Genomic DNA, 44,579 nt, shown 5'->3' with positions numbered 1-44,579 from the left:
CTCGACTCGCCAACTTTCTAAGCTCTTCTTCCGTCAAGCCTTCATAAGGATTTGAAACCTTTATTCCTCCAGACAGCTCCGTTTGAGCTTTATCGACGTAAATTCCAGCAATTGTTAAAATCATTTTGCGGTCCTGGAATCCTTTTTCTTTCATAGCATACTTATAAGCAGCATTTAAAACACTACCCGCTTTAGCTGTGACCAAGTCCATTGTGGTCTCATTGACGAGATTTGAGAACTCCTCTTTCCCCATCGCTTCATAATACTTACGACGGCTTACATTCGCAAGGTTACAAATATCTGTAACAGTTTTACCTGCATTTTCTGGATTTATAAGCACTTCAAGTAATTTTTTTTCAGCTGTAGTTGGCTTGTATATGTTACCTTTTGTCACATTTTTGTACCTCGCTTTCTGTAAAATTTGTATAAAAAAACCTGCCATTTCTGACAGGTAAAATCTAAAAGGAAAAAATGAGTCGTATCATCATTCACTCGTTCACAATACTATTTTAACTCATTTTTTCGGTCACTTGTTCGCTATTTTTTAGCAAAAACGGTCACTTTTCCGCAAAATTTATTTCGATGCGTTCTTCTGCAGCAATTTCATCAATCTTATATTCCAATTTTTCAAAAAACGGACGAATGATATTTTTATAAGCTTGAGTCTTTTTACCAAACCCAAATCGCATCAATGCCCCTTCAACAGTCAATTCATTGTGAATATAAACAGCCTTGATTATTTTCCAATGACCGGGGTCTGTTTCAGCAATCATTTCTTGAATCGCTTTAAACTGCCGCCTATACTTAATTAATGTTGGATCACATTCTAACTTAATGATGTCACTTAAAACTTTTGGGTCACGAACCAAATTTTGAGGAGTAATCCACCAATTGGGGTCTAATCCACTATGACTTACTGGATATTGAATTTCTTCGCATCTCCGTTTTACTTGTGCTTCAAATGGATATTCTCTCAGTGCTTTGATTAAATACCCATACTCTGTACTTACTTTCAATATTTACCCCCACAAAAGCTGAATGAATGATTCATAAGTCTTAATTCCAAAGATATTCTCCCCGTGGATTTCTCTGAGTGTTATAGTAAAACCTTCACCGAGCTTTTCTTTTAAAAGAGAAATAGTTTCTTTATTACCTAACCTCAATCTTAAATAACTATCATCCTGTTTGCTTACTCGAATTCTGTAACCTGTATATCCTTGTTGTGCTGAAATTCTGATAGCATTCTCTAAATCAGTTTTTCCATACCATCTCTCAAACCATTTTTCATGAGATTCTTTTTGAGATGATTTAATTTCATCAATTAATGTCACTCTATTTCCTCCAAATCTTTATAACTGTAACTCAATAGTGCTCCTTCACTTTTTAATGAGATGTAAACTTCATTGATTTCAACAGAATCATCAACCACTAGTCTAATTGCTGCCAAAGCTGATGGAAGTACACATTCAAAATCCGGAGCTTTAGTTTGGGATTTGAGTGCCTGTTTTCGTTTAATTCCAGGGGAAATTTTCATCAAATCACACTTTCTGTAAATTCATCTTTTCGAGCAACTTTTTTCGCAATCGTGATTGGCAACCCATAACGAGCAGCGAACATCTTTGCCTTAATTTTAAACTCGGGTAAAATCATACCTTTTACATCAATTACTTTGATTAAGTTGCCAGCATCATCGTAGAAAGTAAAATCTGGCTTGTAGTAAATTTCCCGATAAGCTTTCCCATTGAGCCTGAACTTATCTTGTAAGACAAATTTCTCTTGCATTTTCATGTTCGGCTCATGCTTATGCAACTGATAGTAGATTGATTCAGCCTTACTATCAAATGTGATGCCATCAATCGTTACTTTTTTAGCTCCGTATTTGTGGGCCATTATTCCGCCACCTCAATCTGCTCATATCTCCCAGTTTGCATGCTGTCGATTTCGGATTGGGTGAATTTTTTTGCGTGATTTATATTATTTGTTAAATATCCATTATTTGTTAAAAACAAATTTAAATATCCAATTAAATCGCTGCCTACATCTTCAAGTTCTATCTTATTCTTCAAATAGAACAGCTGCGGTTTTTCGACTGTGTAGCCGATATTTCGAGCAATGATATATTTTTCTGGATTATTTTTAACCCACAATCCTGCTTCTTTTAAACCTTTATCACTAGCAGTGAATATATCCTTCAAAATTTTTGCTATGCTGTTATCCATTTGTTCATCCCATGCAATTGCTCCTGACACACACTCAGGCACGACTGGCAGGGCTTGCTGTTGGAGTTGGGATTTTAAATCAATGATTTGCGATTCTAGTTTAGAACTTCTGATTACTTCTTTTTCATAGCTATCATTGAGATCACTATATTTATCAAATAGCTCCTGATATTCTTCGTCTGCTTGTGCTATCAATGATTTAACATGAACGGCCACATAATATTTAGTATTTCCAACAGGATGCTCAATATTTTTTATTGGTAGTATTTCCAGTCTTTGTTTAAATGTCTTATCCATTTTTTACCTCTTCCCAGGTATCTTCTAGCCAGTCAAGTAACATGTTCGTCTGCTTCATGACCAGCGGCTGTGAATTATATTTTGTGCTCAGCTCTCCAAGTGAATTTACAACCCAGTTCCAAAAATCATCATTTCCGAACCCTAATTTTATCGCCTGTGAGTTGCACTCTAAAATCCAATTTTTAATATCGTTGAAAAATTTTTCATAGTCCATAATCCTTACCTTGCCACTTTCCAGTTTCAGGATCATAAACAATCAGCCCTTGTTTTTTTGCCAGATTAAACAAATATTTTTTCATATCTCCACTCTGTTTCAATTTCTCCATGAGGAAATCAAGTACTGGATAAATTTGAATAATCCCACGATCAAAATCATTGTATTCTTTAAGCGAACTTTTACGAGGGGGCATTTTATCTAATCCCATTTCTAAAAAGATTGTTCTACGAGCTACAACATGTTTTTTTGAATTCCGAGAAAAAACTTTTTGCTCATATTCCTCAAATCCGAAATTTGCTCCTTGCAAATAATTAAATTCTTTATCAGGTACTAGATAACTTTTAGTAATCACCCCAGAACTCACAGCCCATTTCAAAACAACATAAGCTAATTGAGGTGAGTAGCTTATCATTTCAACAATTTGCTCTTTTTCAACTGGAGAAATACTTGAAAAGTAACTTATAAAGTATTGACTATTTGTTTGACCGTAAATTCCAAGATCTCTTTTTTTACTTCTTTTTTTACTCACAACTTTCAACCTCACTTTTCTAATTTTTATTTTCATTCCCCCTCCACCGTCCCCGGCAGAATTGAGTGACTTGTATAATTTTTTGGCAGTGAAACGTCTGCCCAAAATAATTTACTTGTCAATTCTATTCCCTGACTCTTTTAGAGTAGCTATCAAGCTTTTTTGACAGGTGTCAAAGTGTCAATTTTTAGTTAATTTGACAGGTGTCAAAAATATTACTTTTAGTTAATTTGACAGTTTGACAAGGGGTGTCAAATTAACTAATTTTTGACAGTTTGACAGGTTCGATAAAACTTATAATTTATTCATTATTTTCTAATTTAGTTATCCAACCTTTATCATCAATTGTCAAAGTTTCTTGTTCTTTAATCCAATTTTTTATAGTGTTCCGTGTAACTTTATCTTCAAAATATGTGACTATTTCTCCGATTCGGATTTTACCTGTCCCCTCCATATCAAGCGATTCAAAAGCAGTGTGAAGTTTTTCAGTATTCTTCTTAATTCGTTCAGCTTTCTTTTCTGCTGAGGAGCGGACATCTGCACTTTTTTTACCACCTTTTGACCATTTGTTATCATTTGCTCCAACTGGCTCAAGGTCTTTCAGAACTCCAGAATCATCGGAATAATGAAGTGGATAATTAAACCACAAATTGACTGGTTCAAACTTTGGAAACTCTCGAAGTGTGCCTTCAAGTCGCCAAGCAGTCATCAACTTCACAACTCGTTGAACTTGTTCCAATTCAAAGCCGGCAATTTCTCTTGCACGTTCATCCCCAAATGCTAAAGCCAAATGTTTTCGCATTTCAGGCGCTGACAGAAACTCATCTTGGCCAATTTCATTAAGATATTCAGGCTTTTCATCTCTGATTTTAGCTGCATAGAAGTTAGCCACTGCCCTGGCATCTTGTTGCTTTCTCAAGCTGTCAGTAACTTCAAGTTCGATTAAGTCAAGAATTGCGTCAGGGTCTCGGGCAAATACTCCAGAACCAGAACTTCGGTCCATAGAAGATTTACCGCCCTGTGCTCCTTTTGAGTGGTGGTGACAATAGATGACAGAAGTTCCAAGTTCTGCAGCTACTTTGTCAAAGTTATTTGTAAACTTGGCCATTTGTTCCGCATCATTTTCAGAACCTGTCAGTACTTTATAGATTGGGTCAATAATCACCGCATCAAATTTTTCTTTTTGAGCACGTCTGATCAGTTTCGGTGTCAATTTATCCATTGGAATAGAATGACCACGCATGTTCCAAATACTAATATTCTTTAAATGATTTGGTGGAACATTCATTCCTTGGTAAATATCTTTGAATCGTTTATAAGCTGAGGGGCGGTCAAGCTCCATATTGATATAAAGGACTTTTCCACGTTCACAATTAAATCCAAACCAAGGAATCCCCTCTGCAATCGCAATACACATCTCCATCAATGCAAATGATTTTCCGGCTTTTGATGGTCCAGCGATAAGCATTTTATGACCTCTGCGCAAAACTCCGTCAATCAAAACTGGTGCAAGTTGTGGGTCTTCTTCAAACATATCCGCAAGACTTTCAAACTCTGGCAAGTCATCATTCAAATCCTCAATGTAGGTTTGCCATTCTTCCCAGTTCGCTTTACCGATATTTGTATCAATAAGAAATTGCTTGTGCTCTCCACGAATTACACCAGGCATTCGAGATAAACGTGACGGATTTTTATTTTGACCATCAACTTCAAGACCATTTTTATTACAAATTTTATAGAGGTATTCAACCCGCTCACGGTATTCGTTTTTGTCTTTCGCATCAACTTTTACAATGGCATGAACTGATTTCCCACCAGAATAGACAAGAGCTGCAATTGGCAATTCTAATTCACGCATGATTGCATTTTGCTTTTCAAGTCCTAAATTATCCGATTCAACTAGAGCATATTTAAACTCAGTAACATTTTCATTTTTTACCCCTTTACCATCAAGAGGATTGAAACGAATCCAAGCCCCACCAAGAGGGTCAGAATCTCCCACAATATAACTCAAGTCTTTTTCATCTTTATACTTTTTTAGTTCATTGAGTAATTCTTCTGCGGTTCTAGTATAGTTACCTGCGCCACTGACAGAATATTTTCCGTCATCACGCAGCCAAGATTTCATGACGTAACCAATGTAATCATCATTTTTGAAAAGCGTTTGAATATAAGTTTTAAGCTGTTCTACAGGTTTCCAATTATCATCAGGCTCTCTGATTTCTTGCCCTTCAAGCCAAGATTTATCAATAAACTTATAATCTCGTGCTGCGCTCACCTCATCATCCCATCCTAAGAATTCGTTCCCATCATTTCCTTTATAAGAATTTGAAGACCAACCATTTTCTTTTGCTTTCATTGTGATAAATGCGCCAGTAACTGGTGTAGCTCCGTTATGGCCAAGTGAATCCCACTTTGATTCCATTTCTCGTGCATTATATCTACTGTCAGATTGTGACCAACTGTCCCATACATCAAAGGGATAGCCCTCGAATTTCAAAGCCATTCCAACTGATACCCAGTCCAGATAATCAAGCGATGATGGTGGTATATATTCTAGTAGTAAAGTTAAGTTAAGTTTATCTGTCATTGGGTTTTGTCTACTTTCTGTGGTATTATTTAATAAAGAATAGAAAAGAGGTTTTTTTATGGGTGAAATTATTTCTAATGCATTAATGTCATTTAGTGCTGGCTTTGCAGGAGCAACATTTTCAAATGCACAAGGTCCAGGTCAAGCACTAGATGATATAATGACCTTGATAGGATTTGAAAAACTACATGAAGTGGCTGAAAGGAAAAGAGTTAAAAGAGAGTATTCTGTTCAAAAATTCAAAGAATCATTGGCTCAAGGGATAATCTCTATTGATGAAGGTAACCTTCAGGATCCACCGCTTTCTATTGTTGGACCAGCCTTAGATGCCTCAAAATATTATATAGAAGAGCAAGAATTAAGAGAGATGTTTGCTAAGCTTATTACGACTTCTATGGACAAATCAAAAGGCATGATTGCTCATCCATCTTTTGTAGAAATCATTAAACAACTATCACCTTTAGATGCTAATATCTTAAAAAGTTTTAAAAATACAATGAGTCATCCTGTTGCCAAAATAATATCAATACGACCTAATGGATATTTTGAACTTAATGATTATTTTATTGTTGATGAACTCTTTGATAATCAAAGTATCATAGATGTAACTAAATCAATAGCAAATTTAGATCGTTTAGGTTTAATTAAAATAAGTGAAGGAATAATCGAAAATGAAGAATATTTTATGGAACATCCGAATGTGAAAAGACATCTTGAAATGTATAAACAAGAATCACCTGTTTTGAAAGTAAACAGGCTCGATGTCACTTCTTATGGAGTAGGCTTCATCAATTCATGCGTACGTATATAAACATAACGATTTATAATTCATTTCTTTTATTTTTTATATTCACTAGGGTTAATGTCAACCGGAATTCTCCAACCATTCCCAGCAATCCGGTCAATTAGACCTCGTGCTTTATTAAATTCCCAAGTTCCAACATGTTGGAAACCACGACTTTCTAAGAATCGAATTTGCTTAGGTGTAGTTAGACCTGACATTTTTCGTTTATTTAATTTATCAAGTAATACTTTAGCTTTCCCAGAGTTTTCAATTTCTTCTGGAAAGATGCCAAATTTTTCAAGTGCTGCAATTTGTTTATCAGAAGCTGGGGCCATTTCCCAACCAAAAGACGGGGCATAGTTTATCAAGTCTTCTGATTGAATAGAAAGTTCAAATTGTAGAGGGTCCACAAGTTTTCGTTTCCGTTTTTTCATCGTTGCCAATTTTTCTGCCAGTGAGTTTTCTCGGTCTTGAACGACTTCACTTTCAGCTTCCTTCGCAACTTCTTCTAAATCAAAGAGTTGTAGCTGATCATCTTCTTCAACCTCAGCCATTTTTTCAGTCATCTTTTTAGCAATTTCATCATCTTTAGCAATCAAGTGTGCTGGATGAACTAGCTCATGACGTTCTGTGTGCCAAAGGAAATCCAGAATCAAACAATCTTCTTTGCCTTCTGCCAAACGCAAGCCACGGCCAATACATTGAACATAAAGCGGACGTGATTTTGTTGGTCTTAGCATAATGACACAATCGACTTCTGGTGAGTCCCAACCTTCTGTCAGTAACATTGAGTTACACAGTACGTTGTACTTTCCGTTGTCAAAGTCTTCTAAAATCTCCGCACGGTCCTTGGAATCTCCATTGACTTCTGCAGCTCTAAATCCTTTTTCATTGAGAATATCTCGAAACTTTTTAGAAGTTGCTACAAGCGGTAAAAAGACAACTGTTTTTCTGTTTGAGCAATTTTTGACCATTTCATCTGCTATTTGGTAAAGGTAAGGGTCTAATGCACTTCCAACTTCACTTGCTTTAAAGTCACCGGCTGACATTGAAACACCAGATAAATCAATTTTTAATGGGATAGTCATTGCTTTCATCGGTGACAAGTATTTATTTTTTATCGCATCAGGCAAGGTGTATTCATAAGCGAGCGACTCAAAGAACTCACCCAGATTTTTCTTGTCTGTTCTGTCAGCAGTTGCAGTTACTCCTAAAACTTTAGCTTCACAAAAATATTCAAGGACTTTCTGATAACTACTGGCCAAAATGTGATGTGCTTCATCAACAATGATAGTGTCATAATAATCTTGCGGGAAATCTTGTAGCCGTTTTTCACGCATCAAGGTTTGAACACTTCCGACGGTCACGCTATAAAATGATTTTTTTGCAGTTTGGTCAGCTTTTTCGACTGCAGCTTTCAATCCTGTTACTTTGAAAAGTTTATCTGCAGCTTGGTCAAGTAATTCGCCACGGTGGGCCATAATTAAAACTCGCTCACCTTTGCTTACTAATTGTTTTGTTAAATCTGAGAATGTCACGGTTTTACCCAATCCGGTAGGAAGAACGAGCAACGTCTTCTTGACACCACTCGCCCATTCTTCTTGGATTCGGTCATTCGCTTCATTCTGATATGGACGGAGTTCCATTATTATCCTCCTCTAAATCAAAGCTCATTTGAGGGTTTGCTTTATCTTCTAATTCAAGTGCTTTCGCCTCAGCATTATAATAGTCTTCATCACATTCAAATTTTGCTGTGATAGTATAATCTTTCTCTTTATAGGAGAAGTCTTGGCCGATACTTACCAACCATTGAGAGAAGCTTTTTACAGCTTCTGAAAACTCAAATTTAAATTTACCTGTTAGATTTTTTTCTGCAAGCATTTTCTATTCCCCCCTTAAAAGTTATAGCTAGCGCCATTTTGAGGTGCAGCAGTTTGTTGTGGGAATGGCGTTACATTTTGTTGAGGTGGTTGAGTTTGAGCTGGTGGTTGTTGATAATTTTGTTGTGGTGCTTGATAACCTGGTGCAGCAGTTTGTTGAGTTGGTTCAAGAAAATCTTTGATTCTATTGTTTTGAGCTGGATTCCCAGAACGGTCAGTATAGTCATTAACAACAAGACTTGCCGCACCTTTAGCACCTAATACAGTGCCCCAGTTCATTTTTACCTTACCTTCTGGATTTTTAGGAGCACCAATTGATGTAAAGAATTGATTGATTTTCCATTGCATTTTCTTATAAAGATAGAAGTTTTCTGTCAGTGTTGATTTTTCACCAGTAGATGTTGTGAATTCCAATGTTACTGTCGCTTTAGGACAATTAGCAGGAATCTTACTTTCACGGTTTGCCGGCTTCTCATAAATACCTTTTTCAAGTCCTGTAATTGTGAAAGGATAATTACCTTCTGGCAAGAGGACGAAGGGGCTTCCTTCTTCTACTTCATCGTCCCAACCTAAAATTTGCATATCATCGTTCATGTTTAATTTCTCCTTTTATTTAGTAAGCTCTTTTAGCTTTAATTTCTGTGAAAATTTTGTCCCACTGAGCAACAAGACCACCTTGAATTAAATCATCTGGATAATCTTTAACTAGCATTTCATAAGGTCTAAAGCCTTTTTCTGCTACCAATCTACGAATTTCTTCTTCTGTCACTTCATTTACTGACATCAGTTGAGCCAATTCTTTTGGTATTGCTGGATCAATGATATTTGGTTCACGTCCAAAATTGTTTTCTTGAGGTGTTTCAACCGTGGTTGCTGCAGTTACTTGTTCTTGTTGAGGTTGCTCAACTGGTGGCTGCATTTGAACCGGTGGAGTGGCTTGTTTTTGGAAAATATGAGCAATTGCTCCAAATTCAAGTGGCAGCTTGTCAGGCAAATTATGTCTGTTTTTTGCATCCCAACCTGGATGATGTGCCGCAAACATAACACGTTGACCACCAGTTGCTTTTTTTGAATTGGTTTTGCTGTCAGTAACAATCGTTGTTTCATAATTCGCAAACAGAACCATATCCGCCCATTCCTTCAACATCGCTCCAGTCTTATCTTCCATTTTTAGCTGATAGCGGTCATAAGCACCCATTTGGTCAGGTTCTTCTTTTTTCTTAAGTTTCGCATGAGCAGTTACAACAACATTAATTCCAACTTCAACTACATCACTCAACTTATTTACAAGTTGACCAAATTCTTTTTCAAGAGAAACATATTTTGCCCCATAATCATTTGTACTATCCGTCCATTTTCCAAGTACGGCTAAATGTTCTTTACATTTTCTTTCAGCCCAATCCCCACTATCAATGATTAAGGTTTGGCAGATTTGACGTTGTTTAACATCTTCTACCTCATCCATAATCATTTGCCAACTTCGGGGAGAGGGCATTCGCATTACATCCATATTTGAGGTTGAACCCTCGATATCAATGAACACTGCATTTGGAAACTGTGAAGCAAAGGTTGACTTCCCAATTCCTTCAACTCCGTACAAAACTACTTTTTGAGCGGTAGCAGTTGGACCGCTTGTAATGTTAAATGCCATTACTTCTCCTTATATTTTTTCTAGTATTTCAAGGTATTTTTTATTCTCAGTTATGCGTCTTTTACAGGCGTATTTTCCTTGTATATCTTCAGGATGACTTGATATATAAAGATCGTTTAGTCGTATTCTTTTAATTATTTCATCCATGAGTTGATCTTTTCTTTCTGGGTAAAAATATAAATTCCCTCTGAAAGTTAGCCGTTTAAAATTGCAACATTTCAAAGCACAATCGTATTCAGTCGACTTATAAGGGTAAACCACTACTTCTTTACCGCCAGTTTCTGGATTAAGTTTAATCATTTTCCTTCTTTTCTGATTTTTGAAATTGCTAGCATTTCCTAAACGCTTTAAATGCTCTTCCTTTGATATCCCCTCTAAATTTTCCAAACAATTGTTAGTGGGGTTATTATCTTTATGTCTCACAATTTCAGGCTCATAGGCATTAAATGTTATAAATACCAACCTAGATAGACTTCTTTTAAAACACATACCCTCAACGGACAAATTTATAACGACGATATTCTTTTTAGTTAAATAAGGTACTAAAAATTTGTTAGTATTATAGGACCAAACTCTCCCATGTCTAGTCACAGCATAGTTAGGATAGTCTGGAATCTGTTTCATTTCCATAATCCACCACCTCAAAACTGATATTTTGTCTGTTCTGGCTGTGCTGGTTGTGTTTCTATTACAGCCGCTTGTTCAGTTTCTTCACCGTAACCATCGGAGATGATAATTGAGCACTCGTCACCAGTTGAAACTCTTGTGGCAATCGCTTGTAATTGCTCTTGTTCCAACCATTGGCCAAACTCTTTCAAAGTGTCTAAGTCCATCTGTTCTAACTTATCAATCAAGATGAAACCACATTCTGGATTAAGTTTGCGAACAATTGCGGTTGAAACTTTAAGCTGTTCAGCTCCAGACATGTTGTCCCAGCGTTGACCTTTGTAGAGAAGCTCTCCTTCTGCTACTGACAGACCCGGCAAAGGCAAATCTGCATCTTCTAACAACTGATTTTTATCTAAACGAATACGATCAATTTGAGCGCTCAAGTTATCATATTTTTCTTTTTCAATTTGAGCATCTTGTTCGGCTTTGTCTTTATCAAGATTGGCACGGACTTTGCGATTGATTTCTTCGGTATTACTGATGCTGTACTCAAGTTGCTCAGTTGACTCATCATGCAAATCAAGTGCATCTTTTTCAGCAATTTCTAGTTGTTGGTCAACTTTGGCTTTCTCTTTGATTAATCGAGCAATTTCAGAATCAAGTTGGGTTTGATGTTGTTTCAGACTATCCCTTTGCCCTCTCAGTCGCTCATTTTCAGCATTCTTAGCAAGAATAGCTTGTTGTTCCTGAATAAGTTCAGACACACTGATAAGCTCTTTGGGTGCTTCCTGGAAGTAGGTCATCTCAGCAGCAAATTTCTTTTTCTGGTCTGCAACTCGTCCTATAACCAAACGCTCATTATAAAGTTCTTGTTCTTTTTTCTCGAACTCTGCCAGCTTGTCACCAACTCCAATTATTTGAAGCAAGGTTCTTGCTTTTTCAGCATTTGATGATTCCATGAATTTTGGAAGATTGAGGGCAAATTCTTCTACAAAACTATCCAGAAGTTTTTGTCCGGCTTTTTGACCGCTAGGATCAATGACTTTCAAATCACTGTTTTTTCCATCACGCTTGATTTCTAAACCATTGCTCAATGATATTTGAAGATTTGGAGGAAGTACGCTACCTTCACGATGCGGTTGACTAGGTTTGTACTTATTACCACCCAAAGCCCATGCAATGGAATCAAGGATTGATGTTTTACCTTGACCATTTCGTCCACCAATCACTGTCAGTCCATTTTGTGTTGGTTCAAGTGAAACTGCTTTGACACGCTTCACATTTTCAATTTCTAATTTATTGATTTTTATCATGTTTTATTTTTCCTTTGGTTTATATTCAAAAAACTCTCCAGGAGTAATGTTGAAGTACTGACATAAGGTTTCTAACATTCTAAGGTCAATCCTTGCGGTTCTATGAAACTTTAAATCTGTCAGGGTAGTTCTTGATAGTCCTGTATCTTTACTAATTTCTGAAATAGAAACTTTCTGTTTATCCATCCAGTAAAATAATTTATTTTTGATCATAGTGCACCTACTTCAATTTCTTGTACTTAGTGACAGTTGAAGTTAAATCAAACCAATACAGATTTTCAGATTCTTTTTGTAGTGCAAAGTTAGCGGAATGATAATCAGTTCCAATATACTTTTCAAATTCAATTTCTTTAATCACTGAACGAGCAACTGCACAGAAGGCACTTCCTCTTTCACGAGATGTGAACGAATTACTAAATTGTTTATTGCTAAATTCTAGTCCAATTAAGTTCCCAGTTTTTGCAACTCTGAAATAAGGGGCATCAGTAACATTGATACAGTAAAACGCTAAATCTCCACCTTTGCTAATATGGATAGTCGGTGTCAAAATCATATTTCGAGCGCCAACTGTTCTTTTCTTGATTTTTGTAAAATCAAATTTTACGTTGCTTTTCATGTTTCCTCCAATTTGTTATAATGAAGGTAGAATCTTTCCACAGATTTTCTACCAGCTCGCATTACCAGTGCGGGCTTTTTTCATTTCTGCTAAGAATGGTGACTCTTCTAACCACATTCCAAGCGATTGTTCTTTTGCGTAATGAACAAGTGATTCACTGGGTTGGGCTCGTGGCTGTTTCATAGCTCGAACACGGTCATTTGCGTTCAGGATTGAACTATAAATCTCCAATTGTGCTTCAACGTCTTTTCGGCCCTCTAGCCACTGTTGGTCAGACTTGTTTAAAAGTTTAATTTTGAGCATTTTTCCTCCTATTTTTTATAACTCTTATAACGAGTTGCTTCTTTCCACTCTACAAACTCTTTGAATATTTCTTTATTGATAAATACAAGTCCGTGAGTTGGATTGAGTACACCTTTTTTAAATTCAGGTCGATCTCTCATTTCAGTAAGCCAGGCTGTTAATGTGCCTTTTGATAAGCCTTGCCAGACTTCCATAAGGTGTTTTTTGTCACACCATTCTGCATCTTCTGCATTTTCTACAGGTAGATAGGTTATTTTTGCGTATGGCATTTTAATTTCCTTTCTTAATCTAAGTCAAAGTATTTAATGAGAAATGTGATAAGCCATTTTACAGACTGAGTATATTTTCGGTTCCCATTTAATACAGAGCTGATATCTGTTTTAGCGAATTTATAAGGTGGCTCTTTGATGTTTTCGTATGCACGAATAACATCTTTATTACTGAACCCTTCTTTTTCTAAATACTCAACAATCTTTATTCGTTGAGAATCAAAACTTTGTTCTACTTCTGACATTTTTGTCCTCCTAACTCTAAAAGTTAGATAAAAAGTTAGATTTTTTGTAGTTCACCCTTGACATACAACTACATTTCGTATAGAATAAAGGCATAGAGAAAAGCCTTAACTAAACATATAAAACTGCCGGGAAGCTTATTTATTGTGTTTGTGATTAAGTTGTTTTTCTAACGTTTTTTCTAACTTTTTATCTTACAAGAATCATTATATACGTTTTTGTAGTTCTTGTCAAGGGTTAAAACTACGTTTTTGTAAATTTATTTATAGGAGACCTTTATAATGACTGATATGACTACATTTGATAGGATTAAAAAACTTGCAGAAAAAAGAGGGAAATCATTACCAGCTGTATCTGCAGATTTAGAATTTAGTGATAATTTATTTTATCGTTGGAAAACTTCAAACCCTAAAGCAAGTGATTTAGCAAAAGTAGCTGACTATTTCCACGTTTCGGTTGACTATTTACTCGGACGTGATACGACTGAACCCAAAAATCAAACAGTTGATTTGGCTGATTTAGCTAATAAACCTAAAGATTTTGACTGGGATAGCGTTCTGTCAGTTGGAGGTAAACCTATCCCTGAAGAGGATAAAGAAATTATTCGACGTTTATTTGCTCATAAACTATCTGATTGATTATAAATTAAAGAGAGGACGGTAGTTTATGACAGGTAAAGAACTACTAGAAATTATAATTATTAAAATTGAAAATTTAGGTATTGAACTTAAATATGAAAAGTTAAGTGGTGCAAGTGCTTATATCTCTTATAAATATGGTTGGGGAATCATAGATATAGAAAGAGCAACTGCATTCGAAATATGTCACGAATATATACATGCTAAAAACAAAGATTTAATACGTCATTCGGAATACGACTGGGATAATCCTTGCGAAAAAATTGCTGACAAAGAAGCCATTCTTCTTTTATGGGATATTTTTGAAAGAAATGATGGGACGGTTGAAGATATAAATCGTTTCATTGAAGCGACTGGTTGTCCGGAAAAACTTACAAAAATTATCGTTCTGAAATCAAAGATTAAAACGTGGGACAAAGAGGAAGTTCAATCTCAAGTTGTACACTACTTAGATAGAACTGATGATGATCCCGAAAGTTGGAACGTTTATAGTATAATGGATGCATGTCACATCGATCATAAATGGGAGTCTTTGGTTAAAAGTATTATAGTAGAACTAAATTCAAAAATTGGACTTCAAAAACAAGTAATGTAAAGGAGCGCTTCATGAAATTTGGAATGCGGAAACCAAGCATTAAAAAAAGCTTTAAAGCTAGAACAACTGCCAAATATAAGCGTAAAGTAAAAAAAGCCCTCATTCCTGGTTATGGAAAAAAGGGCATGGGTTGGGTTAAAAATCCGAAAAAGGCAGCATATAATAAAGTTTATAAGAAAACAACTTTCTCAATTTGGGATTTGTTTAAAAGTAAAAAAGAGTTATCCAAGGAAGTTACAACCTTTTCAAACGCTCCTCAAATGTCTAATTCTAAACCGGAGCTTACAGCTGCTGAGATAGAAGTGTTAAATTGGTGTCATAAGAAACCAGTCTCAACAAGATTTCCAGAGCATTTCTGGTTTGAACATGGAATAAAAGAAAATTCAATAATTAATCTTATTAATAAAGAATATATCCATTATGCTGAACCCTTTGAGGCATTAGATGGACTCACTATTATACAATTAAAAAATATTTTAAAAACAAAAGAATTGAAAATCTCCGGAAACAAGAGAGAGTTAGTTGCAAGGATAGAAGAAAATTTTTCTCCTAAATTTTTAGAGCCTCTTATTAAACAAAGAGTTTACTATGTCTCTGACAAGGGGGTTAAATATCTTCATAAACAGGATAAACTACTATCCACTGAATTTAGAACTTCTTCAACTAAAAATAAGAAAGATTCCACTGAAATTAAAAGCATTCTATCTAAAAAAGAAAGAGAAAAGCAACTATTAATTACCTTAGACAGTGCGATATCAAAAAAACAATTTAATACAGCAATCCAAACCGTGAATGAATTGTGCAAACTTACGAATGATATGCGCTACTTTCTTATTGCTTTCTGCATAGATATCTGTGGTCTGACAAATTTTAATTTTTTAGAAATATATGGTGTTCCAAAATGGCGTCAAAACCTTATGCATAAAGTAATGAAAGAAACTAAATTAGATCTGGTAGATTTGGAAATTCACCTTCGAAATATTTGGAAAGATATTTATCCTAAGTTTCCGATTTCAATCGTAAATTCAGTTGATGATGCAATTGAATTATTGAATGACATTTTGGGTGGAAATATTGAGGAATTTAACATTTTGATTTCTCGCTTATATTCTAATTTGCCTGACAAGTATAAGGCTGATTGGAGAAAATAAAAAATCCGCTCAAGTTTGACGACAAGGGGGGCGGATTTAAACTATAAAATAGTATAAAGGCTTTGAATAAGCTTTTTTACTATACCATTTTATCAGAAATGAGGTATAAAAAGCAAATGTGGATAGAAGATTTACCAAATGGGAAGTATAAATATTTTGAAAGATACCGTGATCCACTGACAGAGAAATTAAAAAAGGTTTCTGTAACCCTGGATAAAAAAACACCACGAGCACAAAAAATTGCACTTAAAGAATTAACTGAAAAAATAAATAAAATACTTTCTCATAATGAAGGAAGTGATATCACTTTTGTTGATTTATATGATGAATATTATAAAAACTGGTCTCCAACGGTCAAAGCCTCATCACTTCGTGGAACAACAGCAAATGATAATCGTATATTAGAGAAAATCGGTAAAAATGCAAAAGCTAGAAATATAAATCGCCGGTTAATTCAAGATTTAGTAAACGAGATGATGGACGAGGGCTATGCCTATAGCTACTACAATGGTTTCAAGAAAAGATTTCACTCCATTCTAGATTTCGGAGTCAGGATGGGTTATCTTGAAGTAAATGAAGCCAGTTTTGTAAAAGCTCCCAAAAAAACAAAAACTTTTAATGAAGTTCAGGAAAAACGAGATAGTTATCTTGAATTAAGTGATATTAAAAAAATTCTTTCTGTTCTGAGAATAACTTCAAGAGTTGAGCATATTGCCAATTTTGTAGAATTTATGGCATATACTGGGGCTCGTTATGGTGAAACAGCTGCTCTTACAATTCATGAAATAGATTTGGAAAATGGGACAGTAACAATTAACGGCACTTATGATAGGGCGTTGAAAATAAAAACCACTCCGAAGACTGAGTTCTCTTACAGAACAATAACAATCTCAGAAAACATTAAAAATATAATCCAAGAGCAACTTGAGTTATTAGAACTTCATCGTTCTTTGAAAGGTAATGATTTTAATAAAGATAACTATATTTTCTTTACTGTTAATGGTGCTGCGGTTGACTTAGATACTCTCAATGTAGTTGTGAGGAGAGCTGCAGAAAAAGTCGGAATAACAAAGCATATTACATCCCATATTTTTAGGCATTCTCACATTGCTTTACTCGCTGAACTTGGAATACCTCTAAGCGCTGCAATGGATCGAGTAGGACACACCGACTATAAGACAACTCTTAGCATTTACTCACACGTCACAAAATCTGTTAAGATTGATATTGTTAAAAAACTAAATGAGATTAAATAAAAAAATGCCTCTCAATTACAAGGGGCACTTTTTATTTACAAGGGCCATAATTGACTTTTAGGGGGCACAAACACATTATTTAATTAATCAGTATGTATCACTAATTATTTAACTTATTAATATATGCCCCTTTAGTGCCCCTTTGAAATTATTTTTTACAAGATTCAACCAAAAAACATTGATATAACAACACTATTTTATTTTATCCGATAGAACCCTCCATTGAATAAGAAATCAAGCGATTTAATTCAACAGCGTATTCCATTGGCAATTCTTTGGTAAAGGGTTCAATGAAGCCCATGACAATCATGTCAGTTGCTTCTTTTTCTGTAAGTCCACGACTCATCAAATAATAGAGTTGTTCTTCTGAAATTTTTGACACTTTCGCCTCGTGTTCCAAGGCGACTTGTGAATTATGAATTTCATTGAATGGTACGGTATCTGATTTTGATAAATCATCCATTAAAATTGTGTCACATTCAATATGAGAAGCAGATTTTTTAGAATTTTTTCCAAAAGTAACTTGTCCACGGTAATTGACTGCTCCACCATTTTTGGCAATAGACTTAGAAATGATTGAACTTGAAGTATTTGGTGCGTTATGAATCATTTTAGCACCTGTATCTTGATTTTGGTTTGCTCCAGCAAAAGCGATTGAGAGCATTGTTCCACGCGCTCCTGGTCCATTCAAATGAACGGCTGGGTATTTCATGGATACTTTTGACCCTAAGTTTCCGTCAATCCATTCAACCGTCGCATTTTTTTCTGCAGCAGCACGCTTGGTAACCAGATTATAGACGTTATCTGACCAGTTTTGAATAGTAGAGTAGCGCATATAACCACCCTCTTCAACAAAGATTTCAACCACTGCTGCATGAAGTGAACTTGCAGAGTAAGTTGGTGCAGTACATCCTTCAACGTACTGAATAGATGCCCCTTCTTCAACAATAATCAATGTCCGTTCAAACTGTCCTGATTTTTCGTTGTTAATACGGAAATAAGCTTGAATCGGAATCTCACATTTGACTCCTTTAGGAACATAGACAAATGACCCTCCAGACCAAACGGCAGAATTTAAGGCTGCCAATTTGTTATCCGTTGGTGGAACGAGTTTGCTGAAATATTTTTTGAAAATTTCTGGATAGTCACGTAATCCTGAATCAGTGTCAGTGAAAATAATTCCTAATTTTTCAAATTCATCTTTCATATTATGATAAACAACTTCTGATTCATATTGAGCAGAAGCTCCTGCCAAATATGAACGTTCAGCTTCTGGAATACCAATTTTTTCAAAAGTGTCTTTGATTTCTTGAGGAACGTCTTCCCAAGAACGCGCAGCTTTTGCTGATGGTTTTTGATAATAAACAATATCATTAAAATCAATACCAGAAAGATCTGGGCCCCATTTTGGCATGTCCAATTTTTTAAAAGCTTCAAAAGATTTCAGACGAAACTCTAACATCCACTCAGGTTCATTTTTTGTTTCAGAAATTTCGCGAATAACTTCTTCGGTCAAACCTAAACCTGTTGTGAATTCAAGTTCTGCATTATCGTGAAATCCAAATTTATATTCTTCGAGGTCTTTGACGACTTCTTGTGTACTATTTTCTGTCATTTTTCTTCCTCTTTGGCATATTTATTACTGACAGACTTGTCAGCTTTGCTGACAAATCCTTCATCCATTGATAAAAAGCTCAATTCAATCGCTTTTTACTGACAGACTTGTCAGCCTTACTAACAAGTCCTTTATCCATTGATAAAAAGCTTTTTTCAGCCGCTACTGACAAGCTCATCAGTTTTACTGACGAGTTTTTATTTGCTGATAAAAAATCTGTCAGTAACTTTTAGCTATTCGCCATGAATTACTGTTTCTTGTGCTTCACCAACATCAATGGCTTTTTTTAGGGCATTCCAAGCCAGAGTGGAGCATTTTACTCGAGCTGGAAATTTACTAACCCCTGCAAGAAACTGAGCATCTCCAAGTTTTTCTTGTCGTTCGTCAGTTTCACCGGTCACCATTGCTGAAAAAATAGTTGCTAGCTCTTTTGCTTCTTCTTTTGTTTTTCCAAGAACAGCAACGGTCATCATTGAAGCTGAAGCTGTTGAGATTGTGCAGCCATGGCCACTAAAAGCAATGTTTGAAATGACATCATTTTCAAATTCAACAGTCAGGCGAATCACATCACCACAGGTTGGATTGTTGAGGTCAACCATACATCCTGTCTGTAATTCTCCAGCATGACGTGGATTTGATGAGTGGTCAAGAATTACTGCACGATATAGATTATCTAATTTAGATAAAGCCACATTTTCACACTTTCTTTATTTTAATATTGATAAAAATAAATTCTAAAAGTTACTGACAGCCTTCTTTAATGACTTATAAAATTTCTGTCAGTAACTTTTTGATTATTCTTGTTCTCTAATCATCCGTTTTTATTCCATTTTTACGAATATAACGAAGGATGAGGTTTGCTGCAATTACCACAGCTAAAATGATGATGATAAATAGAATGAGTAAGCCAATCGAACCCTGAACGAGTGAACGAAATAGGCTTAGTCCTCCGGAGGCATAGATAAATCCCCAAGCTAAGTAACCTGGAATCGCAGCCAATGTGTATTTATACCAAGACCAATTTGTTAGGCCAGCGCCAAATTGAACAGCAGTTTGAAAACCGACTGTTAAAAAAGACAGAGGAATAATTGGCCAACCCATTTTTTGAATGGCTAAAATTCCAGCGGAAGTCTCTGAATTTTTCTCAAGTTTTTTGCCCCACTTCGTTTTCAAAATTCCATGATAACTCAATTTTCCTAACCAAAAAGTACATTGAGCTCTAAAGAAAACAACAACAAATAAAAATGTGGTTGCCAACCAAAGTGGGAGGGAGGCGACCCAATTAAGCATATTAATCAAGGTTGAAAAACTCCTTTGTTTTTTTAAGTGCTTCAACTAATTTATCACAATCTGCTTTTGTATTATAAAGATAAAAGCTTGCTCTAGCAGTTGCCGGAGTTTCGAGATAATTCAATAAAGGTTGAGCACAATGGTGACCAGCTCTTACAGCTACCCCCTCCATATCAAGGGCAGTTGCGACATCATGTGGATGAAGTCCTTCAATATTAAAAGCAATTAGACCGCCTCTTTTTACATTATCTTTCGGTCCATAAATCTTTAAGCCTTCAATTTCTTGAAGTTTTGGCATTAGGTAATCAATCAATTCAATTTCGTGCTGATGAATTTGGTCAATCCCAAGCTCTTGAATATAATCAATTGCAGCTCCTAAAGCAATAGCACCCGCAATATTAGGTGTGCCAGCTTCAAATTTCCAAGGAAGTTCTGTCCATGTTGAATGACTTTCATAAACAAAATCAATCATTTCTCCCCCAAATTCGACAGGTTCAAATTGATTTAGAAGTTCTTCTTTGCCATAAAGAACGCCAATTCCAGTTGGTCCCATCATTTTATGACCTGAGAAAGCAAAGAAATCGACATCCATTTTTTGAAGGTCAATCGCCATATGTGGTGTAGATTGTGCACCATCAACCGCCATGTAAGCACCGTGTTCATGAGCAATTTTGGTAATTTCTTCTACTGGATTAATTGTCCCTAATACATTAGAAACATGAGCAATCGATACAAATTTAGTTTGATTAGTGATTTTTTTACGTAAATCATCCATATCTAGCTGACCATCTTTAAGATAGACAAACTTTAAGATTGCTCCAGTTTTCTTAGCAACCTCTTGCCAGGGAACAATATTAGAATGGTGTTCCATAATCGAAATGACAATTTCATCCCCTGTTTTTAAGATTTGCCCGGCAAACTGAGCAACCCAGTTGATTGAAGTCGTTGTTCCTCTAGTAAACAAAACCTCTTTTGTTGATTTAGCATTGATAAACTGACGGACTTTTTCACGCGCCGCTTCGTATTTTTCAGTTGCTCGCTCTGCCAAAGTATGAACACCACGGTGGACATTAGCATTATCATTTTCATAATAATCTTTTATCGCAGCCAAAACCTTCAAAGGTTTTTGAGTCGTTGCCGCATTGTCCAAATAGACCAAAGGTTCATCATTAACAATTTGATTCAATACTGGAAAATCTTTTTTGATGCCTTCAAGCATTACATGCCCAGCTTTCTTTCAATAGTTTCAATAAATTCTGCTTGGACTGATTTGACAGGAATTTCACTGACAACTGAACCGAGAAATCCTCGAATAACAAGTCGTTTAGCAGTTTCTTCATCAAGTCCACGAGATTGAAGATAGAATAAATCTTCCTCATCTACCTGACCAACAGAAGCTGCGTGACCCGCAGTTACTTCATTTTCATCAATCAAGAGAATTGGATTTGCATCTCCTCGTCCTTTATCAGAAAGCATTAAAACGTGAGAAGATTGTTGAGCATCCGCATTTTTCGCCCCTTTGATAATATGACCAATGGCATTAAATGTCAAAGTTCCTTTATCAAGAATTACACCATTTTGCAAGATATGACCAACCGAATTTAGACCAAAATTAGTCACTCTTGTATCAATTCCTTGCGTTTGATGACCTGTTGAAATCCCAACCACTTTAATTTGTGAATGAGAACCATTCCCTTTGAGGTCACTATCAAAGTCAGCAACAACATTTCCATCATTCATGACACCAACGGACCAGTCAACTGTTGCATTATCACCAATCAATCCGCGACGAACAACTGAAGCTGTAACATTTTCTCCTAAACGGTCAATGGCTGCAAATTTGACTTGAGCCCCTGCCTTTGCAATTACTTCAACGACAATATTTGCTTTTGCCTTTGAGCTTTGCTCATCACTTGTTTCCAAACGTTCAAGGTAGTCAACTTTGGCATTTTTTCCAACGATAATTAAAATTCGTTTATTAAAAGGAACTTCTGATGAACCCTCTTGCATCAAAATTGATTCAATGGGTTCAAGTACTTCCACACCATCTGGAACATAAAGAACTAATCCAGAATTAAATGTCACAGTATTTGCTGCTGTTAAACGACTTTCATTAAATGGAACCACAGAACCAAAATTTTCCTCAAGTAGTTCAGGAATTTCGGTTAAAGCTGAATTGAAATCTGTGAAAATTACGCCTTGTTCAGCCAAATTTGGTGTCATTTGTTCCATAACTGTTTGACTTCCGACTTGAACAAGCAAAGGATGATTTGGAATTTCCGTAAAAGTAGGAACAGATCCAATTTCTTCGTTTTCAGAAATGCTTAAATGGTCTAAGCCCCAACGATTAATTTTTACTCGTTCAATATTAGGTAATTCTAGATTTTCAAATTCAAGTGCAGCTTTTTGACGTAAATCTGATAACCAAGCTGGTTCAGCATGCATTTGTGAAAAGTTTAAGATTTCTTGATTCATAATTAATATTAGCAAGTTTGCATTTTCTTAACTGAATTCATTAATTTGCTGACAAAACATTCTGTCACTAAATTAATGAATTTTAGACTTACTGACAGCTCTGTCAGTAAGCAAAAATAACTTACTATCTCCTTTCCTTAAACTTCTTCTTTATATTCTAATCCAAGTTCCTCAGCGATATTGACATATCCTTCAGTTTCTAGACGTTTAGCTAGTTCTGCGCCACCTGTTTTCACCACACGACCATCCATCATAATGTGGACAACATCTGGTGTAATATAATCAAGCAAACGTTGATAGTGGGTAATAATCAATGCCCCAAATTTCTCACCACGCATTGAATTAACACCTTTAGCAACAACTTTTAAAGCATCAATATCAAGTCCTGAGTCAATTTCATCAAGAATGGCAAAAGTTGGTTCTAACATCAAAAGTTGAAGGATTTCATTACGTTTCTTTTCACCACCAGAAAAGCCTTCATTGAGATAGCGCTCAGCCATTTCTTCTTTCATGCTCAAAACTTCCATATTTTTATCCAATTTTTTGATAAATTCCATAACAGAAACTTTGTCATCCTCAGCACGTTTAGCATTCATTGCTGCTCGCAAAAATTCTGCATTCGTAATTCCTGGAATTTCAGATGGATATTGCATGGCAAGGAAAAGTCCAAGACGAGCTCTTTCATCAACGCTCATTTCTAAAACGTTTTGACCGTCAAAAAGAACTTCTCCTTGTGTCACGCTATAATTAGGATTTCCCATAATTGCAGCAGATAATGTTGATTTACCAGTCCCATTAGGTCCCATAATCGCATGGATTTCATTGGTGTTGATGACTAGATTGACCCCTTTGAGAATCTCTTTATCTTCAATCGCCACATGAAGATTTTTAATTTCAAGTGTAGCCATTTTTTCGCTCCTTTGAATTGTCAATTGTATTTGACATTTATAGTCTCTATTCTAACAAAAAATTGACAAAATTTGTTATTTTCGCATACATTATTTTTATTAATCGCAATATAAATAATAAATGACAACAGGCATTTTTAGATATCAAAAAACCTCTAAAATTAGAGGTTTTTCTTATTTTTTATTTCGACTTCTACGATAATTTTGAATTGGGAATTCTTGTGTTGGTTCATCAATTTCCTCATCTATCATTGAATGATTTCCAATATCTTCTTCATTTTCATCTATATCTGCATCTTCATCAGAATGGAGAACTTTATCACGATAACTAGAATTTCCAACAAATTTCAGTGCTTTTAAGACTGGCTGCCGATTTTCGCCTAGAATTCCAACAAGTTCAATAAATATTTCCAATCCAAAGAGACAAGCAATCACTAAGAGAATCCCACCGATACGACTTGAAAATTGCAAAAGAATGGAGATAAATGCAAATATTGATGCAATTCCATAAATGACTAGAACAGCTCCATGATGAGTAAAACCAAGTGCCATTAGGCGATGGTGAAGATGTCGTTTATCAGCCGTTGCAATCGATTGACGATTAAGTTTCCGACGAACCATTGCCATAATTGTATCCGTAATTGGTACTCCTAAAATTAGTAAAGGAGTCAAAACGGCTACAGCCGTTGCATTCTTTAATCCTTGCAAAGAAGCAACCGAGATGATAAAACCAAGGAATAGGGCTCCCGTATCTCCCAGATAAATAATCGCTGGATGATAATTATAAGGAAAGAATCCCATAATTGCAGCCACCATTATAAAAATGGTAATCGGTAAAAATACATTTGGACTTGGTAAGAAAAAGTAAGAAACAATTCCCATTGTTGTCAGTGAAATAATTGATACTCCACTTGCTAGTCCGTCCAATCCGTCAATTAAATTTATTGCATTAGTAATCGCAAGTATCCAAAAAACGGTAAAAATAAAGGATAACCAAGCAGGAAAGATTAGTAAAGGCCCCCCGAAAGGAATTTTTAAATTATCAAAGCGGGCGTTGGTAAAGAACCAAATAAAACTCGCCGCAACTGTCAATCCTAAAAGTTTCATTTTAGGTGAAATTTCTTTTATATCATCAATCAAACCAGTCAAAACAACAATTCCAGCACCAACAATAAAGGGCCAAATGTAGCTAAAATAGCTGACTAGCTGAATTGGCTGATGACTTGCGCCATGTACTGGAGGTTGCGAATGAATGGGAGGCTGGTTATGAACAATATGTGGCAGAATAAACAAGGTCGCAATCGCAAAAGCAATGAAAATGACCAAACCTCCAGCAGAGGGCATTGGTTTTTTATTCACACGACGCTCGTTAGGCTTGTCCACCGCACCAATTGCTTTGGACACAAAAGTCATAATTGGCGTTAAAATCACAGAGATACCAAAAGTGATAATAATAACAATTAGGAACTTAAGTGCAAAGGGGATTTCTTTTAATGTATCAACCATATTTAGATTTTTCTAAGAACATCTAAAGCACGTGTCGCGATAAGACATTCACCATACTCCTGCAAAAATTCTCGACTCATTTTTGTTGCTTCCCCATATTCCATCATTCGTGAACGGGTACTTTCGACATGCATCTTGCCTTTTTCTTTTTGATTATCCAAAACAACAAGATAAAAATTGCCATCATAACGATAAAACTCTGATTCTTCATCAGCAAACTTCACATTTTTTATTCCTGTTAAGACAGACATAATATCTTCATAACGAATAGAGTAATAAATAAAATCTGGCTCTTGTTCAGCTTCGTCTTTTTTTGTTCCTGGTAAACCAAGCCCAGGTTTAAAATCAGTAATTCCTCGCTCGCGCGCCATATCTGCCCCTATTTCATTTAATTTATTATAAAAACCAGTCATCAATTCTTCAAACTCTTCTGGGTCATCTGGAATTTCTCCACCTTCACCTAGCATCGATTCTTCATGAACAATCATATGAACACCTTGAGGAAAAGGTTGGATTTGGAAAGTTAACATTCCCACATTTCCAAAGCGATTTTCTAAACCAAGCTCATCAACCAATTCATAGAAAAATTGTTCAATGACTTCTTGATTTCCGAAAAAGTCTGATAATTTGATATCATAATCTGTCAAATCATCAAAAGACAAGGTGATTTTTATAGTATTTTCGTTTATATCCTCATATTTCATTTTGTTTTCTCTTTTCTATAATTTGTCTTCTATCACTTTACCAGCCTTATTAGTATTATACCACAGACCAGAAAAAAAACAGCAGACATGCCGTTTTTTTGATATTCTCTTTAACTATAAGCTTTTAAATTATAGGACTTTTGCTAAAAAGTCTTGTGTTCTTTTTTCTTTTGGTGAATCAAAAACTTGAGCCGGTTTTCCTTGCTCAACAATTGTTCCATCAGCCATGAACAAAACTCTGTCAGCAACTGTTTTAGCAAATCCCATTTCATGGGTTACAACAACCATTGTCATGCCTTCTTTGGCAAGTTCTTGCATCACGGCTAAAACTTCACCAACCATTTCAGGGTCAAGTGCTGATGTTGGTTCATCAAAAAGCATCACATCTGGGTTCATGGCTAAAGCACGAGCAATAGCTACCCTTTGTTGTTGCCCACCTGACAATGCTTGTGGATAAGCCTCTGCTTTATCTGAGAGTCCAACTCTTTGAAGTAAATCTTCCGCCGTTTTTTTAGCTTCTTCTTTGGTCATTTTACCCGTTTTAACTGGAGCCAAACATAGATTTTCAAGGACTGTCATATTAGGAAATAGATTAAATTGTTGAAAAACCATCCCCATTTTTTCTCGGTGTTTGAAGACATCCACTGATTTATCAGCAATATTAACTCCTTCAAAATAGACTTGACCATCTGTTGGCTTTTCTAATAAGTTCATCGTTCTTAAAAAAGTTGATTTCCCAGAGCCAGAGGGGCCAATCATCACAACAACTTCACCTTTTTTTATTTGGATATCAAGTCCTTTTAAGACTTCATTTTTTCCAAAATATTTATGCAGATTTTTTATTTCGATTAAATATTCATTCATTATTTTGCATATCCTTTCCCGAGTTTCTTTTCAAATAAAACAAGTAAGCGACTGACAACAAAAGTGACTACAAAATAGTAGAGAGCTACAAATAACATCGGGCTAATGGTTTGATAAGTCAAATTTGCTACTGTTTGTGCACCATTGAAAACTTCCATTACTCCAATTGTATAAAGAAGCGAGCTGTCCTTGATAATTGTCACAAATTCATTGCCGACGGCTGGTAGAATGTTTCTCAAAGCCTGAGGTAAAATAACGGTTGCCATCGCTTGTCTTGGCCGAATTCCTAATGAATAGGCGGCTTCTTTTTGACCAAGAGGAACAGCTTCAATTCCAGCCCGAACAATTTCCGCCATATAAGCCCCCGAATTCAGTGAGATTACAATTATCCCTGGAATCAAGCGCCCCAAATCTTGTTGTAAAATCCCAACTTGAAAGGTTGGTAAAGATAGACTTCCCATTAAGCCAAAACCAAGCATAATTTGAACGAGCATTGGTGTTCCACGGAAAATTTCAATATAGATATTTGCCAACCAGCGCAAAGGAGCAATTTTAGAAATCTTGGCAAGGGCTGTGACAATCCCTAAGAGTGTTCCAATCAAAACCACGAAAGCTGAAATCAAAATTGTGACAATCATCCCGTCATTAAAATAGGGCAGATATTTCGGTAAAAAATCAAAGTTCATATTTTCTCTTTTCTGTTTTATAATTTCTATTTTTATAAAAAAACAATAGCATAATTATAATATAAAAAGTATAAAAATACAACAATTAATGTATAATAATTAATTGAAAATAAATAAAAACTCCATAATTGGAGTTTTTTTATTCTGTCAGTAAATAATCATTCTTCTTTCAGTACTGATTGAAAGTCTGTCAGCAGCTACTAACTCATGAATTTCTCCATCAATTTGGACTGGTTGACTTTCTGCTAATTCTACGGAAAACTGAGGACTCACTCGGTGTAAAAATAAGGGATGTTTTAAATGCATTCCACGAAGAACACTTGGAATTAATGAAAAAGTCCGTAATAAATGATGTTTATTATATTCAACAAGGTGAATATCTGCATTTTCATTGGTGGCCTCAGGAGAAATTTTTACTCCACCTCCAAAGTATGGATGTTTGGTAAAAGTCATCAGAAAGGCATTTTCTAGTGAAATTTCTTGATTTTCTACTTCAATTAAAGCTGGAAATGGTTTTTTAGTTATCAAAACGTGCAAGGCAGTCAAAATATATGAAAAACTTCCCAATTTCAATTTGTTAAGCACTTGTTTAAGCTTTCCTTCATTGGCAGATTTCACGATAGTTGCATCTAAACCAATTCCAATATTATTTAGAGCATAGCCACTCAATCCTTTAGATTGATAATTCATGATAAAAATCTCATGATTAATTCCTCTACGAGCAGCTTCAAAAGATTCAATTGGGTCAAGCTTCAACTTTAAGCTTCTGGCGAAATCATTGCCAGAACCTGAAGGAATATAAGAAAAGGCCTCTTCTTCTGGAAGTTCATTAATGACAAGTGAAATGGTACCATCCCCACCAATAATAACTAAGTGGTCATCCGGATTTTTAAGGTCTAATATTTGTCTGACCAAAGCGCCTTCTTCTCCAGCAGCTTTAGTTTTAAAAAGTCGATATTCATAATTATTTTTTTCCAAATATGGAATCAAAGTCTCCAAAGTCCGCGCACCTTTACCTGCACCAGAATTGGGATTTGCAAGGAGATAATAAGTCATAGAATTATTTTACCAAAAATGACAGAGATTTTATGTTTTTAATGATTTTGTCAGTAAATTTAATAAAAAAAGTTACTGACAAAAATAAAAAAATTACTGACAGAAATTCTGTCAGTAATTTTTATTTATTTTCTAGATTTAAAATTAGTTTTCCACAGTTTCTGTTTCAACTTCTTCTACTTCTGGAGCATTTGTTAAATCAGCTAAAGGTTCAATGTTACGGTAACGGAACATACCTGTACCAGCAGGAATAATCTTACCGATAATAACATTTTCTTTCAAACCAAGCAAGTGATCTTCTTTACCACGAATTGCGGCATCAGTAAGGACACGAGTTGTTTCTTGGAATGATGCAGCTGACAAGAATGAATTTGTTTCAAGAGAGGCTTTAGTAATACCCATCAAGACTGGACGACCAGTTGCAGGCATTTCACCATTCAAGAGTGCAGTTTCATTCAAAGCTTCAAAGTCAGAAATATCCATCAAAGTACCTGGAAGGATATCAGTTGAACCATTATCCATGACACGAACTTTACGAAGCATTTGGCGAACCATTACCTCGATGTGTTTGTCACCAATTTCAACCCCTTGTGAACGGTAAGTTTTTTGTACTTCACCGAGCAAGTAAGTTTCAACTGACAAGGCATCACGAACTTGAAGCAAGTGTTTAGGTTCGATAGAACCTTGAATCAAAGGTGCACCACGGTGAATAAATTCACCTTCTTCAACCATCAAGACATCAGCCATACCTACAGTGTAGCTACGAGTGTCTGTTTTACCTTTAACAGTAATTTCACGAGTACGTGTAGCAGGATCTTCAACGATTGATTCAACTGTACCAGTTACTTCAGTGATGATTGCTTCCCCTTTAGGGTTACGTGCTTCAAAGATTTCTTGAACACGAGGCAAACCTTGAGTGATATCTGAACTTGACGCAACACCACCCGTGTGGAATGTACGCATTGTCAATTGAGTACCAGGTTCACCGATTGATTGAGCGGCGATTGTACCAACAGCTTCACCAACTTCAACAGCATCACCTGTTGCCAAGTTGATACCATAACAATGTTTACATACACCATGTGGAGTTTTACATGTAAATACTGAACGGATAGTTACTTCTTTAACACCAGCATCAATAATTTTACGGGCAACATCTTCAGAAATCAAAGTGTCGTCAGCAATAATCATTTCACCAGTTTCTGGATGAAGCACTGATTTACGAGTATAACGACCTACCAAACGTTCAAAGAGTGGTTCAACCATTTCTTTACCAGTAGCAATATCAGAAATTACAAGTCCACGGTCAGTTCCACAATCGTCTTCACGAATAATAACATCTTGGGCAACGTCAACCAAACGACGAGTAAGATAACCAGAGTCGGCTGTCTTAAGGGCCGTATCGGTCATCCCTTTACGGGCACCGTGAGTTGAGAAGAACATTTCCAAGACAGAAAGACCCTCACGGAAGTTTGAGATGATAGGCAATTCCATGATTTTACCATTAGGAGCGGCCATCAAACCACGCATACCAGCAAGTTGAGAGAAGTTAGAGATATTACCACGGGCTCCAGAGTCCATCATCATAACGATTGGGTTTGTCAAATCCTGTTCATCAATCAATCGTTTTTCAAGGGCTTCTTTTGCATCACGCCAAACACCTGTAACAGCGTTATAACGTTCATCATCAGTAATCAAACCACGACGGAATTGTTTAGTGATTTGTTCCACACGTTTGTGTGCAGCATCGATGATTTTATGTTTATCTTCAACAACAGGGATATCAGCGATACCCACAGTCAAACCAGCCAAAGTAGATTGGTGGTAACCAAGGTTTTTCAAGCGGTCAAGGTACTCAGATGTAGCTGTTGTACGGTAACGTTTGAAGACTTCAGCGATGATATTTCCAAGATATCCTTTTTTGAATGGACGAACAGTATCAATTCCAGCCAAAACTTCTTTGATATCTTGACCAGCATCCATAAAGAAACGGTCATCAGTTGAAGTTGTCAAGTTAACATCAGTTGGTTCGTTCAAGTAAGGCATTCCTTCAGGAATGATTGAGTTGAAAATAACTTTACCAACAGTAGTTACCAAGATTTTATCTTTTTGGTTTTCTGTCCAAGGTTTGTTGAGTGATTTTGTTGCGATACCGATACGAGTATGTAAATGTACATAACCATTACGCATTGCAATTTCAACTTCTTCAGGAGTTGCAAAAATCATTCCTTCGCCTTCACGACCTTTTTCTTCCATAGTAAGATAGTAGTTACCAAGGACCATATCTTGAGATGGTGTAACAACTGGTTTACCATCTTTAGGGTTCAAGATATGTTCAGCAGCAAGCATCAAAAGACGTGCTTCAGCTTGTGCTTCTTCAGACAATGGCAAGTGAATGGCCATTTGGTCACCGTCAAAGTCGGCGTTATAGGCTTCACAAGCAAGTGGGTGAAGACGGATGGCTTTACCATCAATTAAGACAGGTTCAAAAGCTTGAATACCTAAACGGTGAAGCGTAGGTGCGCGGTTAAGAAGAACAGGGTGTTCTTTAACAACTGTTTCAAGTACATCCCAAACATCAGAATCTTGACGTTCAACTTTACGTTTAGCCGCACGAATATTAGCAGCCAATTCTTTCTTAACAAGTTGAGCCATTACGAATGGTTTGAACAACTCAATCGCCATTTCACGCGGAACACCACATTGGTACATTTTGAGTGTTGGACCTACAGCGATAACTGAACGTCCAGAATAGTCAACACGTTTACCAAGTAAGTTTTGACGGAAACGTCCTTGTTTCCCTTTCAACATGTGTGAAAGAGATTTCAATGGGCGGTTACCAGCACCAGTGATTGGACGACCACGACGACCATTGTCAATCAAAGTATCAACAGCTTCTTGAAGCATCCGTTTTTCATTTTGAACGATAATATTTGGAGCATTAAGTTCCATCAAACGTTTCAAACGGTTATTACGGTTAATAACACGACGGTATAAGTCATTCAAGTCAGATGTGGCAAAACGTCCACCATCCAATTGAACCATTGGACGCAAATCTGGTGGAATAACTGGTAATACGTTTAAGACCATCCAAGATAAAGCATTTCCTGATTTTCTGAAAGCTGACAAAACGTCCAAACGACGAATAATTTTTACACGACGTTGTCCAGTAACTGTTTTGAGCTCTTCTTTGAGTTCAGAAACTTCTTTATCAATATCAACATCGTTCAACAAATCTTGAATCGCTTCAGCACCCATTTTTGCAACGAATGAACCAAAACCATTTTTCAAAAGTTGTTCACGATATTCACGTTCAGTCAAGAGTTGTTTCTTCTCAAGATCAGTTTCTTTAGGATCAATCACAACATAACTTGCAAAGTAAATCACTTCTTCAAGTGCACGTGGACTCATATCAAGAGCAAGTCCCATACGTGATGGAATTCCTTTGAAGTACCAAATGTGTGAAATTGGAGCAGCAAGCTCAATATGTCCCATACGTTCACGACGTGATTTTGCAGTTGTTACTTGAACACCACAAAGTTCACAGACTTGATTTTTGTAGAAAACACCTTTAAGTTTTCCACAAGCACATTCCCAGTCTTTTTGAGGACCGAAAATACGTTCATCAAAGAGTCCTTCACGTTCAGGTTTTTGTGTACGATAGTTAATTGTTTCTGGTTTTTTAACTTCACCGAATGACCAGTAACGAATTTTTTGTGGAGATGCGATACCAATACGCATACTCTCAAATTTATTTACATCAACCAATTCTTTCTCCACTTCTAATAAATTTAACGCTAGACGATTATGAGATTAGAGATTTACTGACAGAAATTTTTGTCAGTAAATCTATCTCAAAATATTAATTACAAAATCTTATTTTTCAGTATCAGCGTTAATCAAAGCTTCTTCTTCAGCTTCTGCTTGTGCAACAATAGCTTCCTGTGCTTCAAGCATTTCAGGAGTAATTTCTGTATTATCTGGACGAGTCATTACTTCATCTTCATCCAATTCACGTAAGTCAAGAACATTACGGTCAGCATCAAGGACTTTCATATCAAGACCAAGTGATTGTAACTCTTTAACCAATACGCGGAATGATTCAGGAAGACCTGGTTTAGGAATACGTTCACCTTTAACAATAGCTTCATAAGCGCGCGTACGTCCAATCACGTCATCTGATTTGTAAGTCAAGATTTCTTGAAGAACATTGGCAGCACCATAGGCTTCAAGTGCCCAAACTTCCATTTCCCCAAAACGTTGTCCACCGAACTGCGCTTTACCACCGAGCGGTTGTTGTGTAACGAGTGAGTAAGGACCAACTGAACGAGCATGGAGTTTATCATCAACCATGTGGTGAAGTTTAATCATGTACATGACACCGACTGAAATTCGGTTATCAAATGGTTCACCAGTACGTCCGTCATAAAGGACTGTTTTCGCATCATCAGCCATTCCAGCTTCTTTAACGGTATCCCAGATATCTTCATCAGATGCTCCATCAAACACTGGAGTTGCAATGTGAATTCCAAGTGTACGAGCAGCCATACCTAAATGGAGCTCCATAACTTGTCCGATATTCATACGTGATGGTACCCCAAGTGGGTTCAACATGATATCAATAGGTGTACCATCTGGTAAGTAAGGCATATCTTCCATTGGAACGATATTTGAAACAACCCCTTTATTACCATGACGTCCGGCCATTTTATCCCCAACGTGAATCTTACGTTTTTGAGCAATGAAGACGCGAACAAGTTTATTCACACCTGATGGCAATTCATCACCATTTTCGCGTGTAAATACACGAACGTCATGAACAATACCGCCACCTCCGTGAGGAACACGAAGTGATGTATCACGAACTTCACGAGCTTTTTCACCAAAGATTGCACGAAGCAAACGTTCTTCTGGTGTTGGATCAGTTTCACCTTTAGGGGTTACTTTACCAACAAGCAAGTCGCCATCTTTAACTTCAGCACCAATACGGATAATTCCTGATTCATCAAGGTTTTTGAGTGCTTCATCCCCAACGTTTGGAATTTCACGAGTAATTTCTTCAGGGCCAAGTTTTGTATCGCGTGTTTCTGATTCATATTCTTCGATGGCAATTGATGTATAAACGTCGTCTTTAATCAAACGTTCTGACATGATTACCGCATCCTCGAAGTTATAACCTTCCCAAGTCATATAGGCAACAAGTGGATTTTGACCAAGGGCCATTTCTCCATTTTCCATAGAAGGTCCATCAGCAATGATGTCCCCTTTCTCAACTTTTTCTCCAAGTCGAGCCAATGGACGTTGGTTATAAGAAGTTCCTGAGTTTGAACGACGATATTTTGTAATATTGTAAATATCTAGTTCACCAGAAGTACGACGAACACGAATTTCATTACCATCAACATACTCAACAACACCAGCATGTTTTGCAATAAGCGCAGCACCTGAGTCACGAGCAGTTTGATGTTCCATACCAGTACCAATCCAAGGTGCATGTGGGTCAATCAATGGAACTGCTTGACGTTGCATGTTGGCACCCATGAGGGCACGGTTGGAGTCATCGTTTTCCAAGAATGGAATACATGCAGCAGCAACGGCGATAACCTGTTTAGGTGAAACGTCCATATAGTCTGCTGTTGAAGCTTCAACTTCAATATTGTTACCAGTATGACGAGCCATAACTGTTTCGTTAGCAAAGCGGCTATCTTCAGTCAATGGTGAGTTTGCTTGGGCAACAGTATAGTTGTCTTCTTCATCGGCAGTTAAATATTCAACTTCGTCAGTAACCACACCATTCACACGGTCAACACGACGGTATGGTGACATGATGAAACCATATTCGTTTACTTTGGCATATGATGACAAGTTGTTAATCAAACCGATGTTTGGTCCTTCAGGTGTTTCAATAGGACACATACGGCCATAGTGAGTATAGTGAACGTCACGTACTTCATATGAAGCACGGTCACGTGAGATACCACCAGGTCCTAAGGCAGAAAAACGACGTTTGTGTGAAAGCTCAGATAAAGGATTGTGTTGGTCCATAAATTGTGACAATTGTGATGAACCAAAGAATTCTTTAATTGAAGCTGTTACAGGACGAATGTTAATCAAACCTTGCGGTGTGATGTTTTCATTTTCTGAAGATGACATACGTTCGCGAATAACACGTTCCATACGTGAAAGTCCGATACGTACTTGGTTTTGAAGCAATTCACCTACTGAACGGATACGACGGTTACCTAAGTGGTCAATATCGTCCACTTTACCAATTCCTTCAGCAAGACCAAGCCAGTAGCTGATATTTGAAATCACATCGGCTGGTGTCAAGACACGGCATTCTGCATCAGGATTACCATTTGAGAGCAATGTAACAACACGTTCTGGATCTTTAGGTGAATAAACTTTGATACTTTGCAAAGTAATTGGTTCTGGAATTACAGCGTCGTCAGATGGTTCAACAACAAAGTTTCCAAGACCGTTATCAAGCAATGGTTCGATTAAATCAAGCACATCACGAGTAACAAGAGTATCTGTATTAACAAGAATTTCACCAGTTTCTGGGTCAACAATTGGTTCAGCCAAAGTCAAACCAAGCAAACGATTTTTAAGCGCTAATTTCTTGTTAAATTTGTAACGTCCAACAGGTGCGAAGTCATAACGTTTTGGATCGAAGAAACGAGCAACAAGCAAGCCACGTGAGCTATCTGCTGTTTTAGGTTCTCCTGGACGCAAGCGGTCATAGATGTCTTTGAGCGCTTCTTCTACACGCGTGTCAGCTGGGTTTTTATGAACATCTTTTGCAATAGTGTCTGTTAAAAGTTGAGTTTCGCCCAACAATTCAAGGATTTCTTCATCTGAACCAAATCCAAGCGCACGAAGCATAGTTGTAAAAGTTAATTTACGTGTACGGTCAATACGAACATAACCAATGCCTTTAGCATCTGTATCTAACTCAAACCAAGCTCCACGGTTAGGAATGGTTGTATGTCCAAAACTTTCAAGACCGTTTTTATCAGCTTTAAGATGGAAGTATGAACCAGGACTACGTACCAATTGGCTAACGATCAAACGTTCTGAACCGTTATTGATAAATGTCCCCATTTCAGTCATGAGTGGGAAGTCACCAAAGAAGACTTCTTGTGTTTTTAATTCACCAGTTTCTTTATTTACAAGACGGAAGGTTACATAGATAGGTGCTGAATAGTTTGCGTCATGTGCGCGAGCTTCTTCAACAGTGTATTTTGGGGTTTTCATTTCATAACCAACAAATTCGAGTTCCATTGTACCCGCAAAGTTGTCGATTGGAAACATTTCTTTGAAGACATTTGCAAGACCTTCATCGAGGAAGTTTTTATAACTTAATGTTTGAACTTCGATGAGGTTTGGCAAACCGATTACTTCTTTAATACGTGAAAAACTGCGTCTTGTACGGTGTTTACCGTATTTTACGTCATGTCCTGCCAAGTGTTTTCTCCTCTATTTTTTAGATTTGATTAAAAAAGTCTGTGTTTTTGATGAATTTTTAATTAAAAAAACCGAAAAGTCTGTAGTTTGTCTTTTTTATAACTTTTCTGGTTTATTCAATATAAAAGACGCCAAAAAAGCAACGAAAACAGTAGTGTTTCGTTGCTTACAAAGCCTATGGGGACAATATATCCCACAGATTTTGCTGACAAACCATTATTTCTATTATACTATTTTATATGAAAATTTTCAAGCTTTTTCTAGTTTAACGGTCTATTTTTTCAATGATGCTTTTAAATGCTTCTAATTCTGAACGAGATAATGATTGAACTAAAGAAACAAAGGTTTCATTTCGTCTTTGCCCTTCCAGTTCTGCCAGCATGATATAAGACATTTGATTCCCTATGAATGTTGATAAAAAATCTACCAATATTCTCTTTTCTTCTTCCAGAGGAGAATCTGTCAGTAGAAAAAGGGTTCCCAATCTCAAATGATTTCCTTCTATAGGTAGAAAGCTGAGAAATTTATTTGGAAATTTGCTCGAAATTTCTTTCACTGGTTCTAAAATTGATTGGGCCATTGGTAGGCTTGCGCTCATTTCGTAGTGATTTAATAGTTGACTAGAGATATCTTTTGATATTTTTTGATAGATAAAAAAATTTTGGAGGTTTATATCATCCTGATAAGAATTATCAGAATCAGTAAAACCATAACCTAAACAATTTCGTTTGGTATCTATGATAAAAAGGCTAGACTCTAAAACTTTGGCACTTTTCTCTACCACCTCTTGATAAGCTAATGGTTTTCCAAGGTCAATAAATGATCTTTTCAAAATAATATTTATGTCTTGGATTTTGTCATAAATTTCTTTCAATTTTTCCCTTTCTCTTCTCAAAAAGCATTTTGAGTATTCCTATGATTACTTTTATAATACCATATAACGCTATAGATGTCAATTTTGTTAACGAATTTGCAAAAATTAAGTTTTTAACTTAAATATTGCTATTTTTTAAGTTTTAGGTATTTTATATCTAATAACTATATGATATAATGTATTTGTTACAAATGTTAAAAATATTTATTCAATACATGTTGAGGTGATTTTAATGTTCTATGACCGTCTAAAAACTTTAGTTATTGATTCTCAGAAATCTTTCAACCAGGTCGAAAGAGAGTTGAGATATCCCAGAAACGCCCTTGCTAATTATCGCTTGGGAAAAGAACCTTCTGCCAAAAGATTGACAGAAATTGCTGATTATTTTAATGTCACAACTGAATCCCTTCTTGGTAAAGATGACAAGTACAGTTATAATAAGGCAAAGCTTTTGTTTGAATATCTTACATTAGATAATAAACAAAACTTGTTAAATTATATTCAAAATCGAATTGATGAGCTTGAACTTCTTGAAAGAGAGCCCATTTCTTTGAGTACTGAACAATTTGTATTTTGTGGTGATAATACTTGGGCGCTACAAGAAAGCCGCAAAACAATCAAACTGCTCACAAAGCAACTTCCTGATGATTACGATGCAGTTTTTGAACTCGTTGGGGGTCCTTTAGATGCGGAAGCTCCTGGTAATGGAGATTTACTTTTTGTAAAATTTACTGACGCAAATTTTGCAGAGCTGATCCATAATTTCTTGTTGCAACATGACCATTTTGCCAAGCTTTCAGTAAAAGATGAAAAGCTTACTTGTCTAAGCCGTGATGCTGGAAGCCTTGCCGAAGTCCCTGAACTTTTTGGCAAAATTGCTAAAATTTATCGTTTCAGAACTATTTAATTACGAGTTTACATTAATTTTCAAATTGCTGTTAAAAAGTGCTGATGGAATTCGTCAGCGCTTTTTTGTAAGTATGATATAATATAAAAAATATCCATAATAGGAGGTCGATATGACAAGGATTCAAGATGATTTATTCGCTACTGTTAATGCTGAATAGTTAGAAAATGCAGAAATTCCTGCAGACAAACCAAGAATTTCAGCTTTTGATGAATTAGTACTAAAAAATGAGAAAAATTTGGCTAAAGATTTAGCTGATTTATCACAAAACCTACCTACTGATAATCCAGAGTTGCTTGAAGCAATCAAATTTTATAATAAAGCAGGAGATTGGCAAACCAGAGAAAAAGCGGACTTTTCTGCCGTAAAAAATGAACTTGCTAAAGTTGAAACTTTAAATACTTTTGAAGATTTTAAAAATAATTTGACTCAACTCGTTTTCCATTCACAGGCACCTCTTCCGTTTTCTTTTAGTGTTGAACCTGATATGAAAGATGCTATTCACTATTCTCTTGGATTTTCTGGCCCGGGCTTGATTTTACCTGATACCACTTATTATAATGATGAACACCCTAGAAAAAAAGAATTACTTGATTTTTGGGCTAAAAATACAAGCGAAATTTTAAAGACATTTGATGTTGAAAATGCAGAAGAGATTGCAAAGTCTGCCCTTAAATTCGATGCTCTTTTAGTTCCATCAGCAAATACTTCTGAAGAGTGGGCAAAATATGCTGAACTCTATCATCCAATTTCTACTGACAGCTTTGTCAGTAAAGTTAAAAACCTGGATTTAAAATCTTTAATTAAAGATTTAGTAAAAACTGAACCTGATAAAGTCATTGTTTACGAAGATCGTTTTTATGAATCGTTTGATTCACTTATCAATGAAGAAAATTGGTCACTCATTAAAGCTTGGATGCTGACAAAAATTGCACGTGGCGCTACTTCTTTCTTCAATGAAGACCTTAGAATTCTTGGTGGAGCTTATGGACGTTTCCTTTCAAATGTTCAAGAAGCAAGAAGTCAAGAAAAACATCAACTTGATTTGACTGAGTCTTATTTTAGCCAAGTGATTGGTTTATTCTATGGTAAAAAATATTTTGGTGAAGCTGCTAAGGCCGATGTCAAACGGATGGTCACTGCAATGATTAAAGTTTACCAAGCGCGTTTGTCTAAAAATGAGTGGCTCAGTCAAGAAACAGCTGAAAAAGCCATTGAAAAATTGGATGCTATTACTCCTTTCATTGGTTTCCCAGATAAATTGCCTGAAATTTATAGTCGTTTAAAAACAACTTCTGGCTCTCTCTATGAAGATGCCCTTAAATTCGATGAAATTTTGACTGCTCGAACTTTTGAAAAATTCTCAGAAGATGTTGATAAAACAAGCTGGCATATGCCTGCTCATATGGTCAATGCTTATTATAGTCCTGATAGTAATACAATTGTTTTTCCAGCAGCAATTTTGCAAGCTCCTTTTTACTCTCTTGAACAATCTTCATCACAAAATTATGGTGGAATCGGCACAGTTATTGCTCACGAAATTTCTCACGCTTTTGATAACAACGGTGCCCAATTCGATAAAGAAGGAAATTTGAACAAATGGTGGTTAGATGAAGATTATGAAGCTTTTGAAGAAAAGCAAAAAGAAATGATTGCACTCTTTGACGGCGTAGAAACCGAAGCTGGTCCAGCAAACGGAAAACTCATTGTGTCAGAAAATATTGCTGACCAAGGAGGAATTACAGCGGCACTGACAGCAGCTAAAGATGAGAAAGACGTTGATTTGAAGGCTTTCTTTAGTCAGTGGGCTAAGATTTGGCGCATGAAAGCAAGTAAAGAATTCCAACAAATGCTTTTGTCAATGGATGTTCATGCACCCGCTAAACTTCGTGCCAATATTCCTCCAACAAATCTCGAAGAGTTTTACGAAACTTTTGATGTTAAAGAAACTGATAAGATGTATCGTGCACCAGAAAATCGTCTTAAAATTTGGTAATAGTTAATTGAATACAAAAAGTACTTCTAAAATATAGAAGTACTTTTTATTTATTAGAGCAGTTCATCTTCAATAATTATTTTCCCTTGAGCTGTAAAAGAAATTCCCTCTTTTTTTAGAAGTTCCATTTGCTCACTTTTAGCAGGCTCTGGCAATCCAATTGTTCTGTCAGAACGCACTACACGCCACCATGGCAGTTCATATTTTTTAGACATCGAATGCAAAATTCTAGAAACCTGCCGTGCACCATTTGGCAATCCAGCTAAAGCTCCCACATCTCGATAACTCATGACCTGCCCCTCTTTTAAATTTAGAATAACTTCTAAAATCTTTTTTGTATTTTCGGTAATTTCTGCCATTTATTATCCTTTTTAACTCTTATTAATAAGTCTGTCAGTAACTTTTTTACTGACAGACTTATTTTTTATTAGATATGTAATTTTCGACGAAGTGACAAACCTCTTGGACCAAACCATTTTTCTAGAAGTCCAAGTTTAGCAGCAAACCAGAGATAAGTATAAAATCCTGCACCACCGGCAATGGCAGCAATAAATACTGAGGCAATTCGACCTGGGCTCTTACCGAAAATAAAACCTAAAATGATTTCAACAATAATAACCACAATAGCCATAAATCCTGTCAGTAAAGTTGCCCCTTGAATTCTGCGAACTGTATTCTTAATTGAAAAATGAGTTAACTCATGTAGTTTTCTAATGAATAAGAAAACACCAACTAAGAATGAAACAGTGGTCGCAAGTAAAGGTCCATAAGTATGGAAAATAAGAATCATTGGAACTTGCAAAACTAATTTAATGACAAGAGTCAAGGTAAAGATTCGCATTGCCAAACGTTTATGGTCCATTACTGTCAGTGGAGGATAGACAATCATATAAAGTCCCAACAAGAAGGTTTGTAAAATAGCAAAGACAAACAAACTACTTTGTAATCCAGAAGGAATTTGGTAGAAAATTGTATAAATCGGTTTAGTCAATAGTGACATTCCAATCACGGCAGGAAGCATAAAACCAACGTATAATTGGAAATTATAACCTACTAACGTTGCAAGTTCACGCCGATTTCCTTGAACATAGTGCTCTGTAATCAGAGGGTCTGAAACAGAACCAAGCGTCAATGCGACACCCAACAAGACCATCGTTAATTTATCAGTATTTGCTGAGAAATAACTCATCAGAACAAGCAATTCATTATGACTATAGTTTGTTACCCAAGGCATCATATTCATAAAGGTTGAGTTATCAATAATTTTAAAAATTTGAATAGCTGAACCAATGACAATAAATGGAATGGCTGTGTGTAATGTTGATCTAAAAATTTCTAAAGCATTAATTTTAGATTTTACAGGACCAGGATTAATTAATTTATTAAGATTTCCTGATTTCTGTAAGTAATAGAATAATACAGCGTAGGAACCTAACATCCCAATAAAAGCAGCCAAGGTAGATTGTGTCACGGCATTTTGCCAATTATGCGAACCTAACTTCATGATAGCAAAAGTTGCTGCTAGCATCCAAATGACCCGAACAATTTGTTCCAAAAGCTGACTCATCGCATAAGCTTTCACCTGATTCAGACCTTGGAAATATCCTCGAATAACTGACATTGAAGGGAAAATCAAGACAGCCAATGCTAAACTTTTCATGACTGGAATTAAATCTGCGCTATCCTTACCGCCAACAAGGGCTGAGAGTGGACCTGCAAGAAAGAACATGAGCCCTGACGCAACAATTCCAAGAACCAGCATCACTCCGAGCATTTGCCGAACGAGCCGGTAAGCCATGTTAGGGTCATCTAATGTATTATAGCGAGCCACTTCACGCGCAATTGCCGCCGGAATCCCCACTGTTGAAATCAATAGGAAAAGAGCATAGATATTATAACCCATACTAAAGAGGGAGTTGGCCTCATTACCAAAACGCCCCATCCAAGCATACCAAGGAATAATATAAATTACCCCTAGTATTTTCCCAATCATGTCCGCACCAGTCCGCCAAGCAGCACCAGAGAGCATCTGATCTTTTGATTTTGCAGCCGTTTTTGGTGACTGCTGACCTGTATTCATTATTTTTTCTGAATCTTCCATTGTTCCATTTTACCCTAAGTTCTGTATTTTGACAATAAAAGAATGGTTTTAGATCATTAATTCACGATGTCATCTATTACCATCTATAAACAAATGGGACATGCACCAGCTCTTGGCTTGTGCTATAATATAGGGTAATGGGATTTTTCCCTTAGTTTCCTTGTTTTAGAAAGGTATCGCGAATTTAGCGATAAATAGGCATTCCTCACATGATTAGGCTTGAACAAGTTATAGAAATACTAAAAAAAGATAATAATTTCCGTGAGATTTCTTCTGCTGGAGAATATTATTTCAACTGGCCAAAGGAAGTAAACTTTGACCAACTCTCTTATGATTCACGAAAATCAACAGAAAATACCCTTTTCTTTGCCAAGGGTTTGAATTTTAAAAAAGAATATTTAACAGACTTAGAAGCTGCTTTTTATGTTTCAGAATTTGATTATGAAGTAGCTCTCCCAGCAATTATTGTCACTGATGTTAAACGAGCAATGGCTTTAATCGCTGCAAGCTTTTATGATTTTCCACAAAATAAACTCAAAACCTTAGCTTTGACTGGTACAAAAGGAAAAACCACTTCTGCTTATTTTGCTAAAGCAATACTTGACAAAATGAACGGTGGCAAAACTGCACTTTTATCTACTGCCCAAACAACTTTGGATGGAAAAAATTATTTTAAATCAGAATTGACAACTCCTGAAAGTCTTGATTTACTAGAAATGATGGCAAAAGCTCTGACAAATGGAATGACACATTTGGTCATGGAAGTTTCAAGCCAAGCTTACAAAACAGAACGGGTTTACGGTTTAACATTTGATGTTGGAGTTTTCTTAAACATTTCTCCTGACCACATTGGCCCAGTTGAACATCCAACGCTTGAAGATTATTTTTACTGCAAACGTCAACTTCTCAAAAATTCACGTTATTTTGTTGCTAATTCCGAAATGAATCACTTTGCTATCATTAAAGAGGAACTTAAGGAACGTAAAATTCCACATGCTTTCTATGGTGCTGATTCTGAAAATAAAATTATTGAATCAAAAGGACTTCATTTTGTTACTGACGGTTCTGTCAGTGGAGCATTTGACATTCGCTTATTAGGACGCTTCAACCAAGAAAATGCCTTAGCTACAGCATTAGCAACTAAAGCTTTAGGCGCTTCATTAGAAAATATCCATGACGGTTTAGCTCTTGCTGTTGTTCCAGGACGCATGGAACTTCTTACTGCCAAAAATGGCGCTCACATCTATATTGATTATGCTCACAACGGCCTGTCATTAGAAAATCTTGTTGAAGTTGTTGAAGAACACCATGCTGGTCAGCTTGTTCTAGTCCTTGGTTCAACCGGAAATAAAGGCGAAAGTCGCCGGAAAGATTTCGGACAAGTGATTGAAAAACATCCGCGACTTGATGTCATTTTAACTACTGATGATTCAAATCGAGAAGACCCTAAAATAATTGCTGACGAGATTGCTTCTTTTGTCAGTCGCACACTTGATTTTGAACTTGACCGTGAATTGGCAATAAAAAAAGCTGTCAGTAAAACTAAAAGTACTGACGATGCTGTGATTATCGCTGGAAAAGGGACTGATATGTTCCAATTAAAAGACGGAAAACGTCAACCTTATATTGGAGATACAGCTGCTGCTCAAAAATATCTCTAATTTACTGACAAAAGTTCTGTCAGTAAATTAATCATAAAAAAACGACTCAATAGGAGTCGTTTTTTCTTTTTCTTCTGACTAGGCAAAAGAATTAACAACAGCAAGAATTCTTTGTAATTCCGCATGAGTTTCATAACTTACAGTATCCGAATAAAGTAATGCTGAAAGATTCCGTGAAGAATAGCCAGCTTTTTCACTTACCTCATCGATATGCAAATTTTTTTCTTTCATTTTGTACAAAATAGCTTCTTTAAAATTGTTTGTAATTTCTTCTTGTTGAAATTGCGAAAGATTGTTAAATTCATCACTTGAGTAATTGACCAAATTTTTTGAATTCATCTGCATCGCCTCTTTTATATTTATTTAGTAAAATCAATGACCATTCGGCCTTCAATTTTTCCTGCCTTCATTTCATCAATAATATCATTGATTTCTTCCAGTTTGCGTGTCGCAACAATTGGTTTTACCTTACCCTCTGCTCCAAATTGAAAAGCTTCTGCCAAGTCAAGTCTTGTTCCGACAAGTGAACCTGCAACCTCCACTCCGTCAAAAACAACTGTTGGAACTGATAAAGTCATCTCAGTATTGGGAAGTGCCACAGCAACCATTTTGCCCATAGGTTTCAAAGAAGCAACCGCTTGTTCAAAAGCAATCCTTGCAACAGCACAAACTATTGCACTTTGTGCTCCTAAGCCGCCAGTTATTTTTTTAATTTCATCAACTGGATTTACATCACCAGAATTGATAATCACATCAGCTCCAATTTTTTTAGCTAAATTTAATTTATCTTGATTAATATCAACAGCAATTACTTTTGCTCCAAAAACATTTTTAGCATATTGAATTGCTAAATTTCCAAGTCCTCCAGCACCAAAAATTACTTGCCAATCACCAGGTTTTACTCCTGATACTTTGATTGCTTTGTAAGTTGTTACTCCAGCACAAGTAATTGAGCTAGCTTCAATTGGGTCAAGTCCGTCAGGAACTTTGACAGCATAATCGGCAACAACAATTGCTTCTTCAGCCATTCCGCCATCAACTGAATATCCTGCATTTTTAACTTCTCGACAAAAAGTTTCATTACCAGATACACAGTATTCACAGTGACCACATCCTTCAAAGAACCAAGCCACTGAAACCCGATCACCAACTTGAAGCGAGCTTACATCAGTTCCAATTTCTTTGACAATTCCAATTCCTTCATGACCAAGAACAGTCCCTGCTTTGTTGCCATAATCACCTGCTGCAACGTGCAAATCGGTATGACAGACTCCACAATACTCCATGTCAAGCAAAGCTTCATTAGGTT

At 36.2% G+C, this 44,579-nt stretch carries 45 protein-coding genes and 2 pseudogenes (1 of these 47 running past the window's edge); 9 read left to right on the top strand and 38 right to left on the bottom strand.

All coding sequences use genetic code 11. From position 1 onward, the window contains the following. From MHB61_RS12530 to MHB61_RS12490, 9 genes are all read right to left on the bottom strand, one after another. Positions 1–394 (bottom strand): phBC6A51 family helix-turn-helix protein (locus tag MHB61_RS12530; protein WP_340817559.1); only part of this gene is annotated, 394 nt, incomplete at its 3' end. Between the two features lie 163 nt (positions 395–557). Next, complete coding sequence (locus tag MHB61_RS12525; RefSeq protein WP_137016007.1) at positions 558–1,016, bottom strand: hypothetical protein; 459 nt, start codon at positions 1,014–1,016, stop codon at positions 558–560. Between the two features lie 3 nt (positions 1,017–1,019). Then, positions 1,020–1,331, bottom strand: a complete 312-nt coding sequence (locus MHB61_RS12520) for a hypothetical protein (RefSeq protein WP_137016005.1) — start codon at positions 1,329–1,331, stop codon at positions 1,020–1,022. After that, positions 1,328–1,537, bottom strand: coding sequence for a hypothetical protein (locus tag MHB61_RS12515; protein ID WP_170959140.1), 210 nt, complete (start codon positions 1,535–1,537; stop codon positions 1,328–1,330). Before MHB61_RS12515 ends, MHB61_RS12520 begins: the two co-directional genes overlap by 4 nt. Next, entirely contained in the window at positions 1,534–1,890 is a 357-nt protein-coding gene (locus MHB61_RS12510) for a DUF1064 domain-containing protein (RefSeq protein WP_081144351.1), read from the bottom strand. Before MHB61_RS12510 ends, MHB61_RS12515 begins: the two co-directional genes overlap by 4 nt. Then, a complete protein-coding gene (locus tag MHB61_RS12505) occupies positions 1,890–2,516 on the bottom strand; it encodes a DUF1642 domain-containing protein (RefSeq protein ID WP_137016000.1) in 627 nt (208 codons plus the stop codon). The genes MHB61_RS12510 and MHB61_RS12505 overlap by 1 nt, the downstream gene beginning before the upstream one ends. After that, a complete protein-coding gene (locus MHB61_RS12500) occupies positions 2,509–2,730 on the bottom strand; it encodes a hypothetical protein (RefSeq protein ID WP_137015998.1) in 222 nt (73 codons plus the stop codon). The genes MHB61_RS12505 and MHB61_RS12500 overlap by 8 nt, the downstream gene beginning before the upstream one ends. Beyond that, a complete protein-coding gene (locus MHB61_RS12495; RefSeq protein WP_129300320.1) occupies positions 2,720–3,298 on the bottom strand; it encodes a hypothetical protein in 579 nt (192 codons plus the stop codon). Before MHB61_RS12495 ends, MHB61_RS12500 begins: the two co-directional genes overlap by 11 nt. 265 nt (positions 3,299–3,563) lie before the next feature. After that, entirely contained in the window at positions 3,564–5,852 is a 2,289-nt protein-coding gene (locus MHB61_RS12490) for an AAA family ATPase (RefSeq protein ID WP_137015996.1), read from the bottom strand. A gap of 58 nt (positions 5,853–5,910) precedes the next feature. Between MHB61_RS12490 and MHB61_RS12485 the strand changes: the two genes are divergently transcribed. Then, a complete protein-coding gene (locus tag MHB61_RS12485) occupies positions 5,911–6,663 on the top strand; it encodes a DUF4393 domain-containing protein (RefSeq protein WP_137015993.1) in 753 nt (250 codons plus the stop codon). A 26-nt stretch (positions 6,664–6,689) separates the two neighbouring features. Here the strand turns inward: MHB61_RS12485 and MHB61_RS12480 are convergent, their stop codons facing one another. The 11 genes from MHB61_RS12480 to MHB61_RS12430 are packed head-to-tail and all read right to left on the bottom strand — an operon-like array spanning position 6,690 to position 13,522. Beyond that, positions 6,690–8,282 (bottom strand): DEAD/DEAH box helicase, encoded by a 1,593-nt coding sequence (locus MHB61_RS12480; protein ID WP_137015991.1) that lies wholly within the window; start codon positions 8,280–8,282, stop codon positions 6,690–6,692. Beyond that, positions 8,257–8,517 carry a hypothetical protein gene (locus tag MHB61_RS12475; RefSeq protein ID WP_137015989.1) on the bottom strand — a complete coding sequence of 87 codons (261 nt, stop codon included), beginning with the start codon at positions 8,515–8,517 and terminating at the stop codon, positions 8,257–8,259. Before MHB61_RS12475 ends, MHB61_RS12480 begins: the two co-directional genes overlap by 26 nt. Positions 8,518–8,531: 14 nt before the next feature. Further along, positions 8,532–9,110 (bottom strand): hypothetical protein, encoded by a 579-nt coding sequence (locus MHB61_RS12470; protein WP_137015987.1) that lies wholly within the window; start codon positions 9,108–9,110, stop codon positions 8,532–8,534. Between the two features lie 19 nt (positions 9,111–9,129). Continuing rightward, positions 9,130–10,167, bottom strand: coding sequence for an ATP-binding protein (locus MHB61_RS12465; protein WP_137015985.1), 1,038 nt, complete (start codon positions 10,165–10,167; stop codon positions 9,130–9,132). A gap of 9 nt (positions 10,168–10,176) precedes the next feature. Continuing rightward, positions 10,177–10,797 carry an HNH endonuclease gene (locus MHB61_RS12460; protein ID WP_249351711.1) on the bottom strand — a complete coding sequence of 207 codons (621 nt, stop codon included), beginning with the start codon at positions 10,795–10,797 and terminating at the stop codon, positions 10,177–10,179. Positions 10,798–10,808: 11 nt separating this feature from the next. Continuing rightward, complete coding sequence (locus MHB61_RS12455; RefSeq protein ID WP_137015981.1) at positions 10,809–12,089, bottom strand: AAA family ATPase; 1,281 nt, start codon at positions 12,087–12,089, stop codon at positions 10,809–10,811. Between the two features lie 3 nt (positions 12,090–12,092). Beyond that, on the bottom strand, positions 12,093–12,302 hold the full coding sequence (locus MHB61_RS12450) for a helix-turn-helix domain-containing protein (RefSeq protein WP_137015978.1): 210 nt from the start codon (positions 12,300–12,302) through the stop codon (positions 12,093–12,095). A 7-nt stretch (positions 12,303–12,309) separates the two neighbouring features. After that, positions 12,310–12,705: a hypothetical protein gene (locus MHB61_RS12445; RefSeq protein ID WP_129300326.1), complete on the bottom strand. Its 396-nt coding sequence runs from the start codon at positions 12,703–12,705 to the stop codon at positions 12,310–12,312. Between the two features lie 48 nt (positions 12,706–12,753). Further along, positions 12,754–13,008: a hypothetical protein gene (locus MHB61_RS12440; protein WP_046781507.1), complete on the bottom strand. Its 255-nt coding sequence runs from the start codon at positions 13,006–13,008 to the stop codon at positions 12,754–12,756. Between the two features lie 8 nt (positions 13,009–13,016). After that, on the bottom strand, positions 13,017–13,277 hold the full coding sequence (locus MHB61_RS12435; RefSeq protein ID WP_014572159.1) for a hypothetical protein: 261 nt from the start codon (positions 13,275–13,277) through the stop codon (positions 13,017–13,019). Positions 13,278–13,291: 14 nt separating this feature from the next. Next, positions 13,292–13,522 carry a hypothetical protein gene (locus MHB61_RS12430; protein WP_137015976.1) on the bottom strand — a complete coding sequence of 77 codons (231 nt, stop codon included), beginning with the start codon at positions 13,520–13,522 and terminating at the stop codon, positions 13,292–13,294. Between the two features lie 288 nt (positions 13,523–13,810). On the opposite strand from MHB61_RS12430, the gene MHB61_RS12425 reads away from it, so the two are divergent. From MHB61_RS12425 to MHB61_RS12410, 5 genes and pseudogenes are all read left to right on the top strand, one after another. Beyond that, the gene (locus tag MHB61_RS12425) at positions 13,811–14,158 is read left to right on the top strand and encodes an XRE family transcriptional regulator (RefSeq protein WP_063283793.1); all 348 of its coding nucleotides are present in this window, start codon (positions 13,811–13,813) and stop codon (positions 14,156–14,158) included. Positions 14,159–14,186: 28 nt separating this feature from the next. Continuing rightward, the gene (locus tag MHB61_RS12420) at positions 14,187–14,753 is read left to right on the top strand and encodes a hypothetical protein (RefSeq protein WP_137015974.1); all 567 of its coding nucleotides are present in this window, start codon (positions 14,187–14,189) and stop codon (positions 14,751–14,753) included. Positions 14,754–14,764: 11 nt separating this feature from the next. Next, positions 14,765–14,962, top strand: a pseudogene (locus tag MHB61_RS13845) (hypothetical protein); the annotation flags it as partial. A gap of 51 nt (positions 14,963–15,013) precedes the next feature. After that, positions 15,014–15,904 carry an SAP domain-containing protein gene (locus MHB61_RS12415; protein ID WP_375294502.1) on the top strand — a complete coding sequence of 297 codons (891 nt, stop codon included), beginning with the start codon at positions 15,014–15,016 and terminating at the stop codon, positions 15,902–15,904. A gap of 116 nt (positions 15,905–16,020) precedes the next feature. Next, complete coding sequence (locus MHB61_RS12410) at positions 16,021–17,160, top strand: tyrosine-type recombinase/integrase (protein ID WP_137015971.1); 1,140 nt, start codon at positions 16,021–16,023, stop codon at positions 17,158–17,160. Between the two features lie 202 nt (positions 17,161–17,362). Here MHB61_RS12410 and sufB read toward each other — a convergent pair whose 3' ends face one another. From sufB to MHB61_RS12340, 14 genes are all read right to left on the bottom strand, one after another. Next, positions 17,363–18,775 carry a Fe-S cluster assembly protein SufB gene (gene sufB / locus MHB61_RS12405; protein WP_004255207.1) on the bottom strand — a complete coding sequence of 471 codons (1,413 nt, stop codon included), beginning with the start codon at positions 18,773–18,775 and terminating at the stop codon, positions 17,363–17,365. A 233-nt stretch (positions 18,776–19,008) separates the two neighbouring features. Beyond that, positions 19,009–19,467: a Fe-S cluster assembly sulfur transfer protein SufU gene (gene sufU, locus MHB61_RS12400; protein WP_004255197.1), complete on the bottom strand. Its 459-nt coding sequence runs from the start codon at positions 19,465–19,467 to the stop codon at positions 19,009–19,011. Positions 19,468–19,582: 115 nt separating this feature from the next. Continuing rightward, positions 19,583–20,065, bottom strand: coding sequence for a hypothetical protein (locus tag MHB61_RS12395; protein WP_004255194.1), 483 nt, complete (start codon positions 20,063–20,065; stop codon positions 19,583–19,585). Position 20,066: 1 nt separating this feature from the next. Continuing rightward, positions 20,067–21,284: a cysteine desulfurase gene (locus MHB61_RS12390; protein ID WP_004255189.1), complete on the bottom strand. Its 1,218-nt coding sequence runs from the start codon at positions 21,282–21,284 to the stop codon at positions 20,067–20,069. Then, the gene (gene sufD / locus MHB61_RS12385; protein ID WP_370566514.1) at positions 21,284–22,543 is read right to left on the bottom strand and encodes a Fe-S cluster assembly protein SufD; all 1,260 of its coding nucleotides are present in this window, start codon (positions 22,541–22,543) and stop codon (positions 21,284–21,286) included. The genes MHB61_RS12390 and sufD overlap by 1 nt, the downstream gene beginning before the upstream one ends. Before the next feature lie 134 nt (positions 22,544–22,677). Continuing rightward, positions 22,678–23,448: a Fe-S cluster assembly ATPase SufC gene (sufC, locus tag MHB61_RS12380; protein ID WP_004255181.1), complete on the bottom strand. Its 771-nt coding sequence runs from the start codon at positions 23,446–23,448 to the stop codon at positions 22,678–22,680. 174 nt (positions 23,449–23,622) lie between these two features. Beyond that, entirely contained in the window at positions 23,623–24,954 is a 1,332-nt protein-coding gene (locus tag MHB61_RS12375; protein ID WP_004255177.1) for an MraY family glycosyltransferase, read from the bottom strand. Between the two features lie 2 nt (positions 24,955–24,956). Further along, on the bottom strand, positions 24,957–25,658 hold the full coding sequence (locus MHB61_RS12370) for an adaptor protein MecA (RefSeq protein WP_137015969.1): 702 nt from the start codon (positions 25,656–25,658) through the stop codon (positions 24,957–24,959). A gap of 129 nt (positions 25,659–25,787) precedes the next feature. Next, entirely contained in the window at positions 25,788–26,522 is a 735-nt protein-coding gene (locus MHB61_RS12365) for an amino acid ABC transporter ATP-binding protein (RefSeq protein WP_004255171.1), read from the bottom strand. Beyond that, on the bottom strand, positions 26,522–27,208 hold the full coding sequence (locus tag MHB61_RS12360; protein ID WP_004255158.1) for an amino acid ABC transporter permease: 687 nt from the start codon (positions 27,206–27,208) through the stop codon (positions 26,522–26,524). Before MHB61_RS12360 ends, MHB61_RS12365 begins: the two co-directional genes overlap by 1 nt. A 147-nt stretch (positions 27,209–27,355) precedes the next feature. After that, positions 27,356–28,264 (bottom strand): diacylglycerol/lipid kinase family protein, encoded by a 909-nt coding sequence (locus MHB61_RS12355; protein ID WP_003130548.1) that lies wholly within the window; start codon positions 28,262–28,264, stop codon positions 27,356–27,358. A 144-nt stretch (positions 28,265–28,408) separates the two neighbouring features. After that, positions 28,409–32,032: a DNA-directed RNA polymerase subunit beta' gene (rpoC, locus tag MHB61_RS12350; RefSeq protein WP_014570699.1), complete on the bottom strand. Its 3,624-nt coding sequence runs from the start codon at positions 32,030–32,032 to the stop codon at positions 28,409–28,411. A gap of 108 nt (positions 32,033–32,140) precedes the next feature. Further along, positions 32,141–35,731 carry a DNA-directed RNA polymerase subunit beta gene (gene rpoB / locus MHB61_RS12345; RefSeq protein WP_003130544.1) on the bottom strand — a complete coding sequence of 1,197 codons (3,591 nt, stop codon included), beginning with the start codon at positions 35,729–35,731 and terminating at the stop codon, positions 32,141–32,143. A 265-nt stretch (positions 35,732–35,996) separates the two neighbouring features. Then, complete coding sequence (locus tag MHB61_RS12340; protein ID WP_010906143.1) at positions 35,997–36,605, bottom strand: transcriptional regulator; 609 nt, start codon at positions 36,603–36,605, stop codon at positions 35,997–35,999. A 232-nt stretch (positions 36,606–36,837) separates the two neighbouring features. Here MHB61_RS12340 and MHB61_RS12335 point away from each other — a divergent pair, with 232 nt between their 5' ends. Together MHB61_RS12335 and pepO are read left to right on the top strand one after the other, a co-directional pair. Continuing rightward, on the top strand, positions 36,838–37,512 hold the full coding sequence (locus MHB61_RS12335; RefSeq protein ID WP_003130542.1) for a helix-turn-helix domain-containing protein: 675 nt from the start codon (positions 36,838–36,840) through the stop codon (positions 37,510–37,512). A gap of 112 nt (positions 37,513–37,624) precedes the next feature. Then, positions 37,625–39,508: pseudogene (pepO, locus tag MHB61_RS12330) on the top strand (endopeptidase PepO). 53 nt (positions 39,509–39,561) lie between these two features. On the opposite strand, the gene MHB61_RS12325 reads toward pepO, so the two are convergent. Both MHB61_RS12325 and MHB61_RS12320 read right to left on the bottom strand, forming a co-directional pair. Continuing rightward, positions 39,562–39,867, bottom strand: a complete 306-nt coding sequence (locus MHB61_RS12325) for an MGMT family protein (RefSeq protein ID WP_003130332.1) — start codon at positions 39,865–39,867, stop codon at positions 39,562–39,564. Between the two features lie 68 nt (positions 39,868–39,935). Further along, on the bottom strand, positions 39,936–41,609 hold the full coding sequence (locus MHB61_RS12320; protein WP_003130331.1) for a putative polysaccharide biosynthesis protein: 1,674 nt from the start codon (positions 41,607–41,609) through the stop codon (positions 39,936–39,938). 209 nt (positions 41,610–41,818) lie between these two features. Here MHB61_RS12320 and MHB61_RS12315 point away from each other — a divergent pair, with 209 nt between their 5' ends. Further along, on the top strand, positions 41,819–43,270 hold the full coding sequence (locus tag MHB61_RS12315; RefSeq protein ID WP_003130330.1) for a UDP-N-acetylmuramoyl-L-alanyl-D-glutamate--2,6-diaminopimelate ligase: 1,452 nt from the start codon (positions 41,819–41,821) through the stop codon (positions 43,268–43,270). Between the two features lie 78 nt (positions 43,271–43,348). Here the strand turns inward: MHB61_RS12315 and MHB61_RS12310 are convergent, their stop codons facing one another. Together MHB61_RS12310 and adhP are read right to left on the bottom strand one after the other, a co-directional pair. Continuing rightward, positions 43,349–43,609: a hypothetical protein gene (locus tag MHB61_RS12310; protein WP_017864931.1), complete on the bottom strand. Its 261-nt coding sequence runs from the start codon at positions 43,607–43,609 to the stop codon at positions 43,349–43,351. Positions 43,610–43,629: 20 nt separating this feature from the next. Further along, positions 43,630–44,579: the 3' portion of an alcohol dehydrogenase AdhP gene (adhP, locus tag MHB61_RS12305; protein ID WP_003130326.1), read on the bottom strand. The gene runs 73 nt beyond the window's last position; only the last 950 of its 1,023 coding nucleotides appear in the window; the start codon falls outside the window, past its right edge; it ends in the stop codon at positions 43,630–43,632.

The organism is Lactococcus sp. FSL K6-0773 (assembly GCF_038006485.1).
Lineage (GTDB): Bacteria > Bacillota > Bacilli > Lactobacillales > Streptococcaceae > Lactococcus > Lactococcus lactis.
The sequence above is the reverse complement of the archived record's forward strand: the minus strand, read 5'-3'. Positions and strand labels throughout refer to the sequence as shown.

Bases quoted from the DNA above. Each gene is read 5' to 3' on its own strand.
- MHB61_RS12440 (WP_046781507.1), bottom strand. From the start codon at position 13,008: ATGCTCAAAATTAAACTTTTAAACAAGTCTGACCAACAGTGGCTAGAG.
- MHB61_RS12445 (WP_129300326.1), bottom strand. From the start codon at position 12,705: ATGAAAAGCAACGTAAAATTTGATTTTACAAAAATCAAGAAAAGAACA.
- MHB61_RS12490 (WP_137015996.1), bottom strand. From the start codon at position 5,852: ATGACAGATAAACTTAACTTAACTTTACTACTAGAATATATACCACCA.
- MHB61_RS12310 (WP_017864931.1), bottom strand. From the start codon at position 43,609: ATGAATTCAAAAAATTTGGTCAATTACTCAAGTGATGAATTTAACAAT.
- MHB61_RS12415 (WP_375294502.1), top strand. From the start codon at position 15,014: ATGTCTAATTCTAAACCGGAGCTTACAGCTGCTGAGATAGAAGTGTTA.
- MHB61_RS12460 (WP_249351711.1), bottom strand. From the start codon at position 10,797: ATGGAAATGAAACAGATTCCAGACTATCCTAACTATGCTGTGACTAGA.
- MHB61_RS12480 (WP_137015991.1), bottom strand. From the start codon at position 8,282: ATGGAACTCCGTCCATATCAGAATGAAGCGAATGACCGAATCCAAGAA.
- MHB61_RS12325 (WP_003130332.1), bottom strand. From the start codon at position 39,867: ATGGCAGAAATTACCGAAAATACAAAAAAGATTTTAGAAGTTATTCTA.
- MHB61_RS12495 (WP_129300320.1), bottom strand. From the start codon at position 3,298: ATGAAAATAAAAATTAGAAAAGTGAGGTTGAAAGTTGTGAGTAAAAAA.
- sufB (WP_004255207.1), bottom strand. From the start codon at position 18,775: ATGACAGAAAATAGTACACAAGAAGTCGTCAAAGACCTCGAAGAATAT.
- MHB61_RS12435 (WP_014572159.1), bottom strand. From the start codon at position 13,277: ATGCCATACGCAAAAATAACCTATCTACCTGTAGAAAATGCAGAAGAT.
- MHB61_RS12315 (WP_003130330.1), top strand. From the start codon at position 41,819: ATGATTAGGCTTGAACAAGTTATAGAAATACTAAAAAAAGATAATAAT.
- MHB61_RS12410 (WP_137015971.1), top strand. From the start codon at position 16,021: ATGTGGATAGAAGATTTACCAAATGGGAAGTATAAATATTTTGAAAGA.
- MHB61_RS12470 (WP_137015987.1), bottom strand. From the start codon at position 9,110: ATGAACGATGATATGCAAATTTTAGGTTGGGACGATGAAGTAGAAGAA.
- MHB61_RS12500 (WP_137015998.1), bottom strand. From the start codon at position 2,730: ATGGACTATGAAAAATTTTTCAACGATATTAAAAATTGGATTTTAGAG.
- MHB61_RS12505 (WP_137016000.1), bottom strand. From the start codon at position 2,516: ATGGATAAGACATTTAAACAAAGACTGGAAATACTACCAATAAAAAAT.
- MHB61_RS12420 (WP_137015974.1), top strand. From the start codon at position 14,187: ATGACAGGTAAAGAACTACTAGAAATTATAATTATTAAAATTGAAAAT.
- MHB61_RS12355 (WP_003130548.1), bottom strand. From the start codon at position 28,264: ATGACTTATTATCTCCTTGCAAATCCCAATTCTGGTGCAGGTAAAGGT.
- MHB61_RS12485 (WP_137015993.1), top strand. From the start codon at position 5,911: ATGGGTGAAATTATTTCTAATGCATTAATGTCATTTAGTGCTGGCTTT.
- sufC (WP_004255181.1), bottom strand. From the start codon at position 23,448: ATGGCTACACTTGAAATTAAAAATCTTCATGTGGCGATTGAAGATAAA.
- MHB61_RS12360 (WP_004255158.1), bottom strand. From the start codon at position 27,208: ATGAACTTTGATTTTTTACCGAAATATCTGCCCTATTTTAATGACGGG.
- MHB61_RS12510 (WP_081144351.1), bottom strand. From the start codon at position 1,890: ATGGCCCACAAATACGGAGCTAAAAAAGTAACGATTGATGGCATCACA.
- MHB61_RS12370 (WP_137015969.1), bottom strand. From the start codon at position 25,658: ATGAAATATGAGGATATAAACGAAAATACTATAAAAATCACCTTGTCT.
- MHB61_RS12425 (WP_063283793.1), top strand. From the start codon at position 13,811: ATGACTACATTTGATAGGATTAAAAAACTTGCAGAAAAAAGAGGGAAA.
- MHB61_RS12465 (WP_137015985.1), bottom strand. From the start codon at position 10,167: ATGGCATTTAACATTACAAGCGGTCCAACTGCTACCGCTCAAAAAGTA.
- MHB61_RS12475 (WP_137015989.1), bottom strand. From the start codon at position 8,517: ATGCTTGCAGAAAAAAATCTAACAGGTAAATTTAAATTTGAGTTTTCA.
- MHB61_RS12450 (WP_137015978.1), bottom strand. From the start codon at position 12,302: ATGATCAAAAATAAATTATTTTACTGGATGGATAAACAGAAAGTTTCT.
- MHB61_RS12320 (WP_003130331.1), bottom strand. From the start codon at position 41,609: ATGGAAGATTCAGAAAAAATAATGAATACAGGTCAGCAGTCACCAAAA.
- MHB61_RS12430 (WP_137015976.1), bottom strand. From the start codon at position 13,522: ATGTCAGAAGTAGAACAAAGTTTTGATTCTCAACGAATAAAGATTGTT.
- MHB61_RS12365 (WP_004255171.1), bottom strand. From the start codon at position 26,522: ATGAATGAATATTTAATCGAAATAAAAAATCTGCATAAATATTTTGGA.
- MHB61_RS12395 (WP_004255194.1), bottom strand. From the start codon at position 20,065: ATGCTTAATTGGGTCGCCTCCCTCCCACTTTGGTTGGCAACCACATTT.
- MHB61_RS12335 (WP_003130542.1), top strand. From the start codon at position 36,838: ATGTTCTATGACCGTCTAAAAACTTTAGTTATTGATTCTCAGAAATCT.
- MHB61_RS12375 (WP_004255177.1), bottom strand. From the start codon at position 24,954: ATGGTTGATACATTAAAAGAAATCCCCTTTGCACTTAAGTTCCTAATT.
- MHB61_RS12455 (WP_137015981.1), bottom strand. From the start codon at position 12,089: ATGATAAAAATCAATAAATTAGAAATTGAAAATGTGAAGCGTGTCAAA.
- MHB61_RS12390 (WP_004255189.1), bottom strand. From the start codon at position 21,284: ATGCTTGAAGGCATCAAAAAAGATTTTCCAGTATTGAATCAAATTGTT.